This window comes from Candidatus Hadarchaeales archaeon (genome assembly GCA_038823825.1).
In the GTDB taxonomy this organism is placed as follows: Archaea; Hadarchaeota; Hadarchaeia; order Hadarchaeales; family Hadarchaeaceae; genus JAVZGN01.
In genome coordinates this window covers 1-57671 of sequence record JAWBCC010000003.1, presented here as the reverse complement: position 1 = coordinate 57671, position 57671 = coordinate 1, and the positions used below count along the sequence as shown (strand labels likewise).

The 57671-nt window shown below is 46.4% G+C and carries 52 protein-coding genes, 2 tRNA genes and 1 pseudogene (1 of these 55 running past the window's edge); 17 read left to right on the top strand and 38 right to left on the bottom strand.

The features are described from left to right. The 8 genes in view from trpA to QXF64_04090 are tightly spaced (at most 56 nt apart) and all read right to left on the bottom strand, a layout consistent with a single transcriptional unit that may run on beyond the window. Positions 1-748: the 5' portion of a tryptophan synthase subunit alpha gene (gene trpA, locus QXF64_04125; protein ID MEM1689670.1), read on the bottom strand. 71 nt of this gene lie to the left of the window's left edge; only the first 748 of its 819 coding nucleotides appear in the window; the start codon lies at positions 746-748; its stop codon lies beyond the left edge, outside the window. Next, positions 735-1901 (bottom strand): tryptophan synthase subunit beta, encoded by a 1167-nt coding sequence (gene trpB, locus QXF64_04120; GenBank protein MEM1689669.1) that lies wholly within the window; start codon positions 1899-1901, stop codon positions 735-737. The genes trpA and trpB overlap by 14 nt, the downstream gene beginning before the upstream one ends. Continuing rightward, positions 1898-2554, bottom strand: coding sequence for a phosphoribosylanthranilate isomerase (locus QXF64_04115; protein MEM1689668.1), 657 nt, complete (start codon positions 2552-2554; stop codon positions 1898-1900). The genes trpB and QXF64_04115 overlap by 4 nt, the downstream gene beginning before the upstream one ends. Further along, positions 2551-3288 carry an indole-3-glycerol phosphate synthase TrpC gene (gene trpC, locus QXF64_04110; protein ID MEM1689667.1) on the bottom strand — a complete coding sequence of 246 codons (738 nt, stop codon included), beginning with the start codon at positions 3286-3288 and terminating at the stop codon, positions 2551-2553. Before trpC ends, QXF64_04115 begins: the two co-directional genes overlap by 4 nt. Beyond that, the gene (gene trpD, locus QXF64_04105) at positions 3272-4330 is read right to left on the bottom strand and encodes an anthranilate phosphoribosyltransferase (protein MEM1689666.1); all 1059 of its coding nucleotides are present in this window, start codon (positions 4328-4330) and stop codon (positions 3272-3274) included. The genes trpC and trpD overlap by 17 nt, the downstream gene beginning before the upstream one ends. After that, positions 4327-4902: an aminodeoxychorismate/anthranilate synthase component II gene (locus QXF64_04100; GenBank protein MEM1689665.1), complete on the bottom strand. Its 576-nt coding sequence runs from the start codon at positions 4900-4902 to the stop codon at positions 4327-4329. Before QXF64_04100 ends, trpD begins: the two co-directional genes overlap by 4 nt. Next, positions 4899-6356 carry an anthranilate synthase component I family protein gene (locus QXF64_04095; protein ID MEM1689664.1) on the bottom strand — a complete coding sequence of 486 codons (1458 nt, stop codon included), beginning with the start codon at positions 6354-6356 and terminating at the stop codon, positions 4899-4901. The genes QXF64_04100 and QXF64_04095 overlap by 4 nt, the downstream gene beginning before the upstream one ends. Before the next feature lie 56 nt (positions 6357-6412). After that, positions 6413-7969: a 2-isopropylmalate synthase gene (locus QXF64_04090; GenBank protein ID MEM1689663.1), complete on the bottom strand. Its 1557-nt coding sequence runs from the start codon at positions 7967-7969 to the stop codon at positions 6413-6415. Between the two features lie 50 nt (positions 7970-8019). Here QXF64_04090 and QXF64_04085 point away from each other — a divergent pair, with 50 nt between their 5' ends. The 3 genes from QXF64_04085 to QXF64_04075 are packed head-to-tail and all read left to right on the top strand — an operon-like array spanning position 8020 to position 10574. Beyond that, entirely contained in the window at positions 8020-9555 is a 1536-nt protein-coding gene (locus tag QXF64_04085; GenBank protein MEM1689662.1) for a 2-isopropylmalate synthase, read from the top strand. Beyond that, on the top strand, positions 9515-9802 hold the full coding sequence (gene eif1A / locus QXF64_04080) for a translation initiation factor eIF-1A (GenBank protein MEM1689661.1): 288 nt from the start codon (positions 9515-9517) through the stop codon (positions 9800-9802). Before QXF64_04085 ends, eif1A begins: the two co-directional genes overlap by 41 nt. A 10-nt stretch (positions 9803-9812) precedes the next feature. Beyond that, positions 9813-10574, top strand: coding sequence for a serine protein kinase RIO (locus QXF64_04075; protein ID MEM1689660.1), 762 nt, complete (start codon positions 9813-9815; stop codon positions 10572-10574). Between the two features lie 10 nt (positions 10575-10584). On the opposite strand, the gene rpsJ is transcribed toward QXF64_04075, so the two are convergent. The 11 genes from rpsJ to QXF64_04020 form a co-directional block, all read right to left on the bottom strand. Then, a complete protein-coding gene (gene rpsJ / locus QXF64_04070; GenBank protein MEM1689659.1) occupies positions 10585-10887 on the bottom strand; it encodes a 30S ribosomal protein S10 in 303 nt (100 codons plus the stop codon). A 41-nt stretch (positions 10888-10928) separates the two neighbouring features. After that, entirely contained in the window at positions 10929-12191 is a 1263-nt protein-coding gene (gene tuf, locus QXF64_04065) for a translation elongation factor EF-1 subunit alpha (protein ID MEM1689658.1), read from the bottom strand. A gap of 80 nt (positions 12192-12271) precedes the next feature. Then, on the bottom strand, positions 12272-12877 hold the full coding sequence (locus QXF64_04060; GenBank protein ID MEM1689657.1) for a 30S ribosomal protein S7: 606 nt from the start codon (positions 12875-12877) through the stop codon (positions 12272-12274). A 4-nt stretch (positions 12878-12881) separates the two neighbouring features. Beyond that, a complete protein-coding gene (locus QXF64_04055; protein MEM1689656.1) occupies positions 12882-13316 on the bottom strand; it encodes a 30S ribosomal protein S12 in 435 nt (144 codons plus the stop codon). A 76-nt stretch (positions 13317-13392) separates the two neighbouring features. Further along, a complete protein-coding gene (locus QXF64_04050) occupies positions 13393-13824 on the bottom strand; it encodes a NusA-like transcription termination signal-binding factor (GenBank protein MEM1689655.1) in 432 nt (143 codons plus the stop codon). After that, positions 13821-14123 (bottom strand): 50S ribosomal protein L30e, encoded by a 303-nt coding sequence (locus tag QXF64_04045; protein MEM1689654.1) that lies wholly within the window; start codon positions 14121-14123, stop codon positions 13821-13823. The genes QXF64_04050 and QXF64_04045 overlap by 4 nt, the downstream gene beginning before the upstream one ends. A gap of 5 nt (positions 14124-14128) precedes the next feature. Then, on the bottom strand, positions 14129-15298 hold the full coding sequence (rpoA2, locus tag QXF64_04040) for a DNA-directed RNA polymerase subunit A'' (GenBank protein ID MEM1689653.1): 1170 nt from the start codon (positions 15296-15298) through the stop codon (positions 14129-14131). A gap of 1 nt (position 15299) precedes the next feature. Further along, the gene (locus tag QXF64_04035) at positions 15300-17957 is read right to left on the bottom strand and encodes a DNA-directed RNA polymerase subunit A' (protein MEM1689652.1); all 2658 of its coding nucleotides are present in this window, start codon (positions 17955-17957) and stop codon (positions 15300-15302) included. Positions 17958-17961: 4 nt separating this feature from the next. Further along, positions 17962-21258 (bottom strand): DNA-directed RNA polymerase subunit B, encoded by a 3297-nt coding sequence (locus QXF64_04030; GenBank protein MEM1689651.1) that lies wholly within the window; start codon positions 21256-21258, stop codon positions 17962-17964. Between the two features lie 3 nt (positions 21259-21261). Beyond that, positions 21262-21501 (bottom strand): DNA-directed RNA polymerase subunit H, encoded by a 240-nt coding sequence (locus QXF64_04025; protein ID MEM1689650.1) that lies wholly within the window; start codon positions 21499-21501, stop codon positions 21262-21264. 19 nt (positions 21502-21520) lie between these two features. Continuing rightward, positions 21521-21595, bottom strand: a tRNA-Lys gene (locus QXF64_04020). Positions 21596-21727: 132 nt separating this feature from the next. On the opposite strand from QXF64_04020, the gene QXF64_04015 reads away from it, so the two are divergent. Then, positions 21728-22909: a TrkA C-terminal domain-containing protein gene (locus tag QXF64_04015; protein ID MEM1689649.1), complete on the top strand. Its 1182-nt coding sequence runs from the start codon at positions 21728-21730 to the stop codon at positions 22907-22909. Further along, complete coding sequence (locus QXF64_04010; protein ID MEM1689648.1) at positions 22881-23177, top strand: hypothetical protein; 297 nt, start codon at positions 22881-22883, stop codon at positions 23175-23177. The genes QXF64_04015 and QXF64_04010 overlap by 29 nt, the downstream gene beginning before the upstream one ends. On the opposite strand, the gene cgi121 is transcribed toward QXF64_04010, so the two are convergent. Then, entirely contained in the window at positions 23160-23708 is a 549-nt protein-coding gene (gene cgi121 / locus QXF64_04005) for a KEOPS complex subunit Cgi121 (GenBank protein ID MEM1689647.1), read from the bottom strand. The two genes, QXF64_04010 and cgi121, sit on opposite strands and share 18 nt — an antisense overlap. An 8-nt stretch (positions 23709-23716) precedes the next feature. On the opposite strand from cgi121, the gene QXF64_04000 reads away from it, so the two are divergent. From QXF64_04000 to QXF64_03990, 3 genes are read left to right on the top strand one after another with little or no spacing between them, the layout of a single operon-like run. Then, positions 23717-24319: an OB-fold nucleic acid binding domain-containing protein gene (locus QXF64_04000; GenBank protein ID MEM1689646.1), complete on the top strand. Its 603-nt coding sequence runs from the start codon at positions 23717-23719 to the stop codon at positions 24317-24319. Then, positions 24319-24729, top strand: coding sequence for a translation initiation factor IF-2 subunit beta (locus tag QXF64_03995; protein ID MEM1689645.1), 411 nt, complete (start codon positions 24319-24321; stop codon positions 24727-24729). Before QXF64_04000 ends, QXF64_03995 begins: the two co-directional genes overlap by 1 nt. Before the next feature lies 1 nt (position 24730). After that, positions 24731-25021, top strand: coding sequence for a DUF424 family protein (locus QXF64_03990; GenBank protein MEM1689644.1), 291 nt, complete (start codon positions 24731-24733; stop codon positions 25019-25021). 5 nt (positions 25022-25026) lie between these two features. On the opposite strand, the gene QXF64_03985 is transcribed toward QXF64_03990, so the two are convergent. From QXF64_03985 to QXF64_03945, 9 genes are all read right to left on the bottom strand, one after another. Then, complete coding sequence (locus QXF64_03985; GenBank protein ID MEM1689643.1) at positions 25027-25746, bottom strand: glucose-6-phosphate isomerase family protein; 720 nt, start codon at positions 25744-25746, stop codon at positions 25027-25029. Between the two features lie 10 nt (positions 25747-25756). Next, a complete protein-coding gene (locus QXF64_03980) occupies positions 25757-26545 on the bottom strand; it encodes a chorismate mutase (protein MEM1689642.1) in 789 nt (262 codons plus the stop codon). After that, complete coding sequence (locus QXF64_03975) at positions 26523-27407, bottom strand: shikimate kinase (GenBank protein ID MEM1689641.1); 885 nt, start codon at positions 27405-27407, stop codon at positions 26523-26525. Before QXF64_03975 ends, QXF64_03980 begins: the two co-directional genes overlap by 23 nt. Then, positions 27404-28480, bottom strand: a complete 1077-nt coding sequence (gene aroC / locus QXF64_03970; GenBank protein ID MEM1689640.1) for a chorismate synthase — start codon at positions 28478-28480, stop codon at positions 27404-27406. The genes QXF64_03975 and aroC overlap by 4 nt, the downstream gene beginning before the upstream one ends. Positions 28481-28549: 69 nt before the next feature. Beyond that, complete coding sequence (locus QXF64_03965; protein ID MEM1689639.1) at positions 28550-29344, bottom strand: radical SAM protein; 795 nt, start codon at positions 29342-29344, stop codon at positions 28550-28552. Next, positions 29341-30651, bottom strand: a complete 1311-nt coding sequence (locus QXF64_03960; protein MEM1689638.1) for an Nre family DNA repair protein — start codon at positions 30649-30651, stop codon at positions 29341-29343. Before QXF64_03960 ends, QXF64_03965 begins: the two co-directional genes overlap by 4 nt. 138 nt (positions 30652-30789) lie before the next feature. Beyond that, positions 30790-34029 carry a carbamoyl-phosphate synthase large subunit gene (gene carB, locus QXF64_03955; GenBank protein MEM1689637.1) on the bottom strand — a complete coding sequence of 1080 codons (3240 nt, stop codon included), beginning with the start codon at positions 34027-34029 and terminating at the stop codon, positions 30790-30792. Further along, entirely contained in the window at positions 33990-35126 is a 1137-nt protein-coding gene (carA, locus tag QXF64_03950; protein MEM1689636.1) for a glutamine-hydrolyzing carbamoyl-phosphate synthase small subunit, read from the bottom strand. Before carA ends, carB begins: the two co-directional genes overlap by 40 nt. A gap of 53 nt (positions 35127-35179) precedes the next feature. Further along, positions 35180-37096, bottom strand: a complete 1917-nt coding sequence (locus tag QXF64_03945) for a beta-propeller domain-containing protein (GenBank protein MEM1689635.1) — start codon at positions 37094-37096, stop codon at positions 35180-35182. Between the two features lie 124 nt (positions 37097-37220). Between QXF64_03945 and QXF64_03940 the strand changes: the two genes are divergently transcribed. After that, the gene (locus QXF64_03940; protein ID MEM1689634.1) at positions 37221-37427 is read left to right on the top strand and encodes a hypothetical protein; all 207 of its coding nucleotides are present in this window, start codon (positions 37221-37223) and stop codon (positions 37425-37427) included. 67 nt (positions 37428-37494) lie between these two features. After that, positions 37495-37579 (top strand) — tRNA-Ser (locus tag QXF64_03935). A 295-nt stretch (positions 37580-37874) separates the two neighbouring features. Here QXF64_03935 and QXF64_03930 read toward each other — a convergent pair. The 4 genes from QXF64_03930 to QXF64_03915 all read right to left on the bottom strand — a co-directional run bounded on the left by QXF64_03930 (position 37875) and on the right by QXF64_03915 (position 39903). Further along, a complete protein-coding gene (locus QXF64_03930) occupies positions 37875-38375 on the bottom strand; it encodes a hypothetical protein (GenBank protein ID MEM1689633.1) in 501 nt (166 codons plus the stop codon). An 18-nt stretch (positions 38376-38393) separates the two neighbouring features. Then, the gene (locus tag QXF64_03925) at positions 38394-38810 is read right to left on the bottom strand and encodes a hypothetical protein (protein MEM1689632.1); all 417 of its coding nucleotides are present in this window, start codon (positions 38808-38810) and stop codon (positions 38394-38396) included. 132 nt (positions 38811-38942) lie between these two features. Then, the gene (locus tag QXF64_03920) at positions 38943-39746 is read right to left on the bottom strand and encodes an LLM class flavin-dependent oxidoreductase (GenBank protein MEM1689631.1); all 804 of its coding nucleotides are present in this window, start codon (positions 39744-39746) and stop codon (positions 38943-38945) included. 31 nt (positions 39747-39777) lie between these two features. Further along, positions 39778-39903 (bottom strand): hypothetical protein, encoded by a 126-nt coding sequence (locus QXF64_03915; GenBank protein MEM1689630.1) that lies wholly within the window; start codon positions 39901-39903, stop codon positions 39778-39780. 122 nt (positions 39904-40025) lie between these two features. Between QXF64_03915 and QXF64_03910 the strand changes: the two genes are divergently transcribed. Both QXF64_03910 and nikR read left to right on the top strand, forming a co-directional pair. Further along, on the top strand, positions 40026-40400 hold the full coding sequence (locus QXF64_03910; protein MEM1689629.1) for a hypothetical protein: 375 nt from the start codon (positions 40026-40028) through the stop codon (positions 40398-40400). 101 nt (positions 40401-40501) lie between these two features. Continuing rightward, the gene (gene nikR / locus QXF64_03905; protein MEM1689628.1) at positions 40502-40906 is read left to right on the top strand and encodes a nickel-responsive transcriptional regulator NikR; all 405 of its coding nucleotides are present in this window, start codon (positions 40502-40504) and stop codon (positions 40904-40906) included. Here the strand turns inward: nikR and hypF are convergent. Continuing rightward, positions 40896-43202 carry a carbamoyltransferase HypF gene (hypF, locus tag QXF64_03900; GenBank protein ID MEM1689627.1) on the bottom strand — a complete coding sequence of 769 codons (2307 nt, stop codon included), beginning with the start codon at positions 43200-43202 and terminating at the stop codon, positions 40896-40898. The genes nikR and hypF overlap by 11 nt on opposite strands. A gap of 124 nt (positions 43203-43326) precedes the next feature. On the opposite strand from hypF, the gene hypE reads away from it, so the two are divergent. After that, the gene (hypE, locus tag QXF64_03895; protein MEM1689626.1) at positions 43327-44337 is read left to right on the top strand and encodes a hydrogenase expression/formation protein HypE; all 1011 of its coding nucleotides are present in this window, start codon (positions 43327-43329) and stop codon (positions 44335-44337) included. Between the two features lie 47 nt (positions 44338-44384). On the opposite strand, the gene QXF64_03890 is transcribed toward hypE, so the two are convergent. Then, complete coding sequence (locus QXF64_03890) at positions 44385-45074, bottom strand: PHP domain-containing protein (protein ID MEM1689625.1); 690 nt, start codon at positions 45072-45074, stop codon at positions 44385-44387. A 174-nt stretch (positions 45075-45248) separates the two neighbouring features. Between QXF64_03890 and QXF64_03885 the strand changes: the two are divergent. The 4 genes and pseudogenes from QXF64_03885 to glmS all read left to right on the top strand — a co-directional run bounded on the left by QXF64_03885 (position 45249) and on the right by glmS (position 49201). Further along, positions 45249-45410: pseudogene (locus tag QXF64_03885) on the top strand (helix-turn-helix domain-containing protein). Positions 45411-45952: 542 nt separating this feature from the next. After that, entirely contained in the window at positions 45953-46849 is an 897-nt protein-coding gene (locus QXF64_03880) for an AAA family ATPase (GenBank protein ID MEM1689624.1), read from the top strand. Positions 46850-46888: 39 nt separating this feature from the next. Then, on the top strand, positions 46889-47278 hold the full coding sequence (locus QXF64_03875; GenBank protein MEM1689623.1) for a hypothetical protein: 390 nt from the start codon (positions 46889-46891) through the stop codon (positions 47276-47278). A 108-nt stretch (positions 47279-47386) separates the two neighbouring features. Then, positions 47387-49201 carry a glutamine--fructose-6-phosphate transaminase (isomerizing) gene (glmS, locus tag QXF64_03870; GenBank protein ID MEM1689622.1) on the top strand — a complete coding sequence of 605 codons (1815 nt, stop codon included), beginning with the start codon at positions 47387-47389 and terminating at the stop codon, positions 49199-49201. A gap of 3 nt (positions 49202-49204) precedes the next feature. On the opposite strand, the gene QXF64_03865 is transcribed toward glmS, so the two are convergent. The 3 genes from QXF64_03865 to QXF64_03855 all read right to left on the bottom strand — a co-directional run bounded on the left by QXF64_03865 (position 49205) and on the right by QXF64_03855 (position 57579). Then, positions 49205-50146, bottom strand: a complete 942-nt coding sequence (locus QXF64_03865; GenBank protein ID MEM1689621.1) for an aminopeptidase — start codon at positions 50144-50146, stop codon at positions 49205-49207. Between the two features lie 27 nt (positions 50147-50173). Further along, entirely contained in the window at positions 50174-50401 is a 228-nt protein-coding gene (locus QXF64_03860) for an NFYB/HAP3 family transcription factor subunit (GenBank protein ID MEM1689620.1), read from the bottom strand. Positions 50402-50493: 92 nt separating this feature from the next. After that, positions 50494-57579: an alpha-amylase family glycosyl hydrolase gene (locus tag QXF64_03855; GenBank protein ID MEM1689619.1), complete on the bottom strand. Its 7086-nt coding sequence runs from the start codon at positions 57577-57579 to the stop codon at positions 50494-50496. Positions 57580-57671 lie beyond the last annotated feature (92 nt).

Below are 57671 nucleotides of genomic sequence, written 5' to 3'. Positions count from 1 at the left end.
TCTGAAGAGCTTGATTTTCTTCATTCTCCGAATAGATCTCAGCAAAAATACTTCCAACTGCCACTCCATCCGCACCACCGGCGATGAGCTTTCTCGCATGTTCGGGTTTGGATATACCAAAACCGGCCACCAGCGGGATCTCTGAGTGCTTCCTAACCTTTTTTACGAGTTCTATCGTGCTTTCCGGGATATCCTCTCGAGGTCCAGTCACGCCCTCAAAATTTATGACGTAAACAAATCCAGAGGCATTCTCAAGAATTTTAATTAACCTTTCATCACTCGTAGTCGGAGCAATCTGCAGAATTAAATCAATTTCAAACTCATTAGTCTTGGCAAGCAACTCTCCAGATTCCTCAAACGGCATATCGGGAACGATAAGACCGTCAACACCTAAATCCGCCAGCTTCTCTATAAATCCTCTGTTCGCAAAAATCGTGTTTGCATACGCTGTCACCACGATTGGTGATTTTATTCCGCTAGATCGAATTTCTTTGAGTGCCTGCAGAAACTTCTGAGGCGTCATCCCAGCCCTCAAGGCCCGCTCACATGCTGCGATAAATGCCGGCCCATCTGCAATAGGATCGGAGAAAGGCACGCCAAGCTCCAAGATGTCGGCTCCAGCTTCCTTCAATTTTTCGATTAATCTGAGCGAAAATTCATAACTCGGATCTCCGACATAAACGTGCGGCATAAATGCCCCCTCTTTTTTTCTCGAGAGCTTTTCAAAAATTTCTTCAAGCCTCGACATACTTCAGAATCACCTCCAGATCTTTGTCCCCACGGCCGGAGAAGTTTACAACCACAATGTCATCTTTCTCAAATTCTTCCTTGTGATTCAGAACGTATGCTAGAGCGTGAGCAGTCTCTAGCGCCGGAATCAGACCCTCAACTCTGCTCACCGTTTTCGCCGCTTCAAAGACTTCGTTATCGAATGCATAACAAGGTTTTACCCTGCCTATTTCACAGAGGTATGAAATTTCCGGACCACGCCCGGGATAGTTGAGACCGGCTGCCCTAGTCTTTGACGGTTTTATCTGACCATATTCATCTTGCAGAATTTGCATAAATGCCCCGTGTAGAACTCCGGGTCTACCGAGAACAAAGGCTGCTGCACTATTATCTGCGTTCAAACTTTCTCCTCCCCCCTCAACAAAATAAAGACGAACTTCCTTCTCCTCGATGAAAGGTCTAAACGCGCCGATAGCATTGCTTCCCCCACTTCCGCAAGCTACTATGGCATCTGGTAGTCTACCCTCTTTCTCTAGAATCTGTCTTTTGATTTCCTCCCCGATCACGCTCTGGAAAGTCGCAACGATCTCAGGGAACGGATGCGGTCCAACAGTCGAACCCATCAGATAATGAGTATCACGCGAACATCTTGCCCATTCACGAAGCGTGTCAGAAACCGCATCCTTCAGAACCCCGCTACCGGTAGTCACCGGGATAACGCGGGCTCCGAGCAATCTCATCCTCTTGACATTACTTTCTTGTCGTTCGATGTCTTTGACACCCATGAAGATATCAACAGAGAGCCCCACCACATTCCCAGCCATTGCAACGGAAAGTCCATGTTGCCCGGCTGCCGTTTCCGTTATCAGTCTCTTCTTTCCCATCTTTTTTGCAAGCAGAGCTTGGCCCAGAGAGTTGTTTAACTTGTGCGAACCGCCGCAGAGCAAGTCTTCACGCTTGAGGTAAACTTTACAACCGACCAACTCGCTGAGACCCTTTGCGTGGTAGAGCGGAGTTGGACGCCCAGCATAATCGCGCAACAAAGTTTGATACTCTCGCTGAAATTCCTCCGAAGGATAAATCTTTTCAAATGCTTCTTCCAATTCTATCAAAGCGTGCATCAAAATCTCACTTACATACTGCCCTCCAAATCTTCCAAACCTCCCTTTCATAGAAACCCACCTTTTGCTTTTCTTATAAACTCCTTCATCAGTTTCTCATCCTTGACACCAACTTCTTCCTCGACACCGCTGGCAACATCCACACCGGCTGGTCTCACAACTTTGATTGCTTCAAGAACATTCTCAGGAGAAAGCCCACCTGCCAACAGGACTGGCTTCTTTGATCTCTCAACCAATCTCCTGCTTATTTCCCAGTCGTGCGGTTTGCCAGTTCCACCCCCTTGTGGTCCGAATGTATCCAAAAGCAAGAAGTCTGCGAAGTCCTGAATCTCCAACATGCGGGACAGAACCGATTCAAAATTCGCTCCTTCGGATGGAATCGGGACGATTAGAATGAGATCGCTGGAAATTTCTTTCTTTATTTCTTCGATCAACGAGATCGGAGTCGCAGGGTGAAGTTGTAAGCAATCCGGCTTGAGCTTTTCATCTAGCTCTAAAACTTCCCGTAAACTGAAAGGTCTGCAAAGAACTACACATTTTGTTTTCCCAATTTCTCGAACCGCACTGAAAATTTCAGAAGCTTTTTCGGTCGATATTTTTCTTCTCGAACCTTCAATCAAAACCGTTCCAATCATATCTGCTCCCAACCTGCTCGCCTTTACGGCATCCTCAACCCTCATCAAGCCACATATTTTGACGATCATTCTAAAGCACCTACAAGTTCCCGGACTTTCTCCTCCGGATTTGGAGATTTCATTATTGACGTTCCGACCAAAATGGCGTCCGCTCCAGCCGTGACGACTTTGATCACATCCCCCTTCGTTGAGATTCCACTCTCGCTTACCACGATGACTTCTTCAGGTATCAGGTTGATCAGTCTCTCCGTTCTCGAGAGGTCTACCTGAAAAGTATCCAAATCCCTGTTGTTTATTCCGATGAAATCCGCTCCGGCAGAGAGTGCTAACTCAACGTCCTTTTCGTCAAAAACTTCCACTAAACTCTCCATCCCAAGCTCATCGGCTAGCTTCATGAATTCCTGGAGACGATCCTTTAGAACCCGAACTATGAGAAGAACCGCATCTGCACCAGAACTAAATGCCTCAAATATCTGATACGGATGAACCACGAAGTTCTTGTAAAGAATCGGTGCGTCTATCTCCTTCTTTAACTCTGTTATCAGAGAAGGATCTCCCATGAAAAACTTTTTCTCCGTTAAAACCGACAACCCGATTGCCCCACCTCTTATCATAGCTTTAGCTATATCCAGTGCATTTTCTCTTTCCCTGATTTTCCCCACAGAAGGTGAAACCCACTTTATCTCGGCTATGACCGGCACACCTTTAGCAGTTTTTATCGCATTTATCAAACTCTTCTTTTTGCCGAGTTTCTCTTTTACTTCGGCGATCACTTCCTCCGTTATTTTATCCAGAAATCCCATCTATTGGCCTCCTCACCCTCTCACAATCTCCGCCGGTCTCCTCCACGAACATTTCAAGCTTTTCTAAAGCTTTTCCAGATTTAATCGAATTCCTAGCCATTTCAACGGCTGAAATCATATCATCAGCGAGATTTCCGACAAATATAGCCGCGGCCGCATTCAACACGACTATATCTTCCCTAATCTTGTCCTCTCCCATCAAAACCCTAACGATTATCTTTGCGTTCTCTTCAGCATCTCCGCCAGAAAGAAATTCGGGCTTCGTTCTCTTTAGACCGAATTCTTCGGGCTCCACTATGCGGGTTGTGATTAGACCATCTTGAAGAAGAGAGATTTTTGTTTTACCAATGGTGGATATTTCATCCAAACCGTCTAGTCCGTAAACTACCATCGCTTTTTCACAACCTAATTCTCTTAAGGCCATCGCTATTTTCTCTGTAAGTTCGGCCTCGGGGACTCCGATGACCTGTGCTCGAACATCGGCTGGGTTCGTAAGCGGACCCAAGATGTTGAAAACCGTCTTTATTCCAAGTTCTTTTCTCACCGGCATCACATTTTTCATCGCTTTATGAAAGAGGGGTGCAAACATAAAACCTAGTCTTACCCTTTCAATACATCTCTCAACTTCTCTGGGACCAAGCATTATGTTGACACCGAGAGCCTCCAGAACATCCGCGCTGCCAGCCTTGCTCGTCACAGACCGATTTCCATGCTTTGCAATCGGTATACCAGCACCTGCCGCAACAAACATGGCTGCCGTGCTTATGTTAAAGGTTTTGAGTTTATCCCCACCCGTTCCGCAGGTGTCCACAAGTTTGCCGTCAACATTCGGTCTAACTTTCTCGCATAGATTTCTCATGACTCTGGCAAAAGCAACTATTTCACCAACTGTTTCTCCTTTCATCCTTAAAGCGGTCAGAAAAGCTGCGATTTTAGTATGTGAAACCTCACCAGACATTATTTCCATCATTGCGCCCTCGGCCTCTTCGGACGTTAAATTCCGACCTTGAACGAGTTTCTTGATCGCCTCTTCCACAATCATCTGACTACCTCCAGAAAATTCTTGATAATCTTCTTGCCATCTTTCGTCAGAATGGACTCTGGATGAAACTGCACACCAAAAACTGGAAATTCTATGTGTTTTACAGCCATCACTTCCTTTTCGCTGTCATCCGTCCAAGCTATGAGTTCCAGTTCCTCTGGCAGAGTTGAAGCGTCTATCGCAAGTGAATGATATCGCGTAGCTTCAAACGGGTTGGGTAAACCTTTGAAAATTTCGCAATGTCTATATCTTATTTTGGAAGTCTTTCCATGCATTAGGCGCTTCGCCTGCACGATCTTTGCCCCAAAGACGTGGCCTATAACCTGATGACCAAGACAGACGCCAAGAATGGGTACGCGACCAGCAAACTTTTTGACAACGGTGACGGAAACTCCAGCATTTTCCGGTCTACCGGGACCTGGAGAGATTATTATGCCATCGGGTTTCGCACGCTCGATTTCCATGAGATTTGCATCCTTTGTGAAGACCACGGGTTCTGCGCCAAGCTCCCCCACATAATGAACCAAATTGTAGACAAAGGAATCTATGTTGTCTATGACCACTATTCTCATGACCTCACCCCTGCAGCAGCCAGAAGTGCTCTCGCTTTATTCTCCGTTTCGTAATATTCCTTCCAAGCGACCGAGTCAGCCACTATTCCGGCTCCAACCTGTATATATCCTGTGCCATTCTGAATCACCATTGCCCTTATCGTGATTGCGAAATCTGCCTCCCTTTGATAACTGAAGCATCCTACTGCGCCAGCATAGAGCCCTCTCCTAGTCGGCTCTAGCTCTTCGATGATTTCCATTGCTCTGACTTTTGGTGCCCCGGTAACGGTGCCTGCCGGAAATGTTGCTCTTAAAGCATCGAAGGAATCTTTGTCTGGACGCAACTGCCCGCTGACCGTGCTCACAAGATGTTGAACATGACTGTATTTCTCAACCTTCATAAATTCCTCAACCATAACCGATCCAAACGTGCAAACCTTGCCCAAGTCGTTGCGGCCGAGATCTACCAGCATAACATGCTCCGCCCTTTCTTTTTCGCTGCTCAGCAGATCTCTCTCGAGTTCCACATCCGTGCCTTCGTCGCCTCTCCTCCTAGTTCCGGCTATCGGTCTCGTCACAACTTTTCCGTCATCTACCTTCACGAGAAGCTCTGGACTTGAACCTATCAAAACTCTTTTCGGAAAATCTAAGAAAAACATATAGGGCGAAGGATTGATAGACCTCAGCTTCCAGTAAAAGTTCTCCGGATCCGGAGCTGGGCGAATCTCGATTCTTCTGGAAAGAACAACCTGAATAACATCCCCGGCGCGTATATATTCTTTAGCCCTTTCCACCTTCCTCTCAAAGTCCCGTCTTGAAATGTTTGAGCGCTCATGCTTCACTGTGTTGTCTTCTCTGGGTTTTTTCCCGAGGATAGCAACCATCCTAGAAATCGCTTTTCTGGCCTCATCTGTCTTGTTTCTAATTTCCCTAACGTCAGAAATCGGAAGTAGGCAGGCAAAAGTCGTTTTAGAACGAAGATGATCGAAAATCATGATTTTGGAAGGAAGGATGAATTCCAACATTGGGTGGGCCAGATCATCGACCGCGTTTTCAGGTAGCGGAACCATCTCGCGCACGTAATCGTAACCGACACAGCCGAAAAATGCTAGAAGATATTGTGGAGTTACATGTGGTGTTTTGACTTCATCAACACCTGCAACTTTCTTTAGAATCTCCAAGGAATCCGCATCTCCGGCCGACCGACCGAAGATTTCACCTTTCAAGATCGCTCTTCTAGTTTTTCCCTCAACACAGAAATGAAAAATTGGATCAAAGCCTATCACAGAATATCGCCCTATCTTGATTGGACCTCCGGAGGATTCAAAAAGAAATGAAGGATGATAGAGAGATCTTATTCTGAAATAAATCTCGGCTGGATCCTTACATCCACTTATTTTTATTGAAACCGGAAGTATACAGGGTGTTCCGATTTCCCTTGCAATTTTTTCCAGTTTCTCGACTTGTTTTTGCATCAGAATAGTTTCTTTAATGCACTATTTAATACTTTATTGCACAATTTTGTGCAATATCAGGAAGGTCTTCTCTCCCTAAACCAGAGGTTAATTCCATTTATCATCGCGTCTACGCTGGCCAACACTACATCTTCGCGGATCCCTTTGGCGACATAAATGTTTCCTTTTTCGTCTTCCAGTTTGACAGTGACCTCCGCCAACGCATCACTCCCACCGGTGATCGCATCCAGATGATATTCTTTTAAGCGGAGAGAGGATATTTCACCAATCGCTTTTCTGATCGCTCCAATAGCGGCATCGACTGGACCTACACCGGTTGAGGCACCGATTTTTTCTTCATCCTTTATCCTCAACCTAACGGAAGCCGTCGGAGTTATCGTGTTTCCTGTTGTAACAGTTATCTCTTTCAACTCCACGACCTTTTCCTCCGGTGGAAGCGAACCGACCACACTTTCAGCTATCGCACGCAAATCCGCCAAGGTCACTTTTTTCCCCTTATCTCCGAGCTCTTTGACTTTTCTCGTGACTTCCCTCAACTGCTGTTTCGTTACTTTGATTCCCAGATCTCGCAAGCAGGCCGCGACAGAGCGACTACCGGCGTGTTTTCCAAGAACCAGCCTACGTCTGTGCCCCACAAGCTCGGGCGAGAGCGGTTCATATGTCCCCGGAAACTGAAGCACACCATGAACATGTATGCCCGATTCGTGAGCGAAAGCATTCTCGCCAACAACTGGTTTGTTTGGAGGAACTTGCATTCCCGTGATTCTCTCAACAAGCTCGGACGTCTCCACAAGCAGCTTCGTTTTAATGCGTGGTTTTATTCCGTAGAACATCCTCATAGCAATGACAACTTCTTCGAGAGAAGCATTTCCAGCTCTTTCTCCGAGTCCGTTTACTGTCACGTGAACCTGTTCGGCTCCCGCCTCCACGCCGGCCAAAGAATTCGCAACAGCTAGTCCCAGATCATTATGGCAGTGAACACTTACGGGTATTTTTACCGCTTTTGTAATCTCTTGGATTAGGTGGAACATCACGCGCGGTGTTGCCACGCCCACGGTATCTGGAACATTTATTCTATCCGCTCCGACCTCTTCAACTGCCTTATAAACTTTCTTAAGATATTCTAAATCACTCCTCGTCGCATCCTCGGCAGAAAACTCCACAATCACCCCGTGTTTTTTTGCATATTCGACATGCTCTATCGCCTTCTCCAGCGCTTGAGCTCTCGTGAGTTTTAGCTTGTGCTTAAGATGAATATCAGAAGTCGCGATGAAAATATGTACACTATCGACATCGCAATCGAGAGCAGCGTCTATATCTTCCTTCGTGCATCTCGCTAAGGCACATATTTCCGCCTGTAGACCGTTGCCTGCAATCATTTTCACAGCCCTTTTCTCCCCCTCTGATACAACAGGCATTCCAGCTTCGATAACATCAACACCGAGCTTATCAAGTTGCCTCGCTATTATCAGCTTCTGCTCGGGAGTGAGCGAGACTCCTGGAGTTTGCTCACCATCCCTGAGAGTAGTATCAAAAATCCTAACTCTCTTTGGGAGATTCAGATTTTTTCGCATTTCCCTCATAAGACTGCTAATAAAGATCTCTCTTTCCATGACCATGACCTCTGTTTAATATATCGCGCCATTTTTAATATATTGGGAGCATGAGCGGCAGAGTGCTGATTCTCGACACAACTCTGAGAGATGGGGAGCAGACACCAGGCGTGGCTTTGACCCCAGAGGAGAAAATAAAAATTGCTCGCGCTCTCGACGATCTCGGAGTCGATATCATCGAAGCGGGATCTGTTGCAACCTCTGAGGGCGAGAGAAAAGCCATCAAGGAGATATCAAAGCTGGGATTAAGCGCCGAAATCTGCACATTTACGAGAGCTATGAAAGAAGATATCGATGCTGCGATTGCTGCGGATGTCGACAGCATACATCTGGTAGTTCCTGCCTCTGATATTCATCTAAAGTTACGGCTCGAAAAGTCTAGACAGGAAATAAAGAAAATGGCAGCACAAGCCATGGACTACGCGATAAAGCATGGTTTAAAAGTCGAATTCTCACTCGAAGATGCAACAAGAGCTGATGAAAATTTCGTGAGAGAACTCGTGGCGCTTGGTCTAGAGCATCGAGTTCACAGAATTTGTCTTTGCGACACAGTGGGTATTCTGACACCGGCAAGAGCGCGCGAGTTCTATTCAAAGTTCGCAAAAATTGTAAACGTGCCTCTGGCTGCCCACTGTCATAATGATTTTGGAATGGCCACGGCGAACACGATTTCTGCGGTTGAAGGTGGCGCGACCGAAGTTCACGTAACCATCAACGGATTGGGTGAAAGAGGAGGAAACGCTGCGCTGGAGGAGGTTGTCTCAGCTCTTGTTTACCTCCAGAAGTATAAGCTTCGAATAAAAATGAAGAAACTTTATTCTGTTTCCAAGCTTGTCGAAAGTTTGACCGGAATACCTCTTTCTCCAACAAAACCGCTTGTCGGGGAGAACGCATTTGCCCACGAAGCTGGAATTCACGTGCATGGGGTTCTTCGCAGCCCAAAGACATATGAGCCTCTTGCGCCAGAAGACATCGGACAAAGGAGAAGAATCGTTTTCGGAAAACATATCGGAAGACATGCCATCGAGATGGAGCTGAGAAAACTGGGATTCCGTCCGAACAAAGAGCAAGTCACGGAAATTTTTAAACAGGTAAAGTGGCTCGGCGACCAAGGAAAAGTAGTAACGGACTCAGAGCTTCGAGCCATAATCGATTCCGTGATGGGTAAAGAATTCGAGGAGACGATAAAACTTGAAGAACTGACAGTGGTGAGTGGAAACAAAATCACTCCGACGTCCTCCGTCAAAGTAAGATTCAGAGACAAAGAAATGATCGAATCTGGAGTAGGAGTGGGTCCAGTCGATGCCGCTATGAATGCCATCAGGAAACTCATCGAGGGGATATCGAATATCCGTCTTCTGGAGTACCACGTGGATTCGATCTCGGGTGGAACAGATGCCGTAGTCGATGTAACCGTGAAACTGACGGACGGTAAAAGGATTATTACTGCCAGAGGAATAAGCGGAGATATAATAATGGCGAGCGTTCAAGCGATGTTAAACGGCGTAAACAGATTTTTATGGGATAAGTATCGTGGTGAAAAAAATGCCAAAAGAAGAGGAAGGAGAGCGACTGTACATACCTGAAAAAGGCGAGGTCCTTGGAATAGTGGACCAGATGTTTGGAAACGATAGAGTTAGGGTTAGATGTAGGGATGGTAAGATAAGAAACTGTCGGATACCGGGGAGACTGAGAAAGAGGATGTGGATTTTGGAAGGAGACGTTGTTGTTGTAAAGCCCTGGCCCGTGCAGGGAGATGAGAGAGGCGACATAGTCTTTAGATACACGAAAACTCAAGTGGAATGGTTAAAGAAGATGGGCTTATGGGAGTAGCGGTGCCTAGATGTCAGAAGATGTTTTTCTAGCCGCGCTAAGAAGACACAAACCGGAGAGACTTGAAAAAGACTCTGAAATCTATAAAATAATGGCGGGCGTTTTTGACCATTCGACTCTCCTTTCGCTATGTAAGATGGTTAATAGAGGAATCTTCGATATGGTTTACGGTGCAGTTTCGACCGGCAAAGAGGCGAACGTTTTCTGCGCTTCCGACTCCACTGGAAACTTTCTCGCCGTAAAAATCTATAGAATTGCCACATCTGATTTCAAAACGATGCATAAGTATCTCCTGGCTGATCCAAGATATTCAAGAGTTCCGCACGAACGGAGAAGAATAATCTTCGCGTGGACCTCTAGAGAATTCAAAAATCTGCAGAGAGCGTATGAAGCAGGCGTTCATGTTCCAAGACCCGTAGACCATGAGAAAAACATCTTGGTTATGGAATTCCTAGGAGAAAACGGTATACCCTACCCTAGGATGAAAGACATGACACCAGAAAACCCAAAGGAGGCTTTCAACAGCATTCTGGAAGACATGAGACTACTTTACCAGAAAGCTGGTCTCGTGCATGCCGATCTGAGCGAGTACAACATACTCATAACACCGGAGCCATATCTCATAGATTTTTCAATGGCGATAGACATCCAAAGCTCGATGGCACTCGAGTACCTGAGAAGAGACATCCTTAACATTTCCCACTATTTTGAAAAACTAAACATCTCGGTTCCAGAGCCCCACGAACTTGAGAAATACATAACTGGCCAGTGAAAAACCAAAATCAGAGCTTTACCTCAATTGAAACCTCATCTGGAATCTGTAGACGCATGAGGAGGCGCAATGCTCTTTCATCGGCTTGGATGTCTATCAATCTCCTATGAATTCTCATCTCCCATCTGTCGAACGTGGCTGTTCCTTCTCCATCGGGTGATTTTCTCGTGATTATCTTTATTTTCTTAGTCGGAAGGGGAATTGGACCGGAGTATTCCACGCCCACCTTTTCCGCTATTTCAACTATTTGGTTGCAAACTTCGGTTAGCTTTGCCACATCTGTACTGCTAAGCTTTATTCTGGCCTTTTGCACGATAACCCCTACTTTAACTGCAAAAACAAAATAAAAAGTTTTTACTTGGCCGGAACTACGTCTATGCAGACACCGGCAGCAATTGTCATTCCCATGTCTCTGATGGCAAATCTGCTGAGCTGAGGAATTTCAGAAGCTTTTTCGATAACCATCGGTTTTGTTGGAGCAACGACGATCGTGGCCATATCTCCCTTCTTTATGAACTGAGGATTCTGCTCTATTGGAGCACCGGTCTTGGGATCGAGTTTGTTTACGATTTGTGTGATCTTGCAAGCGACCTGCGCAGTGTGAACGTGGAAGACAGGAGTATAGCCAGCCGCTATCGCCGTCGGGTGTTGCAAAACCGCTATTCTCGCAGTGAATTCCCTGACCACGGTCGGAGGCTTGTCCGGATGACCAGCCACATCTCCTCTTTTCAAGGCTTTCTTTTCCACACCTCTAACGTTGAATCCGATGTTATCTCCAGGCTCCGCTTGTGGGATCGACTCGTGGTGCATTTCAATAGACTTCACCTCACCCTTCACACCGGCCGGCTCGAAAACTACAGTATCTCCGACTTTCAAAATTCCAGTTTCTACTCTTCCGACCGGTACCGTACCAACCCCTGTGATCGAATAAACATCCTGAACTGGAATGCGTAGCGGCTTGTCTATTGGCTTGGGAGGAACCTCAAAATGATCCAGTGCCTCGAGCACAGTGGGACCGCTGTACCACTTCATCTTTTCGCTTCTTTTTGTCACGTTGTCCCCGTGAAAGGCCGCTGCTGGTACAAAATCGAACTTCTCAACATTTCTGTAACCAACCGCCCTGAGAAGGTCTGAAACCTCTTTCTTCAATTTCTCGAATACTTCTTGCTTATAATCAACCAGATCCATTTTGTTTATGACCACCATCATCTGACCAACTCCGAGTGTGAATGCAAGAGCTGCGTGCTCTCTCGTCTGCGGCATTATTCCATCATCCGCTGCAACAACAAGCACTGCCGCATCCGCTTGACTCGCACCGGTTATCATATTCTTGACGAAGTCCCGGTGTCCAGGAGCATCAATGATCGTGAAATAATACTTTGATGTCTCAAATTTTCTGTGCGCCAGATCTATTGTTAAACCGCGCTCCCTTTCTTCCTTAAGAGCATCCATTACCCAAGCGAACTTGAATGTCTTACCCTTATCCCCCATTGCTTCAAACTTCTTTATTTCTTCTTCTTTAACGGCTCCAGTCTCATAAAGAAGTCTTCCCATCAGGGTAGACTTTCCGTGGTCAACATGTCCGATTGTAACTATGTTTAGGTGTGGCTTGGGCATTTGTCCACCTCCTTATCAATCCCGAGATGAGTATTTAAATTTTTTCGTTTAAAAGCTAGCGGAAAATCGGAGCAGAAAAACTATCTTGCTCCCTTTGCAATTCTTTCGATTTCTTCCTTTTGAGCTATGGCAAAACTTTTAACATCATTGTTTGCAGCGTTTATGATCTCCTCGGCCAGACATTCCTCTATGGGCTTTTTGTTATTAAACGAGGCAGCATATGCACCGGCCGCGATGTTTCGAAGCGCAATGTCCAGTCTTCGCTGAGGTGCTGAGTCAACAGCCACGTAATATGTAATACCTCCATAAGTCAGTCTTGTCGTTTCCTCTCTAGGAGCTGCATTCTGAACCGCATCGACGAGAACTTGAATCGGATTTTTCCCAGTTCTATGCTCAATTATCTCAAAAGCCCTCTTGACTATTTTGTAGGCATTCATCTTCTTGCCTGTGGCTTTCCCGCCTCTGATGACCTTTCCCTTTAATTTTCGAGCACCTGGCCCAGATCGCATGAGCTTGTTCATTAACCTCTCAACAATCGAAACCTGTGCCTTACCAAATTGTTTGTTAGCATGTCTCGCAGATGTATGAAGCACAATTCTCGGTTCTAGATTTATGTATCTCTTTAGACCCGGATCCCTGATAACCACATTCTCAACATCCCACTTCCCAAAGTACTTGAAAGACAAAACATCACCTTGTCGGCTTTTCCTTCCTACCCTTTATAAGCTCTTTAAGAGAAACACCGTTTACCATTACAACACGATATCTAACACCTGGTAGATCTCCATAAGATCTCCCTTTTGCCCCGCCTATCCCCTCGATGATTACCTCATCGTGTTCATCTATGAAGCCTATCGCTCCGTCGCCAGGGGCGAAGGCAGTTACCTGTTTGCCATTTTTTATCAACTGTACCCTCACGCATTTTCTTATGGCCGAGTTCGGCTGTTTGGCCTCTATTCCGACCTTCTCGAGGACAATACCCCTGGCTTGCGGCGCTCCTTCAAGTGGATCGTACTTCTCCTTAAGCTTCAAAACTCTACGCTTATAGTCCGCATCCTTCCATCTAAACCTCTGCCTAGTTGTCGCCAGCTTCCTAGCCGCGAATTCTCCAGTTGGAGATTTCATACCAACACCAAACTGAAAATTATACAACTCTTAATTTAAATCATCTCGTGGCCGCTTCTTCCAGTCCTTGAAGTTTCTAATGCGATATGACAATGTCTTCTATTCCGCAGTGACGTCTAACGATTTTTTTCGCGTTTCTTATACGTCTGCCCCCTTTGCCTACTGCCTTATTTCTATTCTCGAGATCTATGTAAACTATGGCGATTGTTTTACCATTTTTTTCTACTATTTGTACTTCTTGAACTTTGGCCGGGGCCAAGGCATTTTTTACCATCTCTACCTGATCCTCTGAAAAAGCTACAACTTCGACATCTTTTCCGAGCATTTTGCCCAGCAATTTAATCTTACTACCTCTCTTCCCGATAGCCTCAGAAATTTTGTCTCTATCGACAACAAATGTCACGAGACTTTGAGAAACATCATCTATAACACAATCTTTCGCCGCCGCGCCCGTTATTCTTTCGAAGAGTCCCATATACTTGAGCTCTTCAGAAGTTAACTTTATCATCCGGAATCCACCGCTGAGAGTATTGCTGAATCTCCTGGATCTATTACCGAAACTACGCTGACCGTAAAAGGAACCCCACAAATTATTCCCAGCTCTCTACTATTTTTTTTCAACCGAACAACCCTCAGACCAGAGATCTTCGAATAGTGCATGAAGTCCTCCACTATTTCTTCCGGGCAATTTGAAGCCAGCAAAACTATCTTAGCATCACCTCTTTTCACCGCCTTAAGCGACCTATCCGTTCCAAGTATAACCTTGCCCGTGAGTATTGCTCTACTCAATTCCTTTTCTACGTCCATGAAAATCACATTTTTCTAACCAATTCTACCATGCCGGTTCCCAGAGGAATCGGCTGTCCAGCAATCACATTTTCGATTATGCCTGAGAGTTTATCACTTTCTCCGTGCATGCAGGCCTCAAAGAGATGCTGAGTGGTCATTTCGAAAGCCGCTCTCGCCAGAACACTAGCTTTCTCTCCGCTTATTCCGTGCCTTCCTATCTGTCGAATCGTTCCGGTGTAAGTCATCATGTCTGCTACCAACATTATATGCCTTATGTCGACGTCCAGTCCTTGCTCCTGGAGAGTTTTCATCGCCTCTTCGATTATTGCATTTCTAGCAGCCTCTATTCCAAGAACCCCCATTATCTCATGTATGTCATTTGAAACGGTACGAGTTGTATCAACCTCCGGAAGCTTGAGTATTTCCGCAAGATTCGACCCCTCCGTGTATACAACATATTCGCCACCCTCCTCGCGAACTACAGCTCTTTTTATTCCCTTAATACCCATAAGAGAAACTTCCCTTGCGATCCTGTCGGCAAAACGTTTAAATTCCTTCATACTTTCACCAGTATATCTCACGATCATCTTGTGGCCTCCTTTTGGAATCACGATTTTATAACTGCCGGGGATCTCCGCGATCTTTCTTCCGATTTCCGAGGGTGTAAGGTCTTTCTCTTGTAACTTTTTTCTATCAAACGTGGCAACAATTGTATAATGCATGATGTCTATCTCCAAATCTGCTACGTCCTCTAACGTTGTTGTCACTATTTTGCGGGCAAATCTTGTAGCTCTTTCCTTGCTTTCAGAGTGTGGAGGCCTCAGATATATTGTCATCAAAGGATTCGCTATCTGCTTGCGCGCATCGAGAATCTCGATAAGCCTAGGAAGTCCAAGTGTGACGTTAAGCTCCGCGACACCAGCATAGTGAAATGTTCTAAGAGTCATCTGGGTACCTGGTTCTCCTATAGATTGGGCTGCAACCGTTCCCACGGCCTCGGCTGGTTCGATGAGTGCATCAAGGTATGCCTCTTTCACCGCGTTGATGATCTTGCGTAGCTGATCTCTTGAAATGGCTCTCTCCTCAATTTTCTTGGCCAAAAGTTTCTCCAAGTCTCTAATGACTGACTCCGGAACTTCTCCTCGGAGCTTTACAACTTCCTCTTCGATCTCCTCCTTCGTGACTCCCGCCATCTCAATCACCTAGGACCTTGGCAATTATCCTCTCCACATTCACGCATTTTCCGGCATCAACTTTAGCCGGGTTTGCGCTGTCCTCCCCATATCTAAACTGAATGATTCTTGCCTTATCATCTCTTACGGTTCCATCGTATTCAACTCTAAGATCCTGCAACGCGTTTATCAATCTTCTCTGCAAATATCCACTCTGAGCGGTTCTTACGGCCGTGTCAACGAGACCTTCTCTTCCACCCATCGCATGGAAGAAAAACTCCACAGGTTTCAAACCGCTCTTGTAACTAGACGTCACAAAGCCCCTTGCATCAGCGCGGAGATCTCCTGGCTTGAAGTGTGGAAGTGTCCTCCCTTTATAACCACGGCTTATCCTCTCTCCTCGAACAGACTGTTGACCAACGCAGGCGGACATCTGGGTGAGGTTAAGCATGCTCCCTCTCGCCCCCGTTTTCGCCATGATAACCGCGAAATTTGTCATACCGAGATGTTTCTCCGCAATTCTGCCGGCCTCATCTCTTCCCTCAGCCAAAACTCTCATTATTTCCATTTCCAGCGTCTCCCTGAGGGATCTACCCGGCAGAGGTTCAAGCTCTCCTCTCAAATAAATCTCAACAAGCTTCTCCACCTCTTTCCTTGCCTGCTTTAGGACTCCCTTTATTTCTTCCTTCGCTCTTTCCGGAATGTCTTCATCATCCGAGCCTGTAGTAAAACCAAACATCATCGCCGCAGCAATCGAAAGTCTCGTAACTCTGTCAATGAACTCTCTGGCGGCTTCTACGCCGTATTCTTTGGCAATCCTGTCTAGCAAGACACAACGTTCAAGAGCTTTGAAACTCTTCGCATCGATCACTCCCTTTTCAAGTTTTCCGTTCCTTATGACAACATAAGCGTCGATATCGCATTCATCTTCTTTACATCTCGAGCAGCCCCTACATATCTTGGCCCGATAGGTAAGGTTCAAATCTGGGGGCAAAAGCATGCTGAAGATTTGCTTCCCGGACCAATACTTGACACCTTTCTCCGTGTAGGCTGGTTTGGGCAATTCTTTGAATATCCCAGCCTGAGCCAACAACCACTGCGCCTGCTTTTTCGTGAGTTTCGTTTCCTTTCTCGTCAGTAAGTATGCTCCAGTTATGTGCTCTTGAATACCACCTATTATCGGACCACCGAATCTTGGTGAAAGTATGTGTTCCTGAACTTTCATGAGGATTCTAGCTTCAGCCTGCGCTTCCTCGCTCTGCGGCACGTGAACATTCATCTCGTCACCGTCAAAGTCTGCGTTATAGGGAGGACAGACGCTCAGGTTAAGTCTGAAAGTTCTACCAGGCAAAACCTTCACTACGTGGGCCATTATGGACATCCTGTGAAGTGACGGCTGTCTGTTGAAGAGCACGATATCACCATCCCTGAGATGTCTTTCGACGATGTATCCGGGTGCAAGGCTATTCGCCCACATCTCACGGTCTGCAACCTTTAGAGTGTATTTCACACCATTGGGTGTAATTACGTAATTCGCTCCAGGGTGTACATCTGGACCTCTTCTGACAAGTTCTCTCATTTCTTCAATATTTAGTTCCGTGACTTTCACGGGGACTGTAAGTATCTTCGCGATTTCGATTGGAACTCCTATTTCATTTATACTTATGTTTGGATCTGGCGAAACAACAGTTCTGGCCGAGAAATCTACTCTTTTGCCAGAAAGATTTCCTCTGAATCTCCCCTCCTTTCCTCTAAGCCTCTGCGCAAGCGTTCTCAAGACCCTTCCGGATCTGTGCCTAGCCGGTGGCACACCCGAAACCGCGTTGTCAAGATACGTGGCAACGTGATACTGGAGAAGATCCCAGAGATCGTCGATGATCAAGTTTGGCGCTCCGGATTCGAGATTTTCTGCAAGCCTCTGATTGATTCTGATGATGTCGACAAATTTATGCGTTAAGTCATCTTCCGACCTAGCTCCGCTTTCTAAAGTGATTGTTGGTCTAACGGTTACTGGAGGAACCGGTAACACGGTGAGAATCATCCATTCCGGCCGCACAACATCCGGATCCATTCCGAGCAGAAGGAGGTCTTCGTTCCTTATTTTTTCAAGTCTGTCTCGGATTTCTATTGGTGTAAGAATGTTCCTTTCTTTCTTTCCCTTTGGTTCTTCCACAACTTCGAGGAACGAGTACGGTTTTTCAAAAATTATCTCTCTTTGCTTTGTTTTACAATGCGGACACTCTGTCCTACCCATCGCTTTTTTCATTGCCGCGTCGGAAATCTCCCACCATCTTCCACCTCTGCGCTTTTCTTCAAGAATTTTCGTTCTATATTCTTCGATCTCACCTTCAGAAAGTAGAATGCGAGAACACTCTCTGTTTCTACAGATAGCTCTCAGAATGTTATAGATGTGTTCAACATAACCGATGTGGATGACTGGTCTCGCCAGCTCAATGTGTCCAAAGTGTCCTGGGCACTCTTTCGGTCTTCCACCGCAAGTTTTACATTCCAAACTTGGCTCTACAACACCTAGCCTCAGATCCATTAGGCCCCCGTCAATTGGAAATCCATCTTCGTCATACGTGTCTGGTGTTACTATCCTGACCTTAGAAATCTTTCTTATCTCCTCTGGAGACATCAAGCCAAACTCTATCCTGTCGATCATTTTCGTGACTGGCATCTTCTCACACTTTTTCCTTTGTTCTTATGCGTGGTGAAAGACCCATCGACCTGAGCTCGTCAAGCAGAAGTTTAAACGCATGGGATATTTCAATTTCATGCATTTCCACATCTTCGCCACATAACGGACAAACCTTCCTGCCCTTTTTCTTACTAAGATACCCCAAACTTCCGCAGTTTGCGCAGACGAGAGCAACATATCTATCCGAAGCGTCAAGCAGCCTTTCCTTAAGAAGGGTGGCCGCCCCATGTCCTATCAAACAGTCACGCTCCATCTCTCCGAATCTGAGACCACCTTCTCTCGCTCTTCCCTCTGTTGGCTGATGAGTGAGAACTTGAATCGGACCATGTGCTCTCGCGTGTATCTTATCAGCTACCATGTGGTGAAGTTTCTGATAGAAGCAAACACCAATGAATATTTCTACCGGTATCATTTCTCCGGTGATTCCGTTATAGAGAACCTCTTTACCCGTCGATTTGAAGCCAAGATCCACCAAGAGTTTTCTGAGTTCTTGTTCGGGCACACTGCTGAAAGGTGTTCCGTCAATTCTTCGCCCAAGCATCGCTCCCACCTTCCCTGCGATCATCTCAAGCAACTGTCCGACAGACATTCTCGAGGGAATAGCATGTGGATTTATGATGATGTCTGGGATTATTCCGTCAGCGGTAAATGGCATATCCCTAGCATCCAATATCACTCCTATAACCCCTTTCTGACCGTGGCGTGAGGCAAACTTGTCTCCTATTTCCGGAATTCTCTGATCGCGAACTCTCACTCTTACAAACTTCGTTCCGTCGGGCGTGGTGGTAAGCATAACCATATCTGTCCAGCCGCCCTCTTGAGGCCTAACTCTTACAGAACTCTCCCTGCGCTTCTCGCCGACACTTATCGCACCGGTTTCCTCTAAGAATCTTGGCGGACTCGTCTTACCTATCAAAACGTCTTCGCCTTTAACCTCCGCCTCTGGGAAAATCAAACCGTCCTCCTCTAATTTCGCATAATGCTCTAGGCCGGCAGTTCCTCTGACATCTTCAGAGGGGATTTCGATCTTGTCTACTTGGCCACCCGGATACCTTATTTCCTCTGTTTCGTAGAGCCGATAGAAGGTAGATCTTCCAGTGCCGCGCTCGATTGACGCCTTGTTAAATATTATCGCATCCTCCATGTTATATCCGCCATAAGTAGCTATTGCAACAATCAAGTTCTGACCTGCAGGTCTTTTGTCAAAACCTACGATATCCATTATCTTCGTGTAAACAAGTGGGACTTGCGGATAGTGATAGAAGTGGGCTCTTGTGTCTGCTCTGGTGTAGATATCCGTAAATGGTATGCCCAAAGCCTGTTTCGCCATGTTTGCGCCATAAGTATTTCTGGGAGACTGGTTATGCTCCGCATAAGGAACTAGAGCACCTCCTATCCCCAAAATCGTCAGCGGATGTATCTCGAGGTGTGTGTGCTCCTCTGTAACTTCATAGTCATAAACTGCGATGTATGCGTTTTCCTCTTCATCGGCGTCGAGATATTCCACAATTCCTTGCTTGACAAGTTCATCCCAGTTCATTTCACCTCTTTCAACCTTTTCTATTATCTCATCCGTAATCCTCGGTTTTCCATTCTCCACGACAAACAGAGGTCTTCTTATCCTTCCGCTATCTGTGTTTATCTTGAGCTCGTTTGTATCCGGTTTATAGCCAACATTAACTTGCTCGCTTATCTGTCCTCTTCGTCTCAACTGTCTTATTTCTTCGGCCAACCTTTTTCCATCTTCATATATTCCGACCAGCCTTCCGTTTATGTAAACGGCGGTTTCCTCCTTTCTCTCACTTATTTTTTCAATTTTTCTCACACCGAGCTTCTCAAGCCATCGCTCGATTTCGCGCTCGTCAGTTCCTATCGAAATTTCAGCCATCAGAGCTAGGTTCTTGACAAGGCCGCAGTTCGGACCCTCTGGAGTTTCAACTGGACATATTCTCCCCCAATGTGTCGAGTGAAGATCTCTGGCTTCGAAGTGTGGTTGACTGCGGCTCAGTGGGGAAACTATTCTCCTCAAGTGAGAAACTGCTGCTATGTAATTTGTTCTATCAAGAAGCTGACTTATTCCGGTTCTTCCACCGGGCCAAGTTCCGGTTGATATGGCATGCCTAATCCGCTCCGTCAAAACATCTGCCCTAGCCGCGCTCTTAAGTTGTAAACCTCTCTGTCTGGAATAAGCTCTTTCAAGTTGGTATTTCATATCTTTGATCAGATTGTTAAACGCTAACCTGAAGATATTCTCCAAAAGATCTCCGGCAAGCTTAAGCCTCTTGTTTGCATAATGATCTTTATCATCCTGGTCTCTCCTTCCGAGAGCGAGCTCTATCGCGAGTTTTGCCATTCTTCCGAGATAGTATGCTTTTTTGATCCTGTCATCTTTTGACGTTCCGAGATGTGGTAGGAAGTATTTATCTAGAATTTCCTCCGCACGCTGCTTTCTGTAACTCTCGGGTTGTCCTACTGCTACTCTCTTTCCGATATAATCAAGGGCATCTTTCGTTGTTCTTACTTCTGGTTCCTCCAACAGGTTCTCATGAAAGTCGTCGAGAATTTCCCTGTCCTCGGAGATCGAACTTGCGATATCCCTATCCTTTTCGAGACCAAGAGCACGCATCATTACAACGAAAGGAATTTGTCCCGGAACTGAGGGGAAAGAAACCCTGAGGAGTCCATCTTTTTTCCTTTCAACGACGACGAAAGCCCTAAAACCCCCATGGCTGGAGAAGACCTTTGCAACCTCTGCTCCAACTCTTTCATCTTTCTCAACGAGAATATAGTTAGAAACCAGATCTTCCTGAGCCACTATCACTCTTTCTGAACCATTTATGATAAAGTATCCTCCAGGATCCAGCGGATCCTCGCCATGCTGGACGACCTCCTCATCAGAAAGTCCGTAAAGTCTACAGGCTTTTGATTTTACCATCACTGGAAATTCTCCGATGTATACTTCTTCTGGAGGCATTTCCTTACCGTGATCAACAAGACTCATCTCAAGAAAGAGCGGAGCAGAATAGGTTAGGCCTCTCAGTCTGGCTTCATTAGGCCATAGATCTACCTGTCCTTCCTTTGCTTCGTAGGCTTTCGGTGTACCCAAGCGGATTCTTTTGAATTTTACATAAACCCCTTCTATGTCTAAATCTATCTTCCCGATTTCGTCGATTATCTGCTGGAGTCTCCTCTCGATAAAATCGTTGTATGAATCTAAGTGCTGGCGAACCAAACCTTTGTTCTTGAAGAATGCTTCCACAACAGGCCAAGTGTCGCGCAACGGCTATCCCTCCACAACGTATCTATAAATCACTATTTCACCGGCTGTTGGACTTTTTCTAGTTATCTTCACTATGTCACCTGGCTTTGCTCCTATCGCCTTAGCAACCGGATCACTACTTAGGAGTAGGGGGAGCTGATGGGGCTCTACCCGATATCGCTCAAGCACTTCTTTTGCCTCCTCCTGACTGAGAACTTCATGTTTCGGCACCAGTCTGTGTTTTGTTATTTCTATCTCTGCCATCTTTCCACTCTTCCCCCAGCGGGCCCGGCGGGATTCGAACCCGCGACTCCCGGCTTAAAAGGCCGGTGCGCTAGCCAGACTGCGCTACGGGCCCAAGAACGAGCTGGGAATCTCATTTAATATGTTTTTCGTTCTTTGAGAGTATATAAAACTTTCTAAACAGGGTTTTTGAATCAAACAACTTTAAACGGTTCCCAGATATCTACTTTATAGGGGGTCAAGGAAAGTGGACGAAAGCTATCCTCCCAATGTAAAGGACCTGCTTGTGGAGATGAAGGACCTCTCCGATCTTATGGTTGACTTGGCTTTTGCAGCCTTAGTTTTGGAAGATAGAGATCTAGCCAAGCAATTGAGCCAGCTGGAAGAAAAAATGAACCTTCTGATGTATCAGATAAGAGGAGTGGCGGCTGTTGTAACGAGAAAGCTGGACGAGGCAAAACACATAACAGGAATTCTGCAAGTTGCTGGAGCCGCAGAAGAAATCGCAAATGCCGTCGAAAGCATAGCGGATTTCATTCTCAGAGGGATGGAAATTCATCCCGTAGTTTTTGAGGCAATTGAAGGGGCGGACGAGAAAATTGCGGTTCTCGAAATAAAAGAGGATTCTCCAGTGGTCAACAGAAAAATAGGAGAGCTTTCGCTTCCGCCTACGCGGGGCGCTTGGCCTCTAGCTCTGAAAAGAGGAGACGAATGGATCATTCCGCCTACAAAGGAAACCGAACTCAGAAGTGGAGATGTTCTTATCTGTAAAGGCTCAGAAGAAAGCCTCAAAATTATCGGACAACTTGCCTGTCTCAAGCTTTGCTGTAGGGAAAGTAAGAGTGAATTGAAGGAGATAAGGAAAGCTCTAGCAAAAATGAGAGATTTGGTCGCGATAATGGTTGACATGGCATATTCATCGATCCTCTTCGGATCCAGGGAGATTGCACAAGAAGTCAGAGAAATGGAAATTGATTTCGACAAGTTGGACTATAAAATCAGACATGAAGTTCTGAAAGCTGCAAGGAAGGAGAGAAATCTCGAGAAGCTGAACAGCATATTGGAGCTGTTGAGATATATTGCGAGAATTTCGGACGCTGCGGATAGCATCGCCGACGTGGCGCTCAGATTCGAAGAAATTCATCCAGTCTTCAGAGAAGCTTTTGCAGAGTCACAGGAGAGTATAGGAAGAATTTCCGTCAAAGAAAATTCCGCCTTCGCAAACAAAACACTTGAAAAACTCAAACTCTGGGAGGTCATGGGCGTCTATGTGTTCATGATCAGAAGGGGGAGCAGACTTATCGTGGAACCACCTTCTAGGTTCAGAATAAAGGCTGGGGACATTCTTTTCGTCCGGGGTATGAAAAAAGAAGTCGATAAAGTGCTGGAGGTAGCAGAATATGCGAGCAGTATGGTGCAAAAATCTTGAAGATTTAGTCAACATTGCACGAGGCTTTGGATGGCTTTTCTATTTCGAGAAAAATGGAAGACACTATTATTACGTTTATGTTCCGCTAAATCACGAGACAATATGCCTAGTTACCGAGGTCAAAGAGCCGTTAGATGCTAAATATACTACGATAGATGACGATGGTAGCATAAAACTTTTGAAAGTCCCAATAACTCCTCTCTGTGTAAAAATCGTGGAAGTCATGGAAGATAAAATTTTCGAAGAAATCTTAAAGGAGAGAAAGTGAAGCGATTTTCTCCATAATCAGCTCTTCTATACTGGCCGCTTTCATCTCCTCTTTTGAAATTTTGAAAAGATTTCTAAGTCTTTTTTGCTTGGATGGATTCATCTTCAGAATTTCGAAATCTATTCGTATCTTTACTTGTCTCGATATCTTAGCAATCGCCTCTAGGGCGCCCTCCCTGCTTTCAGCCAAAGAGACGACAACAACACGTTTCGTTCTTGATGATATTCCAACTTTAGCGATCGCTTCAGAGATTTGATGGTCCGCCGCCGCATAGCAAAGAATTTCAAGCTCGAGCCTCCTTGTGAATCTTTTCCCTCTCTCCCATCCAGAAAGCGCCAGATATATGGCATGAAGAACGTGCGAGATGCCGGCCACCGAATCCGCGTCTAGAGCCTGAACTACAGCACCTGACCTCACATCGGAAAGTTGATTCATAAGAGACTCAACTGGTGAAAGCAGATGACCAGACATTATCGCCACGAATTTCCGTCCAATAGGGAAGACTTTAATCTCCTTCATGTGAATTTTCATTGGAGAAGATGTATTTCCCGGCATATAAAGTGAAAGCGGAAGACCTTCTGTTTGGAAAAGTTGAGGTCTCCGAGGAATCCGGACTTTCACTGATCACTCCTTGGGGAATAAAAATAAAAAGAGCTAGACTTCTAGGCACGGTGGTCGACAAGTATGTGAAAACCGACGGAACCTACGGTGTGATCAATGTGGATGATGGAAGCGGTGTTATAAGGGTGAAAGTTTGGCGTGAAGATTTGAAAATGATTGAAAACATCAAAGAAGGCGATATCGTGGATGTTATCGGAAGGATAAAGGAAAGAGACGGAGAAGTTTACATCACCCCCGATGTCATAATAAAAGTGACAGATCCAAATTTTGAGATTTTGAGAGAACTCGAAATACTAGAGGAGAGATGGAGATTGCTTAAAAGCGGTAAGAAACCAAACGAAGAGATTTCTTTAAAGGAGAGGATCGTAGAAGTCCTCAGACGGGAAAAGAAGAGAATGGGAGTAGAAGAGATCTCTAAACTTCTAGAAGCACCAATGGACGAAATCGAAAGATTGCTCAGGGAGTTACTGGCGGAAGGGAAGATTGTCGAGAGCGAAGTTGGAAAATTCGAGGTGATCTGATGATGGAAAGCTATGAAGAGCTTCTGGAGAGAGCTCTGCAGCAGACACCAAAAATCGTGCGTGAAACTTCAAGATTTCAGATACCTACCGCAGAAGTAACTACGGCTGGAAGTCTGACATATGTTAAAAACGTCAAGTCAATCGCCTCTTCGCTCAACAGAGAGCCGGAGCATCTTTCCCGATACTTGCTTAAGGAACTGGCAGCGGCGGGAGCTTACAAAGATGGCATCCTGGTTCTCCACGGGAAATTCTCGCAAGAGGCAATACAGTCTAGGATAGAGCAATACACGAAGGAATTCGTAATCTGCAGAGAGTGCGGAAAACCGGATACGCGGATAGAAAAAATGGGAAAGATTCCGGTTCTCCGATGTGAGGCCTGTGGGGCGAGAAATCCGCTGAGGAGTGTCTGAGTTGCCTCTGCTTCGAGTCATCAGGGTGCGTGAGGAAACAATCGTGGTGGTCTGTGACGCTGAGCTACTTGGGAAAAAATTCAGAAAAGGAAAGATTAAACTCGAAATCAAGGAATCGTTTTATCGCGGACGAGAAGCCAGCATGGAGGAATGCATAGAAGCGATAAAGGAGGCCACCATCGCAAATTTAATCGGATCAATAGTCGACCGAGCAATAGAGGAAAAACTCGTTGACCCCAAGTGTGTTCTGAAGTTCGGCAAGGTAAAGCATGCACAAATAGTCAAGGTCTAATCGAGCTATTTCAAACATTTTTCGAATATCTGTAGGAATTTCTCCGGATGATTGAGAAATGCCAGGTTTTCTGGTCTCTTTATCAGCTCGTACATCTCTTTGCCTTTGACTATCTCGAGTTCCGGAATTTCGGATGGTTTTCCAAATCTCAACTCTGGGATCTCTCCGTATTTAGGGTTCTTGATGAATCTGCCGTCGATGAGCTCGAAGTATGCCGCTCCCCCCATAAGGTTGAACTCTTGATAGAGTGATGTGAAGTCGCGGCTGACCCAGTTTGCCATCCTGAGCGGTTCGTCGGTCGGATTTATTGTGACATGGCCATAGTTGGGCGGTATTATGACTTTGTCTCCGGCTTCCGCCTCGATTAAAATTACGTCGATTATTTTCCCTTTCTCTTTCCTCTGGAGGAGATAATGGGCTTTCCCTTCTTGAACCTCATAGATTTCCGGATATGTGAGGTTTGGACAACACTCAGGATGATAATGTCCCTGCGTTTTGACAAACTCCACGCCCATTTTCCTCGGCGGTATGATCGTTATATCGTATCTGAGCCTATTCCGCAATATAGTTTCTCTGTCCTCATCCATCCATAGGTCACGAAACATGTAATAGAGTTCAGCATCCAAATTTTTCTCGAGCCACTCTTTGTCAAATATGACTTCTGCCATATCCGCTGCTTTTCTCACAGAGGCTTCCCGTTCGACGTCTCCAAATTTCAGCCTCATAACCACCACTTCAGTAAATGATCACGCTTCTTATGTATGGAAGCTCCCGCAGGGCTTCCAAAACTTCAGCACGCAGAGGTTGGTCTGTGATTATCGTCAACTTGGGCTGGGGAGTAAGTTTGGGATCATCGGCTACGACTTGCCTTATGCTCATACCAAATTTCGCGATTTTTTCGGCCACATCCCTGACGATGCCGGGCCTAGTAGCATCCTCCGGGATTATCTCTAAAACCCCCATGCCCATCGCCTTCGCTGCTCCGCGCAGATAAGCCACAGGTTCAAGGGCAGAAAAGATTTTTCTTAACATATCGTCAGAAAGTATCCTCTCTGCAACCTGTTCGACAACGCGCCTGTCCACCCCGACTTCTTTGGCTATCTGGACTGCTGGGACTTTCATTGGCCCACAACAAATCTCTCCATTCTCGTTTACCCTGAGTCCATATCGCAACATCAGCCTTACGACTTTGAATTGTGCTGGATAGTCTTTAAATTTCTTTTCTAATATCCTCCAAACCTCCGGTGGTTCGAGTCTTTCTCTTTCTTTTTCCCAGCTGTGGGCGATCAAAAGCCTGATCAGGCTTTCGGCGAAGCTCGAGTCAATTCCGAGGTTTTTTGCGGTTTCTTTCGCCCTTGCGATTATCTCAAGCTCACGCGCCGTGTCAGTCAGAGGTAAGTTTTTCTTTTGTTTTATTTCCGCAATCTCCTTTGCTATTTCGGTCCTCCGTTTCACAAGCTCTAGGATCTGCTTGTCTATTTCATCGATCTTTTTTCTGAGATCAGCGATTTCCTGCGATTTCATCCGAAATCCACCTCCGGGCCGGCGATGTTATTATAATTCTCCCTCCCAAACTCTTCCATTTCTTAGCCACTTCCGCTATTTTTTCAGGGGTACCTATAGCTACCGTGGCCGGACCCTTACCCGTTAGACCGGCGGCTGAAACTCCCGATGAAAGAGCCAAAAAGGTCGGGGCGAGATCGTGCTTTAGAACCGAGGCGTAAAGAATTCCATTCAACGTCATTGCCGTCCAAATTTCACCTTCTAAGGCCATTTGATGAACCTTTTCTATACCTTCCGCTATTGAGGAAAAATCCATTCCACGCAAAGAACCGCTGTAAAGCTTCTTTCCCCGCGGAATGTGGATGGCTACTTTTAGCGATGGGTCTACCTCGAAGGTTTTAAGAATTCTTCTTTCCTCGTTATCGGTGATAACGCCGCAGGCGAGCAAGGAAGCTGCAGCATCATCAAACGCTCCTGTCACTGTCACTCCTGATTCGATTGCTACCTTCACACCTATTTCAAGAACTTCCTGCGGTTCGAGTTTCTCACCGAGAGCCATCAGGGTTGCTAAGACTGCCGCGTTCGCTGCTGCACTACTGCTCGAGAGTCCAACCGCAACGGGAATATCAGAATATGTGATAACTCTAGCTCCAAGATTGTCCGCTCCAAATTTTTTCAAAACTTCTTTGACACAAAGCTCAATAAGCCTCGGCGATTCCTTCATTCCAACTACTCTTCCTTTCACACCTCTGAAAGATGAACTTAGTTTTACTCTGGCCTCAAGCCAAAGATCCACGCCAAATGCTGCACCCTTTCCCGTGCTCATCGCGTTGACTACGGTTGCCGATGCGCATGCAAACCCAACTCCGGAAAGGCTCGTCATAGCTCCAGCCTGACAGGAGTTATCTCTCCAACTCTCATCATATGATCTACTATGACTATCGCCATCATCGCCTCTGCCACGGGAATCACACGGGGACAAAGATTTGGATCGAACCTACCCTTCAGCCTGATTTCCGTTTCCTCCAAAGTTTCCAGATCTACTGTTCGTTGTGGTAAAGCGATCGAGGCTGGAGGCTTTACTGTCAGCCTGACAACTATAGGCATACCAGTCGAAATTCCACCAAGAATTCCCCCAGCCTTGTTTGTGAGCGTCACTATCTTTCCATCCTTCACGAAGATCGGATCGTTAGCTTCCGAGCCAAACATTCTTGCAAAGTTCTTTCCTTCACCAATCTCCACAGCTTTGACGGCACCTATCGACATCATGGCGTGAGCTATTTCAGCGTCAAGCTTGTCGAAGACCGGTTCGCCGAGTCCGGGTGGAACGTTGATCGCAATTATCTCGACTATCCCACCCGTGCTATCCCCTCTCTTTGCAGCGGCCAATACTGCTTCCATCATCTCTTTCCCGACCTCCAAGTCGGCACACCTCATCGGATTCTTCTCAACGTTTTCCATTATTTCCTCGAGAGTTGGTTGCCTTCTGACAGAAATCCCTGCCGCCTCCACCGTATGGCCCAAGATCTTTACACCTTTGAGGGAAAGAAGCTTTTTTGCGATTGCTCCGGCTGCGACCCTACCAACGGTCTCCCTAGCAGAAGCCCTACCACCTCCGCGATAATCAACGTGTCTGAACTTCAACCAGTAAGTGAGATCTGCATGCCCGGGCCTCGGTTTCGTTTTTATTTCTTCATATGGAGCCGAATCCACATCTTCGTTCCAAACGAGCATAGAGATCGGCGTGCCTATCGTCTTGCCCTGGAAAACTCCTGAGAGAATCTCCACTCTGTCTCTCTCCACTCTTGGGCTCACCACTTCGGAGGTGCCTGGGCGCCTCCTGTCAAGCTCTTTCTGGATATCCTCCTCCGAGAGAGGGAGACCTGCAGGCACACCGTCCACAACAACTCCTACAGCCCTACCGTGGCTTTCCCCCCAAGTTGTTACTCTAAAAATCTTACCAAAGGTGTTCCCGCCCAGCTAACCACCCCTTTCTTCTCTCTTTTTGGGTTTCTAAAGCCTTGCCTAAACATGCGTGAAAGCAGGTTCGCAACGAATTCCCTGATCTTTGCACATTCTCTCGATCTTTCTCGCAGTCTTTTCCCACCAGTTGGTGGTAAGCAAGCTCAGAAAATCAGAACTCCCCAAAACCTTCGAGAGCCTCTCCTCAACACCCCGCTTCAGGTTCAGCTTGTCGTAAATCACCAGACTGCCGGTTTTCTTTGCAACTTCGATCACTGCTGAGAGGCTTTCCTCGGAATCGTTCACTCCCGGGATGACTGGGCCCAAAAACAACCATCTCCTGACTTGGCGATGGGAAAGCTCTTCAAGAATCTGGGCCCTCGCGTCTGGTGGACTCGCCCTCGGTTCTATCTTTCTGGCCAAGTCATTGTCAAGCGTGGTAATCGTCACCCCTATCTCGTCCCTTTTCCTATTCAACAAATCGACATCTCTAAGGACAAGATCCGACTTCGTCTGAATGCAGAGATTGAACTTTTCGTCTTTCAAAATCTCCAGAGATTTCCGCGTTATTCCCGCATTTTTCTCCACCGGCTGGTATGGATCACATACTGTTCCAATGCCGATGAATCCGGGCTTAATTTTCGCTATTTCCTTCTCAAGTAGGCTAGGTAGGTTTTCCTTGATGAAAACGAAGTTTCCCCAATTTCTTATGTAATCTTCTCTCCGGAGAACCGCCGGCGAATAGCAGTAAGCACAACTATGCTCGCAGCCTACATAGGGGTTCAATGCGTAATCGAGGCCAGGAAGTCTGCTTGGAGAAATCGCCTTCCGGCATTTCACAAGCGAGTATTCCGTCATTTTCTCAAAAACTCCGTAATTCTCTTCTGAAACAGCGAGCGACGCAGTAGGTAACTTGCTCTCACCCAGTCGTCCAAAGAAATCGTGAGACTGCTCATCGCATGACGCAAGGCGCTCGCAAAATTGTCAAAAACAGCTGGTGGCTGTGAGAGCATTTTTCTGACACATTCCCTTACAAACCAAACGCCGACTGGGAGAAGATAACCCGGATGAATTTCGCGCATGACGAGGGCCGACGCTTGCCTTCTCTCATTTGCAAGACTCTCGGCTACCGCCAGTCTGCAAGCATAATAACAACCGCCAATGTCCGGATATGTTGTTCGACCTTCATAGGTTTCGTAGTCTCCCATCACAGCTGGACGGCCGATTTTTTCTGGATTCCATGTTGTTCCAGGGAACCAGGCTTCAATCCATTCAAAGCTCCATTTCTTCTCTGGCATCAAAATAGCCGCAAACCTGTTGTCCATATGAGAGAAAGTATAGACCCTGAACTCGTCTATAGTCGGAAACTCCTTTATTTTCTCGATAAGATGCTGGGAGATTATTGAATCAACAGCTGTTATGCTCCACCTAGTCGGAACGAGCTTTCTCTGCGATTTCAGACCAAACATTCCCAAACTGAAGGTTCTCTGGATAGCGCTTACCATGACTCCGCGTTCATAAAGTTCTATCACGGCCTCGGCAGCCCGCAAATCTTTATCCGCGTGAGCTTTTTCTATCCGCCAATCGGTGTAAATGTTCGAACAAAGATGAAAATTTTTCATCGGGGCTGAAGGACCAAATGGCTGAATGTCGCTACCCAGCGTAAGAATCATTTTGGGAATCCTCTCAAGAACCACCTCAGATTCGGCTGGAGATTTACCCATGGCGAGCTCTTGCATCTGTCTGATGAACTCGCTCTCGGTTGAATGCACATCGGCACGGACTTTTCCTCTTATAAGCGCAAACCGGTAATCTACGATTTCCTGCAGTTCCTTTCCGAGCCATCGTTCCGGCGTATCGAGTATAGCCGTATCGCCGGTGAATGGCGGAACCATCGGCCCGACGTAGACTTTCGGGTAACCTATCCTGCCAACGAAGACGCCTGGTGGAGATGAACCGTGAATCTCTGGCGAAGTTATTCTCAGCGAAGTTTTGGCCAAATATTGGACTCTGAGCAGAACTGGACAACTTTTCTTTCCACAAAGTCCGCGTCCTCCTCTGCAGAGAAGACAAAGAGAGACGGATCTTCGAATGGCTGGTTTGACCACAGATAACTGAGAAAGTATACTTTTGGGCAGAATGTCAGAGAGCCAGCTTGCTTCCATCGATAAATCCTAGAAGTTTGCGGATAATCTACTTTCTGTTTGGGGGTCCCGGAATGTTTTCATTCAGCAAGTGACGCAGATGTTTGCACTAAAGCTCGCCAACAAGCTCAGGTAGATTAAGTATGCTGTTTAACGTGTTCAAGCGACGATTTTTGACATTGCATGATACTCGTTGAGAGATTGTATTGTTATCTTTCCTTTTCTCATGTCCTCAATTGCCAAAACCGCGGCCGTTGCAGCCTCTATCGTTGTGATGTATGGAATCCCGAAATCTATTGCCGCTCTGCGGATTTGATAACCATCTCTGGCCGGATCTCTTCCTACTGTCGGGATGTTTATTATGAGGTCCACCTTTCTGCTCTTGATGAGATCGAGAACGTTTGGAGAGCCTTGCGAGACTTTTAAAATAACTTTTGCTGGTATGCCTGCGGCACGCAAAGCGTTTGCAGTTCCCTCTGTTGCCACGATTTCAAATCCAAGCTCTTGAAATTTTTTGGCCACAGGAATTATTTTTTCCTGTTCACCTTTTCGCACGCTTAGGAAAACCGTGCCTGAGGCGGGTAGCGCGTTTCCTGCGGCGAGCTCGGCTTTAAAGAATGCTCTTCCCCAGTTTACATCTATTCCCATCACTTCACCGGTAGATTTCATTTCGGGACCTAAAACCGGATCCACACCGGGTAACTTTTGGAACGGAAAAACAGATTCCTTGACAGCAAAATGATTTAGTTTCAATCTTCCAGAAATTCCTAGCTCACGAAGTTTTTTGCCGAGCATCACTTTCATAGCTACTTTTGCCATGGGAATTCCTGTGGTCTTGCTTACGAACGGTACTGTTCTGCTTGCCCTTGGATTTATCTCAAGAACGTAAACAGTCCCATCTTTAACAGCCATTTGAACATTGATGAGACCTACCACCTTGAGTTCTTTAGCTATCTTGGTCACATATTCTCTGACCACCTCAATCGTTTTTTGATCCAGCGTTCTGGGTGGAATCGTGCAAGCGCTGTCTCCAGAGTGAATGCCCGCTTCCTCGATGTGCTCCATTATTTCGGGAATAAAAACCTCTTCACCATCCGAAACGGCATCAATGTCAAGCTCTACCGCATCCTGGAGAAACTTGTCTACCAAAACTGGATGCTCTGGGGATGCGAGAACGGCTTCTTCGAAGTATTTTCTCAGTTCGTTCTCATCGTGAACTATCTGCATGGCTCTCCCTCCAAGAACATAGGATGGTCTCACAAGGACGGGATATTCGATTTCATTTGCTATTTTTACCGCTTCATCGACAGACTTTGCGCAACCATATGGCGCCTGTGGAATTCCAAGCTTTTTAAGAAGCTGTGTGCAGCGCTCCCTATCTTCAGCGATGTCTATGCTCTCTGAAGACGTGCCAAGAATTGGGACACCAGCGTTTGCGAGTTTAACGGCGAGGTTGAGAGGAGTCTGCCCACCAAACTGTAAAACTACGCCAATGGGCTGTTCCTTTTCTACTATGTTCATCACGTCCTCAAAAGTCAAAGGTTCGAAATAGAGCTTGTCTGATGTGTCATAGTCTGTGCTGACCGTCTCTGGATTGCAGTTAATCATTATCGTTTCGTATCCTTCCTCCCTAGCAGCCAGTACCCCATGGACACAACAATAGTCAAACTCTATTCCCTGTCCTATTCTGTTCGGGCCGGAACCGAGAATTACAACCTTCTTTCGTTTGCTAACTCTTGAATCATCACCGTCTTCGTATGTTGAATAATAATAAGGCGTTTCTGCGTCGAATTCTGCTGCGCAAGTGTCGACAAACTTGAAGGTAGGTAAAATACCCCATTTTTTTCTAAGCTTACGGATCGTCATTTCGTCGGTTCCGAGAAGATAGGCGATTTGATAGTCTGAAAAACCCAGTCTTTTCGCTTCTCTTAGCAGCTGCGGGTCTATTGTCTCGATTGTTCTTTTGCTCAGCTCCTCCTCCATTTTTGCTATGTTCTTCAGCTTCTGCAGGAACCATTTATCTATGTAGGTAAGCTTGTAGACTTCTTCAACATCCATCAATTTCAGAGCATCATAAAGCATGAAGATCCTGTTGTTTCCACCTCTTGGTCTCGAGTAATGGAGCATACGCTTGAGCATATCTACGTCTGTGTAGGACTTTCTGCCATCCGCGCATATTCCCATTCTTCCGATTTCAAGAGATCTTATCGCTTTTTGAAGACTCTCCTCAAAAGTTCTACCAATGGCCATAACCTCGCCGACGCTCTTCATCTGAGTAGTGAGAGTATCATCTGCAGTTGGGAATTTCTCAAAGTTCCAGCGGGGGATTTTTACAACGACGTAGTCTATCGTGGGTTCAAAACAGGCGGGGGTTTTCTTTGTTATGTCGTTTGGGATTTCGTCAAGGGTTAAACCGACCGCCAGTTTAGCTGCGATTTTTGCTATCGGAAATCCGGTTGCTTTCGAAGCCAGAGCAGAACTGCGTGAAACTCTTGGATTTATCTCTATGACCCTAAATTCTCCGGTTTCTGGATGAACCGCAAACTGAATGTTTGAGCCTCCAGTTTCCACACCGATCTCACGAATGACAGCAATCGAAGCATCTCTGAGAATCTGATATTCTCTATTTGAAAGAGTCTGAGCTGGAGCAACCGTTATGGAGTCTCCCGTGTGTATACCCATTGGATCAAAGTTTTCGATCGAGCAGACTATAACGACGTTGTCGGCTAGATCCCTCATCACCTCAAACTCGTATTCCTTCCAGCCGAGAAGGGCCTCGTCAATTATGACCTGGTGAATTCTGCTTAGTTCCAAGCCTCTGGAAACTATCCGTCTGAGTTCCTCGTCGTTAAAAGCTATTCCTCCACCTGTTCCTCCAAGCGTGAAGGCTGGCCTCACGACAACCGGATAACCAAGACGTCTGGCAACGCTCAGAGCCTGCGAAACAGAATTAACGGTTTCACCGTCTGGACATTTTAGACCAATTTTTTCCATCGAGCGTTTGAAGAGCTCTCTATCTTCGCCTTTCATTATGGCTTCTGCTTTCGCGCCGATAAGCTCCACTCCTTCCTGCTGTAGAATGCCCCTTTCCCAAAGTTCTGCTGCTATATTGAGTCCTGTTTGGCCACCAAGAGTAGGCAGAAGAGCATCAGGCTTTTCTCTTTTTATGATCTCCGCAACGATTTCTGGTGTGAGAGGCTCAATATAGATTTTGTCAGCCATTTCCGGATCCGTCATTATAGTTGCAGGATTCGAGTTCACTAGTACAACCTCGTAGCCTAGGCTTCTGAGAGCTTTACAAGCCTGCGAACCGGAATAATCGAATTCTGCAGCTTGACCGATTACTATTGGTCCACTTCCTATGACGAGAATTTTCCTGATGTCTGTACGCTTTGGCATTCCTTCCACCTCTTGATGAACCTAGCTACCTCATCGAAGAAAAATAGGGTATCGTTTGGACCCGGTGAAGCCTCTGGGTGATACTGAACCGAAAACAGCGGAATCTCCGTGTGCTCGATTCCTTCCACCGTCCAATCGTTTGGGTTTAGTTGGGTGACACGTAGACCTGTTCCATCGAGAGAATTTTCGTCAACTGCGAAACCGTGGTTTTGAGAGCTGATGAAAACTCTTCCGGTTTTTAAATCTTTTACTGGTTGGTTTATTCCCCTGTGACCGAATTTGAGTTTGAAAGTTTTTGCTCCACAAGCCAGAGCGAGAAGTTGATGACCTAGACATATTCCGATGAGTGGTAAGCTGCCCAAAAGTTTCTTCACCGTCTCTATCGTTTCCTTCACCCTTGCCGGGTCTCCAGGACCGTTCGAAAGAAAGACACCGTCTGGACGCATCTCCAAGATTTCGTCTGCCGGTGTATCGAAGGGGACTATTGTGAAATTTATCTTCCTCTTTAGGAGAGAATTGATTATACTCTGCTTGACGCCGCAGTCGATAAGAACTACTTCTAGATCTCCGCCCACGTCTATTCTTGTTTTCTCCTTGCGGCTAACCAGAGGAACTAGATCCCTCTCCGTTATATGCGGTTGTTCCTTAGCCTTCTTTAGGATTTCCTGAGGATCTGGTTCGTCTTTTTCTTCGAAGACCGCAAGAGCACTTTTCATCGTTCCGTATTCGCGGATTTTCAGGGTTAGCGCTCTCGTGTCCACACCTTCAATGCCCGGAATTCCTTCCCTTTCGAGGAATTCTGAAATTGTCATAATGGATTTCGGATGACTTGGGGTTTTGCATGCTTCTCGGACAACAAAACCTTCCGCTTTTATCGAATCCGACTCGTGCCACTCTGGAGAATAACCGTAGTTTCCTATGAGAGGATACGTCATCATCAGAATTTGCCCTTTGTAGGATGGGTCAGTGAGAGCCTCAACGTAGCCAACCATTGCCGTGTTGAAAACTATTTCACCTATTGCCTCTCCGCAGGCTCCAAAACCCAATCCTCTGACTACTGTGCCGTCTTCAAGTGCCAGAATTGCCTTCTTAACCAAGACCCTTTCTATCCTTTTCTTGCCTTCGCTTATAAACCTTGTGAACAGCGACGTTACTCAAACACTACCTCACTGACCTTTTGCCACGTGTTTTCATCAAAGACAACTATGCCGCGCGAACCTATTAGGTAGAGAAAGTCATCCAAATAAACCGCCCTGCTGATTTCCGAAATTTCTGTCTTCAACACCTGGCTGATTTTGGCGTTTTCGTATGAGAAGACATATCCGTTCTGTCCTGCGGGGAGGAAGAAAACCTTGTGGTCTGGATCGAGCAGAAAAGCGTGGTGAGTCTCAAGAACGTCCGACCAGTATTCGTCAAGAATCGTTTTGTCAAGCTCGACTGGTTGCGAGGACTCTGAAACATCGAAGAGGGAGATTTTAACATTCAAGTTTTCCCTTCCGATGCCCAAGATGAGATTTTCCGTTATCGGGTGAAGGTAGGAGGAATAGCCAGGAATTTTAAGCTCACCTGTAAGTCGTGGATTTGCTGGATCCGATAGATTTAGGACGTAGAATGGATCCGTTTCCCTGAAGGTGACGATATATCCTTTCTCTCCGATGAATCTAACTGAGTATATTCTCTCCGTCAGACCGAGATCTTTTACTGATCCAACTACTTTAAGTTCCCCATCCAGAATGTAGACGTCGTTCGCACTCTGCACGCTGCCAAACATCCAGATGAATGGTTCTATGGTCGTAGCCAAGCGCAGATATCCGTTGAACTCGTCGAGAGAGAACTGATTGAGGGGATATCCCGGCACCCTTCCTTGCGCCACTATTCCAAAGCTTTCAAGATCCACTTTGATTATTCCAGTGAGTTGTAGATCTCTCGCCCTTTCTGCGAAGTAGTTCTCCGCTCGTGCGGAAATCTCCCTAAGGTATGGCTCGAGAATTGTTTCCAACTCGAAAAGTTTTGCCTCTTCGCTGATTTCCAAGGCTATCAGCTTATCTATTCTCAGCATGTCGTCGCTCGAAAGAATGTCACCACACTTTTCCTTGATGAAGCGATGGTACGTCTCGAGCGGAGATGGGTAGTACGTGTAAGTTATGTAAAGAGCGTTCTGGGACATATAAACGATGGAGGTCCCAGAAGAACCGACGAAGGAAAGCTTATTTGTTATCTTGCCCTGCATCGGGTCCAAGGTCGCCGCGGTGAAGAGAGCATCTACTGGAATCCGTTCCACTGGTCTATAGATTTCCGAGACACCTATGGTGACGGCCTCGTTCTCTGATCTGATCAGAGTCAATGGAAAATCGATATCTGGGTAAACAAAAGTCTGCGTAACGAGATATATCACTCCCCGGTAAAGCCTTGCCGCGATAATCGAGCCATTAACCTCAATGCTCCAGGTCTCGACCGGGGAGTCGGGATTGGACACGTCATAACCTGTGATTTCGCTTCCGGAGAAAATCACAAGAACATTGTCAACCAAGAGCATGTCTCCTGTTTTGTCTATCTTCGATATGACGGAGATGTTTTCAGGGGGGAAAGCTCTGACGATATGGGTCTGCGGGTATTGAAATTCTGGGAACTCTGCGCGGAAACCAGGAATCCACCAGACGTAAAACAACGGGGGTGGTGAGAAATATATGTTCACGCCGTCGGTTTTCACTATGTCTGGCTCGTCTATGCCGGCTACCTGAACGTTCGTCGTCGATATTCTTTCTGGTATCGCGGCTAGTCCACCTTCAAGTCCGACATCCCTGACTGAAAAAGAGGCTGTAAACGTTCTGGGGAGATAGTTGAGCAGCCAGCTCGAGCTCAAGAGATAGCTGCGGAACTCTGACTCGGAAGAAAATTTGGTCAACCCGAATGTTGTTTTAACGACGGGGGATCGGAGAAATCTGTATGAGCCGATAAAGGCGACTATCATAACAACGACGACTGTGGCCAGAAGCGTGTATCTTAAGTGTCTTCCAGGGCTTAGATTTCTTACCCGTTTCTCCCACTTTCGGTAGTCCTCGACCATTTTTACCGGTTTAAGGTTTGTTGACTGCTGTGTATATACACAATCTGTCACGAAAACGTTGCCAAAAATGTGCACATTGGCGGAGCAGTTTCGTATTTAAATTTTGCGAAAACGATGAGTATTCGTGAAGCTAAAAAAGAAATCATTGAAAAATCCAATTCCGCTTGAGGACATTTTTGTAGAGCCTAAAAATCAGAAACTAGTGGTGTATCTTCCGCCCACCGTGAAGAACATCTTGGAGGAGCTGGCAAGGGAATCAAACGTCAAAACGACCACGTGCGTTCTCTACATTATCATAAAACAACTCAAAGAGCTCGGATTTCTGAAATGAGTTGGTAGGAACCTTTCCTCTGTCTTTCATTTAACCTTTATTGTCTAGCTAAGCGATGTTTTTATGAGCCGGGGTAGCCAAGCCAGGTAAGGCGCACGCCTTGAGAGCGTGTGGCCCGTTGGGCCTCGTGGGTTCAAATCCCACCCCCGGCGCATGTCCTCGACGAACTTAGGTGGAAGAGCAGCAACTGCCGACCGTGAAAAAAGATGAGAAAGTAACCGTTGCCAGAAAAATGCCAATTCTTGATGTAAGAAAGTTAAGCAAAAAAACAACTTAACACATTAGCCAAACTTTTCGACGGGCTCGACCAAGGAACAAATCGAAAAAAAGCTCAAACCTAAGATATATGAGATCGACTGCGCCATAGGAAAAATTCTCGACCTCAGAGACGAAGACGTCAAAAGAATTCAGAAAATGGTTGAGAGAATGATCAAAGGGGCAAAATCATTAAACCAGGTTATCTGTGATTTTGAATTTTTTTATGTCAGGATGCTTTTTCACGATTTCACTTATTCTCCTGCTCTCTATCAAGTTTTTATCAAATGTCAACAGCCCGAAACTTTCTCTGTCGGCCATGCTACATGCCACTATCATACAATCCATGGGATCTATTTCCCATCCATTGCCCTTTCTCGACCTTAAATCGTTCACGAAATTTATGAATCTGCCGATTTCGTTTCCTTCTTTTTTAAGCCAGTATATTTCAAGTTCGTATTGAAGAAACTCCTGACAAATATCGGTGAGCGATAAACTCATATTTTTCTTGATTTTCTCTATTACTTCTGAAAAAAATTCTCCCAATGCCACTTGAGATACTCTAACTTCATTTTTCTGCTGTTGCAATATTTTGACATTTTTCTGGGCGATCCGGATTTTTTCTTTATCCCCCTCGATATCCGGTAATAAAAGCGGAAAAAGGTAAGATGTGTCCAAATGATAAGCAGGCATAGAATTTCCTCTATCAAACTAAAGCCCGTGTTCTTCCAGTTCCCGCTTAATCTTCTCAAACTCTGCCTTCTCCAACCAAGACTTTGACACTCTCAGTATTGAATAGATTTCATCGTTCGATAGTTTTCCGTATCTTTCATTTAGTGATATTATGCTTGTTGCAACCTCAAGCCACCTGCAATCATGATCGATGAACCAATAAAGCAGCTTCTTTTTATCATCGTCTAACCTAACTTCTGCAGGTTTCGTAGTTTCGCTTATGTTGTAATAATCCTCTGCAAGTTTAGGAGAATATGGTCCATGGAGATAGAGGTTGAAATCGTAAGACGTAAATGGCTTCACACCAAAATGTTTCAGCAAAAAGACCGCCTTTTGAATTTTAAGCCTATGCTCGAAACCTTCGTCTGACTCCGATTTTATTTGATCCAGCGACATTCCGATGAGATTAATGAGCCAAGCAAGATGGTTTAGAGTCACTTCAATCCCAATATTTTGTTGGTTAGGTAAGTAATATATAAGTAATAGTGAGCATGGCGTTGGGATCGGTGGGTATTTTTTCTGTGCATACTATCTAAAATCCCTGACAATCTCCGTCATCCACCGAATCTGCCTCTCCGCCACTGGGTGTTCGAGCACCTCAAAATAATAATCACAACCACTCTTGGCAAACATCTCAACCTTTTCCTTCATCTCCGTCTTGCTTGAGGATGGCCAGCAGACGTTCGCAAAAACGAAACCGCTTCTCACATGCGCGGCGAGCCAATCTCTGATTTCCCTGTATTCCAATGGCGGGATGTCAATCGGGATCCATCCGCTTCCATATTTGATGGCCAGTCTCAACATCCGCCTTCCAACAGTCCCGAACCAAAGGGGTGGATACGGTTTCTGGATTGGTTTTGGCTCCAGAACCGCTCCGTGGACTTGGTAATATTTTCCCTCAAAACTTACGCTTGGTCTAGTCCAGAGATTTATCATTATCTTCAAGGCTTCTTCCGTTCTTTCAACTCTCTCCGCATCGCTTCCCCACTTGCTGTACCCCTCGAACTCTGGTCTATGCCAGCCAGCTCCGACTCCAACTATGACGCGACCACCAGATAAGACGTCGAGAGTAGAGACGATTTTTGCGAGAACTGCTGGGTGGCGAAATGGAAGAGGAGTCACGCAGGTTCCAAGCTTTATCCTCTCCGTCTTTCCGGCCAGATAGGCAAGAAGTGTGTAGGCCTCGAGCGTTCTATTCGTGTGCGGGAGCATGTAATGGTCCCAGACGAGGAACGAGTCTAAACCTGCATCTTCGCTGAGCTTAGCGGCTTTCTCGACGTTGCTGACCTCCGCAAATTCTCCGCTAACCGTGCAGACAGCTCCAAACTTCACAAAAGCCCATTGTCTGCGGGTCAAATAAGTTCTACTTTTTGGCAGGCTTTAGCGGCAATCCGCAGCAGATCAGATCACAGGCGGTACACGTGCAGGCGCTGTCGATAACGACAACCAGACCGCACTTCTGGCATTTGTATTTCTCACCTTTTTTCATCGGGATTATGTCTTTTTTTGTCTTTAAAATCTTTCCCTACACATTTTATGAAAAGGAATCGCACCAGAAATTTCGTTGGATGTTCCGCTTTATAAACCACTTTAAAACCAAAAATCTGCTGAATGAGGTTGATACACTATTTGTCGCTTGATCCGCTCGACGAAGAAGACATTCAGAGAATCGCGAAAATAAAGGAGGAGTACAACGAAGAGAAGAGTTTCTGGGACAGGATAAAACTCTGGAGAAAATCGGACATCATTGAGGGCTTGGAGCCAGGTGAGGCACGCTGGGGTTTCACGAGAGTGAGAAGCGATGCAGAACTGGCAAAACTGATGAACGCTTTGAAGAAAATTTCCGAGGTAACACCACAGACTACTTGGATCATTTTCGATGATGGAGATAGTGGAAAGGAGATAATGCTCCGAGGAGGAAAAATCATCTGCGAATCTCGTCTTTGGGGGTTTTCGGACAACAATGAATCCTCTTCAAACATTTAGGGTAATATTCAAATTCAGATTATACTCCAAACATTCAGGCAAGTTCCTTCAAGCCGAACCGCCATAAAGATGAAAAGAAACCAAAGAGACTTATAAGATGAATGAACCTAGAACGAATCAGCCTGACTATTCCGTCAGATCTCTTGAAGGAGTTGGACGAATTCCTAGAGAAAAGCAAGTATGCGAGCAGGTCTGAGGCGATAAGGGACGCGCTCAGGAGTTTTCTCATAGAACAGAAATTGAGAAAAGAACTGGAGGGAGAAATCGTTGGCGTCCTAGCATTCCTTTACGATCATGAAGTCAAGGGGATTTCCGATGAGCTGACGGATATCCAGCACGAATCAAAAAGCTCAATCGCATCAAGTTTACACTTGCACATCGACGAGAGAAACTGCCTTGAAGTTCTCCTTGTGTGCGGAAAAGTTAAAGACATCAATAAGCTTGCCTCGAGAATAGAATCGATGAGAGGCGTCAAGCAGCTTAAGCTCATTCCGTTCATGAGGTAAGGAAGGAAGCAACAACTGCCTGACCCGCAGAAATCCCACCGTCTCCCAAAGGGATCTGTCTGGAAATCAGAAACCTAAGACCCCTTCTTTCTACGACCTCTTTGACAGTTCTTGCAATAGCGTCGTTGTAAAACACGCCACCCGAAACGCCAACTGTTTTGATTCCTAATTCCTCCGCCTTTTCCACGGCGATTTCCGCAAGAGCTCGAGCGACCGAAGCCTGAACACCGGCTGCGATATCCGATTTTTTCACTCCCGCCCTCAGTGCCTCAACAACCTGAAGAAGGAGAGAAGCCTGGTCTACAAAGTTTCCGCTTCTCTCGATTTCTGGACGAAAGCGTGAAGGATCTCCGGCGGAGGCCAAAGCTTCCAGCTTCATCGCTGGTTCGCCCTCATAAGTTCTTGCTGAACAGATTCCAAGCAGGCAGGACGATGCGTCGAGAAGTCTCCCAAGACTCGAAGTGAGAGGAACGTTGACTTTGCGGTTTAGCTGGGCAAGCAACACCTCGATTTCCTTCTCCCCTCTCGGGAAGCCTTGAAGACAGAACTCTACGAGAATCTCACGAAGCTCTTCCTTCGACAAAGCATCCCAGAGGATTCCTGCCACCATTCTGGCCGGGTATATCGTGGCAAGATCTCCGCCCGGCATCGAGCAAGCCTTCAGACCACCGATCTTCTCAAATCTTTCTTTTTGAATGAGAAGAACCTCTCCTCCCCAGATTGTTCCATCAAGCCCGTAACCTGCTCCATCCGCTGCAATTCCCAAGAGTTCATCGAGACCATACTCGGCGGCAAGACCTGCAAGATGGGCATGATGGTGCTGGACCTGCACGATTTCCGCTCCTGTTTCATCTGCGAGCCTTTTGGCTTCCCCGGTCGTCGAGTAAGCCGGATGCATGTCGCAGACTACGACGTCTATTTTCTCTATTTTCAGAAGGTCGATCAGCCTGTGGACGGCAGCACGCAAGTAAAGGAGAGTTTCGAATTTGCTCACGTCACCAATGTGCTGAGTGAGGAAGCATTTGCCATCTTTCGTGACCGCTCCGGTTACGCAAAGATCTCCGCCTAGAGCGGCTATGCCCTTCCCAAATCTAAACTTCATCTCGAGTGGGAGCGGAGCATAACCCCGCGACCTCCTGATGAAAACGTAACCATCGGCCGTGAACCTCACAACAGAATCATCGCATCTGTTAACTATGCGGCGGTCATGGAGGAGGAAATAGTCAACAAGTCCACGCAGGGCAGAGAGAGCTTCGCTGTTATCGATTACCATTGGAAGACCGGGAAGGTTCGCACTCGTCATTATGTATGCTGGGTCCTTACCTTCAGAGAGGATGAGGTGGTGGATCCCGCTGTAAGGGAGCATCACACCAATCGTGTCAAGCCCTGGAGAAACGAGGTCCGAGAGCGGAAAATCTCTTTTTTTCTTGAGCAGAACAATCGGTCGTTGAACTGAAGCCAGAAGACTCTCCGCTTTTTGATCCACCTCCGCAAACGTTCTGATTCTTTCGAGATTTAGACTCATTACGGCGAATGGTTGTTGAGGTCTGCAGAAGTTTTTCCTCAGTCTAATAAGAACATCGTCGTCTGTTGTCTTTGCAGCCACATGCGTCCCGCCGATCCCCTTTATCGCGACTATGAATCCTTCGTCGAGAAGTTTCGCGGTTTCCAGAAGAGGATCTCCAGCAGATATCGGACGACCATCAGAGTTTAAAAGAAAAACTTTTGGACCGCATTTTGGGCAACAGGTGGGCTCCGCCCTATATCTCCTGTCTTCCGGATTGTGATACTCCAGCGAGCAGTCCGAACAAAGGGGAAAATCTTTCATAGAAGTCCCTTCCCTATCGTAAGGGAGGCTTTCGATTATCGTAAATCTCGGACCACAGTCAACGCATGTCGTGAACGGATATCTGTATCTCCTGTCGGATGGATTTTCGATTTCGGATAGACATTTTTCACATATCGTGATGTCTGGAGGGACTAGAGAGATTTTTCCGAATGAAGAAGGCTCACTTTTCGAAACGATGAACTCTTTGAATTCTCCGCGTGCTTTCGACAGCCTGACTTCAACCTCCAAGATCTTGGCTAGAGGAGGGTGGTCATGGAACATTGTTTCGAGAAATTCCTCGATTTTTCCCTTTTCACCCTCCAAAATTAGATGGACACCGGCATCCCCAAGATTTCTCACAGTGCCGGCGAGTCCGAGTTTGGAGGCTAGACGGTGACAGAAGGGTCTGAAACCCACACCCTGAACGAGTCCTCTCACAAAAATTTCAGCGCGGGCTTCCGTTCGCATCCCTTTGAATAAAGCAACTCCGAGCAATATTTAACTTCTCTCCTTCGGTCGCCACGGAGTTTAACTATGGAGCAACCTCTGATAGAATGTAGTTTTTAGTCTTGGGGCTGAAAGGTTAGAATTGATGGATGAAAGGATAAGACTCGAGCATGGTGGCGGCGGAACGGCAATGATGAGGCTTCTGATGGAAACCGTTCTGAAAGACTTTGAGCTCAAGAGAGCCGGTAGAGTTGGGCTTGACGAGATGGATGACGGAGCTACTGTCGACATTGAGGACAAAACCCTCGTCTTCACGACGGATTCTCACACGGTCAAGCCGATCTTCTTCCCTGGTGGAGACATAGGTAGACTGGCTGTGAGCGGAACGGTAAACGACCTTGCCGTCATGGGTGGGAGACCTCTCGCAATCGCATCAGCAGTCGTCGTTGAAGAAGGTTTCAGGATTGATGATTTCAGAAAAATCTGCAAGTCCATGAACGAAACGGCGAAAGAGGTTGGCGTACCTATCGTGACTGGAGATTTCAAAGTGATGGAAAAGGGAAGCCTGGATGGAATAGTCATTACGACAACAGGAGTCGGTATCGCAGATTCTGTTAAGACGGATTCCATGCTCAAACCTGGACAGATGATAATCCTGAGCGGAACGGTAGGGGATCACGGAGCGACCATTTTGGCGGAGAGAAACAACTTCGAATTTGAAGATTTAAGGTCTGACGTGGCGCCGGTCTGGGATGTTGTTGAAGCGGCGCTTGCTGTCGGGGGTATTTCAGCTATGAAGGATCCGACAAGAGGTGGTTTGGCGTCTGCTCTAAACGAGATGGCCTCGAAATCTGGGGTAGGGATAGTGATATGGGAGGAAGAAATCCCAGTGAAAGAGCCAGTGAGAGCCCTTTGCGAAACCTTGGGCATCGATTTTCTCACCTTGACAAACGAGGGCAAGGTTCTCATCGGTGTAGACAGGGATAGGGCTGAAGAAGTTTTGGCGGCGATTAGAAAAACTCTCCACGGGAAAGAAGCAAAGATAATCGGAGAAGTTGTTGGCGAGCATCCAGGGAGAGTTCTCGTTAGAACCACAGTTGGAGGGCATAGAATACTCAATGCGCCAGTTGGAGACCCCATACCCAGAATATGTTGACATTTTGTAAACTCCGCTGAGGTGATAGATTACCTTTCAAGAGTAACTTAACGGAGAAAACGGGTGTATAAAAGATCTCCTTCTGATACCCCTATTTTCTCGAGCATTCCTGAAACCCAGTCAAGCCTCCCAACGCTTTCGGCGCGGTGAGAATCCGTCCCTACACTCAGCATGACTCCATTCTCAAGACAAGCACGATAGAAATCCTCTCCTGGCGCCCTGTATTTCTCATTGACCTCGATGGCTGTTCCGCAATTGGCGGCTACCTCGAGAAGCTCTCTGATTTCGTCTATCGTCAAAAATCTTGAAAGATCTCCGTGAAATTGAAATGGGTGAGCAACCACATCGATTTTGTGCTTCTTGATTGCGTTCACGAGGGACCTCAAATAGGCAAGAGCCATTTCCCTTGGATCAGAAACAAACCATAGCCTGTGTATGCCGAGAACTAAAATATCCAATTTTTCCCTGGTTTCTTCCTCAATGTCTATATCACCAGACTCGTTTAAGACGTTGGCCTCTATTCCGACAAGCAGTTTCAGCTTCGCATTCTCCCTTAGATTTTCAAGTGTGGAGAGGTAGCCAGAGATCTCGTTTTCTTTCATGCCAACGTGTAGGGCTGGTCCATGATCCGTTATAGCTAAAAGCTTTAGGCCGCGAGCCTCTGCCGCTTCTATCATTACCTCTGGCGGATCCCTGCCATCGGAGAATTCTGTATGCACGTGCAGATCTGCTTTCATTGTTCTCTAACTTAAGATTTGACAAAATTTAACAATTGTGGTTTTGTTGAATTCGGTTAGATTTGATGATTTCTTCGGGGCTCTGACCTCATGTCACATTCTATCAAACTTGCCAAAATTTAACCACATTGTTAGAAAAAGTCTTAAATAGTTAGATTTCGTAAATAAATTTTGATGAACTTTAGTGAGAAATTGTACAAAATAGGAGAAGCTTCATCTCTCTTGGGAGTTCACCCGAACACGATAAGAAGGTGGGAAAGGGAGGGAAAAATAAAAATTGTGAGAATTGGAGGAGGTCACAGAAGGATTCCAGCGAGTGAAATAACCCGCTTAATGAGAAAAGAAGCACAAATTTCTCCTGTTTCTTCTGAAACCGATTACGAAAAAGGACTCAGAGCTTTCCTCGATTTTGTTTTCACGCATTGTAAGAACGATCACGAGCTCGTAAAGCGAGCAATTTTCGTGCGAGATGGATACCGCTGCAGGATTTGTGGAAGTTCCGAAGATCTCGCACTGAAAGAGAAGGACCCCGGACTCGGCATAATTGAAGGAAATTTAATGACGGTTTGTCGAAAATGCTCGGAATTTAAAGAAGTTTCTGAGAAAAAAGAGATTTTAGAAGAAAAAATCGAAGAACAGGAAAAAATAACTAGGAAAAAAATTCTAAATGACCTTTCTCCGTCAGGTATTGCTCAAAGAGTAGCTTTTGGCGAAATTCTTTCGGCGGCGCTCGTTTTAAATAAGTTTTCTCTAAAAGAGCTTGTGGTTCAGTCAAAGTCACCAGAACCCGTAGTCAGAACATTTTGCGAAAGGATGGAAGCGCTCGGATATCTACAAAAAACAGAGTTAGGTTACGAAATAAAGATAAAAGTGGTCGAATGACGATCTGGCAGGAGAAGCTCGGAAAGGACTACAGACTTGAAATTTATCTTCACGTGTGGGGGCTGGAAAGAGACCCATTTACTCCAGATCTTCCCGCGCCGGAGGCTTTTGTCCCGTCACAACGCGAAGAGCTGATAAAATTGAAGGAGGTTCTTATGGAGGGACGAGTGGCCGTTTTGACCGGCGGTTTAGGGATGGGAAAAACCGCAGTGTGTAAATTCCTAACAGCCGCTCTGCGGGAGGAAAACGTGGTTTTCCAAGATCCAGCAAGACAAGTGATTCCTGTCATGATTCACGGAGCCGCATATCGATCTGCGGAAGAATTCCTCCGAGCGATAATCTTGGGCTTGGAACTTGACTCCAATATGGATTCCGTCAAAATGTTCGAAGTTCTTAGAAAATGGGGGATTGAACAGAAGGAGAAGCTGGCGATAATCGTCGACGATGTCCCGGAAAGCACGGCAAATTTTAAAGAATTGGGCGAATTTTTCCGAGTTTTGGCTGATTTGCCAGGAATTTCGCTTCTTTTAAACGGAGAAGAAAAAAGAATGGAGAATTTTTTGGAAAAAATCCCTGCTCTCAAAGATAGAGTTTATTTTCGTATGAAACTTCGCCCTCTCACCCTGCCGGAAGTCAGAGAACTCCTAATAGCCAGAATGCGCTATTGCTCTAGAGAAGAGCGAGATTTTATGAGTGGACCCATAACGGCCGACGGTTTTCAAGAGATCTACAAGGTTAGCAAGGGTGTTCCTAGGCAGATTCTCGCTGCTGCAAGCAAGGCTCTTCGGCTAGCCGCGATTTGGAGCAGTCCAATCAATGCGCAGATAGTGAGGATGGCAAACCGAGAGACTCTGCGAGAAAGACTCGCTAAGATATTCTTACGAAAGAGATAGCTTTTTACTTCCAAAAATTGGAATTAAAATGGGAGAACCTTGAAAAAGAGATCAAGTGCTGGAGTCGAGGAAAGTCTTTTCGTCCGGGAGCTTCTCAAACGCTCATACCTCAAAAAACGCACATTTAGAGCACTTCTCTTGAAATCTCGTAACCCAGAGCTGACCTTCGAGGAGATTTCTAAAAGGTTGGGCGTAAAACAGCCCGCGGCTTGGAAATGCTGGAAAAAAGGAAGAGATGCGATATTCAAGGCTTTCTTTACCCTAAAAATCACCATTCATGCCGGTCTGCTAGACATCGATGTTGTAGATCTCCTTATCGAAGACTTGCAGGATTACCGGCTTCTCCTGACCGGAGCCGCAACTGAAGAGGAAACCAAAGACAGAATAGAAAGACGCACGCTGGAACTCATCCGAATGATGGAAGCCTAAGCTTTGCTTTTCCTGTAAATAACCGGACAAAATGTTGCCCGAGTTTGCTAAAAAGCCCATTTCATCATTTCCCGCTGAGTTTGAAAATTTACCAATCCTTAATAAGTGGTGAAAAAGAAATTTTTCAAGATGTGTGGAATAGTCGGTTACATAGGAAAATCGAACGCTGCACCTATATTGCTGGAGGCCTTAAAAAGACTGGAGTACAGGGGATATGACTCCGCCGGAATGGTCACTTTTGACGGCTCTTTCTATGTGAAGAAGGATAGCGGTAAAATTGCAGAAATCGACAAAAAGTTAAATTTTGCATCCATGCCCGGAAAGATCGGTTTAGCTCACACAAGATGGGCCACACATGGCGAACCATCACAGCGAAACGCCCATCCGCACATAGACTCAAACGGAATCGTTGCAGTTGTTCACAACGGCATAATCGAGAACTATCTTGAGCTCAAAGATTTCCTCTTGGAGAGAGATTTCAAGTTTCGCTCCGATACTGACACTGAAGTTATACCAAACCTGATCTCGTTTTACTTAAAAAAGGGAAACCCGCTGGAAGAAAGCGTGAAAAAAGCCGTGAAGAGACTTGAGGGTAGCTATGCGCTCGGAATTCTGAGCAGCACAGAACCGGATAAGCTAATAGGGGTTAGAAAGGAAAGCCCGCTGATCGTTGGCGTAGGAAAGAACGGAATGTTCCTCGCCTCGGACATCCCGGCTCTTCTGCCTTTCACTAGACGCGTTGTTGTAATCGAGGACGGAGAAATGGTCGTACTACATGAGAGTGGTTTTAGAATAACCGAAATCGCGGCGGATCGAACAATTGTGAGAAAGCCCTTCCTGGTTCGCTGGTCTATCGAATCCGCCGAAAAGGAAGGCTTCCCACATTTCACGATCAAGGAGATTTACGAACAGCCCAAGGCGATAAAAGAGACGCTCAGAAGCTCCGAAAAAGAGATTGACAGACTGGCGGACGCGCTCATCGACGCGAGGAACAGATACATCGTTGCATGTGGAACATCCTATCACGCTGCTCTAGTTGGAAGGTACGTCCTAGCAAAACTCGCAGGCTTGTCAGTGGACACCATTATCTCCTCAGAATTTCCGGAGAGTTGCCGTACTGACGAGAAATCCCTCGTCCTCGCCATAACGCAATCAGGGGAGACCGCAGACACTCTGAAGGCCGTGAGGGTTGCTAAGGCGCAAGGAGCAAAAATCGCCTGCCTGACAAACGTCGTCGGGAGCTCGATAACCCGTGAAAGCGAAATCGTCTGCATGACACACGCTGGACCTGAAGTCAGCGTCGTCGCGACGAAAACTTTCGCTGCCCAAGTCGCTTTTCTTCTCATGCTCTCCTTGAAGATTGCGAGAAAAATGGATAAAATCTCCGCCAAAGAATACGCGGAATTAAGGCGAGAACTTTTCGCTCTTCCCAAAACGGTGGAAAACGTCTTGAAAGAATCCAGTGGAGTGACAAAAAGACTTTCCGAGGAGTTGAAGGATACGCAGCACATATACGTGATTGGAAGGGGAATCGGTTATCCGATAGCCATGGAGGGAGCGCTCAAACTAAAGGAGATCACCTACATACACGCTGAAGCTATGCCCGCTGGGGAACTCAAGCACGGAACTCTTGCCCTCATCGAGAGAGGAACACCCGTTATAGCCGTCGCTCCACCAGGCGAGATGAGAAGGCGAATAATGGGAAACGTTGAAGAGGTCAGAGCAAGGGGCGCAAGGGTGATTATGATTTCCGATGAAAAAGGCGATGCGGATGTTGTTATAAAAATGCCAAAAATCAATGAAATTTTCACACCTCCCGTTTACATCGTTCCGCTCCAACTCCTTGCGTACGAGATAACGGTCAGACGCGGACAAGATCCAGACAGACCGAGATCTCTCGCGAAATCCGTCACCGTTGAGTGAGACCTACACCAGCAGACGACCGTCCTGGAGAATTACTCTTCCGTCAACCTCGACGGTCGGTTTAAGCATTACACAATCGATATGAACGCCTGCTCTGACATTTCCTCCAAAAGTCGAATTATCTCCGAGGGCTATGTGACATGTTCCAACAATCTTCTCTTCCTCCAGCACGCTCCCGGAAAATCTAGCCATCTTGTTCGTTCCGATGCCGAATTCGGCGAGATTTCGAGCATTTTTTCCAACTTTGGAAACAATCTTGAAAAGTTTGTCGTTTCCTTCTATCTTGACAGCAATTCCGTTAACAAACGTGATAACCGTCCGTCTCCGCCCGCAGGACGAGATCAAACCATCTATAACCGCCTTCCCTTGTCCACTACCTTCAACCGGAGCTATAAATGCTTCTCCAGCTGGCAGATTTCCAAAGTCTCCGCGTTTCCGGATAATACCTGTGTCTGCTTTCGCCTTCCTCCCAGATATATCGAAAGTTAGATCTGTTCCAGCTTTTGAGGTAATCCTAACTCTCGACCCCTTGTTCAAAATCCCAGCAACCTTCTTGGTTTTTTTCTCTACTTCTAGGTAGTCTGCCAGCATTGCCCCCCTTCTCATCATATCTTCTGTTATCCCTGGCATTGTTGCGATCCTCACTCCTGCAAGAGTGGCCTGTAACCTCGCCTGCGTGTGCGTAATCGAATAGGTGGTCGGTGCGATGACGACGTCGGCCATCCGCATCGCTCTAGCGACCATCTCTGGAGGCTCCTCACCATGTCTCGTCAAAGTCTTCATGAGCATGATGTTCGCTTGAGCTCCGACCTTCAGCGCCTCCTCAAAAAGAGCTAGAGCTATTTCGAGCTTCGGCGGATCCGCAACAACGAGAACCTTTTCGCCCTTCCTGACCCCCAAACACGTCTTTATCGCTATCTCCGCCCCTTTCAAACGCAAAACCACACCAGACAAAAGGGGAGAAGGGGATATTTAAGACCTTTTCGCAGCCAGTCTTATGTCGATATCCCTAACAGTTCTTCGGCCAGCGTGCTCCGCCAGTTTTATTGCTTCTCTGGAGATCTCCATCGCTTTTTCTTCCAAGATTTCGCCAAGTGCTATGGCTGCGCTCTCGCTCACTCTTTTCGCTCCTGCCTTCTTAATTAGACGCTCAAGCGTCGCAAGCGGAAGTTCCATCCAATAAATCCCTCCTTTCTCCATCTTTCAGTTGTTTTATTTGGTTTCTACGATATTTAAGCATTTTGATTTGAAATTTGTTCTTAAAAGACTTTTAATTTCGGATCTCCCAGTTTTCAAGCTTTTATTTTTTCATCAAAACTTTTGCGGATCGAATGGAGCCTGTAACGCAAAAAGCGTCCATTTCTTTTTCTCATGAAAACTTTGAGCATGAACACTGAAATCAGAGCCGCAAACACGATTCCGGTCGGTAGTATCCAGAGCGGCTTCTGCGATGTCTTGGTAGAAGCTTTTATCTCAAACATTCCGACTTCACTCAAAATTTCTGTGCCGTCGGATAGAATCGCCCTAACTCTCCAGAAGTACTGTCCTCCTTCTAGTCCAAGAGCTAGAACGTCAAGCGAGTTACCAACAACGGAAATGATTATTGGAGATGAGAAAGATGGATCATCGTCAATCATTACCTCGTATCGTGCAACTTCCACATTCTCTGGAATGAACCACGATAGAACTCCAGAGTCAGAGCTGCTTATCGATATCGCGGGGGATGATGTAGCTTCGTTTTCTGTGACTTCGTTTTCTGAGGGTTGGGTCTGTGAGAGTGGTGGTACGTTTTCGTTTTCAGTCTTGACATTCTCGGATGAGGTCAGGGTAAAGCTCTGCACCCCGGACTCCTTACCTGGAGGTAATGAGAATCCACTAGCCCCTCCACCGGGCCGCGAGCGTCTGTATAGCACGCCATTCTCAGGACTCGTAAATGTGTGGTTGCTTCCGCTCTCCCAACTTCCACTTTCACCGAGTCTGGCCTTTATGAACTTGAACTCAATGTACGTAGATCGCGGGACTGCGGTCACAACAAACCAATTATCCCAATATGGACAAAGCATCGGACCAACCGCATTCTCGCTCCTGTCGCTCCAGTTGGAGTACTCAGCCACGCTACCGGTAATGAAGAGGAATTCGCCCATCGTTGTTTCCAGCTCTGTGCCCTTCGTGTTATCGAGCCTGTGAACAACAAGGACCAGCTTATCTTTTAAGTACTGGAATAGAATCCGATTGCTCTCCTTTCCGTCGGCCCTCTTGACGAAAACTTCAACATGCTGCTTGTTAATGGGAACAACCACGCCTGACGGAACTTGGAAGTAAACATGATCGTCTGCCCATTCGATAATCGTTGCATACCATCTCTGAGTTCCGTTGTCAAATATCACCTGCCCCTGCGTTTTGCCGAAACCTTTACCGCTCACCCTTACTTTGTTTCCAGCCCTTCCCATAACGGGATCTATCGCTCCAAGCCATGGTTCGTTGTTTTCGGTTAAGCAATACCAGACGCCCATCGAGCTTGCTGGCAAAGTGAGAGATGAGATGACGCCCCCCTGCACGGTTATCGTTCTTCCGTTGCCCAGAATACCTCCTAAGTAATCGGAATACGTGTCGTCTGGCATTTCTACGCTGATGTTCGTGAGGTTTACGTCTGTTCCTCCAAGGTTAATTGCAACCAGTACTACGTCGTTGAAGAACTTTCGTTGGAAAACATAAACATTTTCGCTCACATATTTCGTCGAAATTATTCCATACCTTAAGGCCGGATTAAGTTTGCGAAGATCAGCGAGCTTTCTAACCAGCCGATAGTACGTGGTAGTGTTGTCGAATGCCACCATCATTCCGCGGTTATATGGGTCTCCCCCTATCTCGTTATTCGGATTGATGTTGTCGTTGTACATATACTGCTCCTCGCCGTAGTATACCAGCGGAATTCCAGGAAGAGTGAGAACAAAACCTATCGCAAGTTCTGAATCCCTCATGCTTTTGTTCATCGAGCGGAATCTACTCCAGTCGTGGCAGGCGACAGCGTTGACGACCTTTTGATTCCAAAGGATATCCGAGGCTGGGAAAGAGAATTGCTTGTTGACATAGTATTCTAGCTCATACATGTTTCTAGATTTCCAGCCGAAAACGTCTCGGATTATGAACGCCAATGCTGTGTTTATCATGTGCATGCCGTAGTTGTTATCGAATTGACAAACATCCCAATATGTTTCATCCCAGAATTCGACGACCGATTCATGCATAATATATATGTTCTCCCAGCCCGAATAGACAAAGTCCGCTAGAGTCTTTAGCCATCCAGGATCCATATGCTTTGCCGCATCAATCCTTAGACCCCCGATTCCGGCGTCGAGGAAGAGCTTAAGGGCTTCTTTCAAATAGTTGTCCACTCTCGGGTTAAGCTGGTTAAGATCCGCGAGTTGTAACAGATTTCTGTAACGGATGTTCCACCTGTCGTCCTGGGCTTGCATGTCTATATCTCCATTGTGTCTGAAGATATTCTCCCAGCTCCATGTGAACTCGTTAAAGTTTCTCGTGACGGCAACAACGTTCAAACTTCTTTCCCAACAATATGCGATTCCTATACCATTTTCAATACGCCACTGAACGTCGATCGTATGACTTCCGGCGGAAACAGGGATTGCTGCGACTAACCTGAAAGTGGTGTCCTGGCTAGCCATAGCCATCCGGCTGTATCCCACACCGACAGGATTTCCATCGACCCGGAGCATGAACTGCGGCTTGGCTCCTGAAGTATTGTTGTTAAATCCGGCGTGGAAGTTGATTGCTAAGACTACATTCTCAGGCACAGATATGGAAAGGGATGCATTGGGGAGCGACGTCCAAGTTGAGCTAGTGGTAGATGTCAGAGTTGTGCTTCTTATATTCTCGACTTTAAGAGCTCTAGTGGGAATAGCAACGACGTTGAGGCTTCTCTCCCAAGCACCAAGGGTATACCCGTTTACTGATCTCCACCTAGCTTTAACCGTGTACGTTCCTGGCGTTACAAATCGAATAGCCGTCAAAGATAGAGTTAAGTCCTGCTTCCAGGGCGAATTGCTGTAACCCATCGCAATGTTTTCAGTCCCAACTTGGATCTGAAATTCCGCCTTTCCGTCGCCACTCGAGTGATCAACATTGTGTGAGATGTGGAAATTTACGAGCAGATATGAATTTTCTGTGACGGTTACTGTCGACGCCATGTTGGGTATATCAACAAAGGAGGTAGAGGTTGTTGTGACCCAGTCCGTCGCCCTATTGTCTCTTACTATCCAATATGCTGGCACGACCATAACCGAAAGACTTCTCTCCCAACAGTAGACGGTACCTGTGCCTTCCGCCAGTCTCCACTGCGCTTTAACTGTGTATTTGCCGGGCGTTACGAAATAGGCTCGTGTGAGAGAAACTGTTGTGTCTTGCCCATCACCCAGTCCCATATGACTGTAACCCTTTGCCACCTCCGTATCTCCAACGAGCAAGAGAAATTCTGCCTTTCCCCATGTGTTGATGTTATGGGCGGCGTGGAAGTTTATAAGAAGATACGAGTTCTCATGTATAAAAACATCCAAAGCCATGCCGGAAAGATCTACAAAAGTTGTGCTGGTTGTGCTGACAGTTGAATTTTCCCTTGCCCAGAAAGCGTCTGTGAACCACTCTCTCCTATAATCCGTCCAGAAGACTCCATTATCGTAAAGAGCTCCATTCTCTCCCCAGTAAGCCGGACTCGTGTGATTTGGCGCCCAATCCATTATGATTCTGATGTTCCTCTTTCTCGCCTCAGAGACGAGATCATAAACGTCCTGCCAAGTCCCAAAGTGCTCCTCTATTTGTTTGAAGTCCTTTGCCCAGTAGCCATGATAACCGGTGCTGTTGTCATATTCGCTCGCTCTATCTATATTGTTCACAATCGGAGTTATCCAGATTGCCGAAACTCCCATTCCGGCGATATAGTCAAGTTTCTGGATAAGTCCTTTTAGATCTCCTCCCCAGTAGTACTTCCAGTTACCATTTTCTCTCCTTGGATCGTAAAGTCCTGGGCTTTGGGATGGATTATTATTCGAAGGATCGCCGTCGTAAAACCTGTCAACCATCACTTCGTATATAACCATTCCCTGCGGATCTGTTGGAAGCGCCTGTGCGTGAATTCTGAAAGCATTCGATCTCGCTTCCTGTTCAGAATCGTATTTCCTCCCCGAACCACCATCCTTCAGTGAGTCATCGGCATAATATCCAACGGTGTCCCCATCCCGGATCTCAAAGAAGTATGACCAGTTCTCGTTTGCTCGCATCTGGAAGGTTTTAGTCCAGAAATCATAAGCACCAGAAGGAGTTCTACTCATTTCCCAAACGTTTTCACCCGAGTCTGTTATCACGTGGAGCTTCACAGCTGTAAGATCCCCTCTGAAGGCTCTAATCCTGATTGTTATGTTCTCAGTCGCAAGAACCGCATTCGCTCTTGATCCATCAGATTTCCGCAGGACGATCCCGTTGGGTGAGAGATAATCTTCACTGAAGGAATTGAAGAATATTCCTCCCCACGCTATGTTCTCGTCGGCAGTATAGGCAGCAACTTTTATTTCCACATTCCTCACGATGGGCGTCATATTTTCTCTATCCGAGAAAAGTTTGAGCCGATATCTGACAAATCTCGCCGGTGGAAGAGAGGAAAGATCGACAGGGAAAGTTGTGAACGGGCCGTATTCCTGCCAATTTTCGCCGTCCAGACTGAGCAGAATGTATGCTTCGACAGAAGTCGAATAAGAACTTCCTTCACCTATGCCCACATAGTCTAAGCAAACCTTTGTCATCGTTTCATCGTTGTCATCCTCGGACTTGTAGAGAATCTTGAGGTCTGATGTTCCGACCGCATACAGGTAAGGAATATTGGCTGTTAGCCAACCGGGAGAGCCTTGCGGAAGTGTTCCAATGATTTCCCATTCTCTGCCATTCCACACGTATACGAAAACTTTTTCGGCGTCATTCATTGAACAACCATAAATTCTCAATTTTAGATTTTCCCAGAGGCGGTACCCGGAGACTCTTATGTAGTCAATATCTAAGTCAACAGACTGCGATTTGGAAAACGGATCTATATCCACTATCCTGAACAAAATCCTTCCGTTCTCAACTGAATTTGCTGGGACTACCCTTGTAAAGCTTTGCCAGTCAGTGCCCCTGAGCTCTCCAACTTTTCTCCACAACCGCTCTAGACTAGCTTCGATAGCCATTTCTTCTGATGTGAGAACGCGGTTCTCTATACGCACCTCATCTATCCATCCAATGAACCACTCGGAAGTTCCGTTTATACAACCGATGAAGAGATTGTCTGGAGCGCTCAAAACATTGCCAGCGCCTCCTCTCGAATTCCATGAATCTTCTGACGTCCTGTCAACTCCATTGATATAAACTCGGATGACTCCGTTATTATCGTAAGTAAATGCTACATGAGTCCATTCATTTAAATTCACAGCATTGTCAATCGCCACACCATAATAGCCTTCTCCAGTTGATTTCAGTATCACGCAGAATTTTGCTTTACCAGGATCCGTAGCTGGCTCGACATACATTTGCCATCCATTCGTCGGCTCCCAGACATAACTGCGTTTAGTGACGATTGTATGATGACCGCTCACTTCGCGCACTTTTATCCAAGCTGAAACCGTTAGTTGAGAGAAACCCGCTGGTGGAGCAAGGATGGAAGAGTGTGGAACCAAGACATAACCTCCCAAGCCGGTAAAGTTTAAGCTGTACCCGAATACGGAATCACTTGACCAGAGTACACCAACATTCACACCGTATATCAAACCCGTCTGTCCATTTCCGCTACTCTCTAAGACTTGAACTCCACTCCCCTCATCGAAGCGCCAAAGAGCAACCGTGTTATCTGTCACAAGAGGCTGCGGGCTTTTCACATATACGACAAAACCGTCGGAATCGCTTGAGAGCCTGTACTTCATTTCTAGCGTGTAACGGTCGGCTAACGGGATGTTGGAGATTTCTCCAAGCAATTCAAAATCGAAGAGATTCTCAAGAGCCACAGCGTTTATGCTTTTCTCCCAACAATAGGCGGTTCCAGTTCCCGAAGCAACTCTCCACTGAACCGCAATCGTGTGAGCACCTGCGCTCACGCGTGACATTGCGACAAGCCTGATAGTGGTATCCTGACTGGTCGTAGCCATATATCCATATCCGATCGCCAACGGGTTGCTCTCGTCACCATCAAGTATTATTCTGAACTCTGGCTTGTTCCCGGAAGCGTTTACGTTAAAGCTTGCGTGGAACTGTACGGCTAAAGTTGATTCCCTTGGAGTCGAGAATGAAAGAGAAGCTCCGGGAAGAGAAACCCAGGTTGAACCGGAGGTCGAACTTGTCTCGGTATTTCTGTTACTCCATACACTCAATGCACGAACCGGAATGACAACAACATTCAGACTCCTCTCCCAACAAGCCACAGTACCGGTACCGCTTGCCCTCCTCCATTGTACTTTTACTGTGTGTGTCCCCCGAGAGACTTGGTAAGCTCTGGTTAAGGAGACCATTAGATCTTGACCAGCCGTTGCGGTCATTCCGTATGCGTAAGCGACATTTTCTTCGTCCACCATCAGTTTGAACTCAACTTTCCCTCCTGCTCCTGCATGGTCGAAGGATGCATGGAAATTCATAAAGAGGTAAGAATCCTCAGATACAGAAATCTGAGCGACCATTCCGGAGAGATCAGAGAACGAGTCCGAGGCATAAACTGTTGACCACTCTCTGTTTGAGAATACTCGGAAAGCATTCTCCGGAACTACCCAGACGGTTATGTTTCTCTCCCAACACCAGAGTGTTCCACTCCCGGAAGCCCGTCTCCATTGTGCCCTGACAGTGTAGTTTCCGGGGGGCACGCGCCAGGCCCTAGTCAACGATATCGTTGTATCCTGAGATGCAACCCCCATCTCGCCGTGACCGTAGGCAACCACGTAGGTTCCGACCATTATCCTGAATTCAACCTTGTCGCCGGCCATTGAGCTATTGTGAGCGGCGTGGAAGTTTATGATGAGGTATGAATTATCGGTGACAGAAACACTTACTCTGGCATTCTCGAGATCAACAAAACTCGTACTCGTTGTATTTTCCGTTCCTCTACCTTTGTTTTCATAAACATAGATGTATCTTCTTTGAGAGAAGCTGGCGGGTTTATCATCTGCGAATTTTATATTGTCAAGACTTGTTACCCCACCTGCGAGAAGAGAAAGAGAGTACGGCTGGGCGTATGTCTGTTCAGGAGACTCATAGAGCGTCAGAGGAATTGTTTGCTGCCATTTAAGGGAATAAGCCGGAATCGTTTTGACTGAATATCTCCAGAAACTGCTATCGGTCGCTCCTCTAATCATATACAAATACGTACCGTCGAAAGCAAGTCTATCGTTCGCGTTTGTTACTGTTGCGGGAAAACTCGAAACATTTTCCCACCTGTTCTCGGAAA

Excerpts from the sequence above, each read along its gene's own strand:
- QXF64_04025 (MEM1689650.1), bottom strand. The coding sequence starts at position 21,501 with ATGGCAGAGATAGAAATAACAAAACACAGACTGGTGCCGAAACATGAA.
- QXF64_03975 (MEM1689641.1), bottom strand. The coding sequence starts at position 27,407 with ATGACGAGCCTTTCCGGAGTTGGGTTTGCATGCGCATCGGCAACCGTA.
- rpoA2 (MEM1689653.1), bottom strand. The coding sequence starts at position 15,298 with ATGGCGGGAGTCACGAAGGAGGAGATCGAAGAGGAAGTTGTAAAGCTC.
- eif1A (MEM1689661.1), top strand. The coding sequence starts at position 9,515 with ATGCCAAAAGAAGAGGAAGGAGAGCGACTGTACATACCTGAAAAAGGC.
- QXF64_03860 (MEM1689620.1), bottom strand. The coding sequence starts at position 50,401 with ATGGAGAAAGGAGGGATTTATTGGATGGAACTTCCGCTTGCGACGCTT.
- QXF64_03980 (MEM1689642.1), bottom strand. The coding sequence starts at position 26,545 with ATGAAATCGCAGGAAATCGCTGATCTCAGAAAAAAGATCGATGAAATA.
- QXF64_04100 (MEM1689665.1), bottom strand. The coding sequence starts at position 4,902 with ATGAGAATAGTGGTCATAGACAACATAGATTCCTTTGTCTACAATTTG.
- QXF64_04000 (MEM1689646.1), top strand. The coding sequence starts at position 23,717 with ATGTATTTCCCGGCATATAAAGTGAAAGCGGAAGACCTTCTGTTTGGA.
- nikR (MEM1689628.1), top strand. The coding sequence starts at position 40,502 with ATGAACCTAGAACGAATCAGCCTGACTATTCCGTCAGATCTCTTGAAG.
- QXF64_04035 (MEM1689652.1), bottom strand. The coding sequence starts at position 17,957 with ATGCCAGTCACGAAAATGATCGACAGGATAGAGTTTGGCTTGATGTCT.
- QXF64_04085 (MEM1689662.1), top strand. The coding sequence starts at position 8,020 with ATGAGCGGCAGAGTGCTGATTCTCGACACAACTCTGAGAGATGGGGAG.
- hypE (MEM1689626.1), top strand. The coding sequence starts at position 43,327 with ATGGATGAAAGGATAAGACTCGAGCATGGTGGCGGCGGAACGGCAATG.
- tuf (MEM1689658.1), bottom strand. The coding sequence starts at position 12,191 with ATGCCCAAGCCACACCTAAACATAGTTACAATCGGACATGTTGACCAC.
- hypF (MEM1689627.1), bottom strand. The coding sequence starts at position 43,202 with ATGCGAACGGAAGCCCGCGCTGAAATTTTTGTGAGAGGACTCGTTCAG.
- cgi121 (MEM1689647.1), bottom strand. The coding sequence starts at position 23,708 with ATGAAAATTCACATGAAGGAGATTAAAGTCTTCCCTATTGGACGGAAA.
- carB (MEM1689637.1), bottom strand. The coding sequence starts at position 34,029 with ATGCCAAAGCGTACAGACATCAGGAAAATTCTCGTCATAGGAAGTGGA.
- QXF64_03930 (MEM1689633.1), bottom strand. The coding sequence starts at position 38,375 with ATGCCTGCTTATCATTTGGACACATCTTACCTTTTTCCGCTTTTATTA.
- QXF64_03910 (MEM1689629.1), top strand. The coding sequence starts at position 40,026 with ATGAGGTTGATACACTATTTGTCGCTTGATCCGCTCGACGAAGAAGAC.
- QXF64_03890 (MEM1689625.1), bottom strand. The coding sequence starts at position 45,074 with ATGAAAGCAGATCTGCACGTGCATACAGAATTCTCCGATGGCAGGGAT.
- QXF64_04050 (MEM1689655.1), bottom strand. The coding sequence starts at position 13,824 with ATGATAAAGTTAACTTCTGAAGAGCTCAAGTATATGGGACTCTTCGAA.
- QXF64_04090 (MEM1689663.1), bottom strand. The coding sequence starts at position 7,969 with ATGGAAAGAGAGATCTTTATTAGCAGTCTTATGAGGGAAATGCGAAAA.
- QXF64_03985 (MEM1689643.1), bottom strand. The coding sequence starts at position 25,746 with ATGAGGCTGAAATTTGGAGACGTCGAACGGGAAGCCTCTGTGAGAAAA.
- trpC (MEM1689667.1), bottom strand. The coding sequence starts at position 3,288 with ATGGGATTTCTGGATAAAATAACGGAGGAAGTGATCGCCGAAGTAAAA.
- QXF64_04055 (MEM1689656.1), bottom strand. The coding sequence starts at position 13,316 with ATGAAATCTCCAACTGGAGAATTCGCGGCTAGGAAGCTGGCGACAACT.
- QXF64_03925 (MEM1689632.1), bottom strand. The coding sequence starts at position 38,810 with ATGTCGCTGGATCAAATAAAATCGGAGTCAGACGAAGGTTTCGAGCAT.
- QXF64_04115 (MEM1689668.1), bottom strand. The coding sequence starts at position 2,554 with ATGATCGTCAAAATATGTGGCTTGATGAGGGTTGAGGATGCCGTAAAG.
- trpD (MEM1689666.1), bottom strand. The coding sequence starts at position 4,330 with ATGATTGTGGAAGAGGCGATCAAGAAACTCGTTCAAGGTCGGAATTTA.
- QXF64_03995 (MEM1689645.1), top strand. The coding sequence starts at position 24,319 with ATGATGGAAAGCTATGAAGAGCTTCTGGAGAGAGCTCTGCAGCAGACA.
- QXF64_04095 (MEM1689664.1), bottom strand. The coding sequence starts at position 6,356 with ATGCAAAAACAAGTCGAGAAACTGGAAAAAATTGCAAGGGAAATCGGA.
- QXF64_03915 (MEM1689630.1), bottom strand. The coding sequence starts at position 39,903 with ATGAAAAAAGGTGAGAAATACAAATGCCAGAAGTGCGGTCTGGTTGTC.
- trpB (MEM1689669.1), bottom strand. The coding sequence starts at position 1,901 with ATGAAAGGGAGGTTTGGAAGATTTGGAGGGCAGTATGTAAGTGAGATT.
- QXF64_04045 (MEM1689654.1), bottom strand. The coding sequence starts at position 14,123 with ATGGACGTAGAAAAGGAATTGAGTAGAGCAATACTCACGGGCAAGGTT.
- QXF64_03965 (MEM1689639.1), bottom strand. The coding sequence starts at position 29,344 with ATGACGGAATACTCGCTTGTGAAATGCCGGAAGGCGATTTCTCCAAGC.
- QXF64_03855 (MEM1689619.1), bottom strand. The coding sequence starts at position 57,579 with ATGATTAGAGGAGCGACCGATAGCAGTTTCTGGAGATATTCAGTCAAA.
- QXF64_03880 (MEM1689624.1), top strand. The coding sequence starts at position 45,953 with ATGACGATCTGGCAGGAGAAGCTCGGAAAGGACTACAGACTTGAAATT.
- QXF64_03960 (MEM1689638.1), bottom strand. The coding sequence starts at position 30,651 with ATGGAAGCAAGCTGGCTCTCTGACATTCTGCCCAAAAGTATACTTTCT.
- QXF64_03945 (MEM1689635.1), bottom strand. The coding sequence starts at position 37,096 with ATGGTCGAGGACTACCGAAAGTGGGAGAAACGGGTAAGAAATCTAAGC.
- QXF64_04075 (MEM1689660.1), top strand. The coding sequence starts at position 9,813 with ATGTCAGAAGATGTTTTTCTAGCCGCGCTAAGAAGACACAAACCGGAG.
- QXF64_04010 (MEM1689648.1), top strand. The coding sequence starts at position 22,881 with ATGCGAGCAGTATGGTGCAAAAATCTTGAAGATTTAGTCAACATTGCA.